Source organism: Blautia sp. An81 (assembly GCF_002161285.1).
GTDB lineage: Bacteria > Bacillota > Clostridia > Lachnospirales > Lachnospiraceae > Blautia > Blautia ornithocaccae.
Window position 1 is genome coordinate 1 of sequence record NZ_NFHH01000023.1, and the last position, 57,671, is coordinate 57,671.

Below are 57,671 nucleotides of genomic sequence, written 5' to 3' on the forward strand. Positions count from 1 at the left end.
TGGGTTCAGAACGTCGTGAGACAGTTCGGTCCCTATCCGGCGTGGGCGTAGGACATTTGAGAGGAGCTGTCCTTAGTACGAGAGGACCGGGATGGACGGACCGCTGGTGTACCTGTTGTACTGCCAAGTGCATGGCAGGGTAGCCAAGTCCGGAAGGGATAAACGCTGAAGGCATCTAAGCGTGAAGCCCCCCTCAAGATGAGATGTCCCATCCGAAAGGAGTAAGACCCCTTGAAGACAACGAGGTAGATAGGGCAGAGGTGGAAGTGCAGCAATGTATGGAGCTGACTGCTACTAATCGGTCGAGGGCTTGACCTAAGAGTGACGAAAGCGGCGAGGGAAGTCTGGAACAGCCGGGAATGCCTGCATTCCTGGATGAGGAAGACGGACCGAAGTCATTTGCGGAGCAAAGGACACGAAATAGACCAAAGGTCTATGAGTGACCGCTTCGGAACGGACGGAGCCAAAAGTCACCAAGCGGCGAAGTTGGATAAACAGTTTTACATGTGTGGTTTTGAAGGTACAGACCTTATTAACCTCAGTTAGGGAACTAACTGGGGTTTTCTTTTTGCTTTATAGGAAATTCCGATATTGGATAAGGGGAAAAAGAGGCCCTGCTGATTGAACGTATGTTAAATCAACAGGGGAATAGACATGATAATAGGACGATGGTCGGGTTAGAAGATGTAAAAACCTTCTTCTCCAAACAAATCGTCAAAAGGATCGTCCTCATTAAGAAAATAATCCATATCCAGAAGGTCATCCTCACTCATATGGCGGATGTCCTCGGGCGTCATTCCTTCCGGTGGATTTTCTATGTATTTTTTGCGCAGTTCCTCGATATCTGGTTTCATGGTAATATCCTCCTTTGAGGGGATTATATCATAACCGTACTATGCAGAGGAACGCTTTCCACGAGATTTGGACATGACTTTCTCGTACATTTCTTCGAGGGATACGCGTTTGTGGTTGTAATAGAGTTCCAGAAACTCCATTTTGTGATTACATTCAGGACAATATAGAGGGTCATAACCAAAAGAGAGAAAAATAGCGGTTCTCCATCGGGTAAAGCTGCGGTATATTTTATGTTTTTCTTTTGAGATAACACGGTGCAGTTTTGAATCAATCTTACGGTGTCTTGCATACAGACCGCCATAGCGGATCATTTTAAAATGTTTTTCCGGGATGTGACGGATGAGACGTTTTATGAAATCCATAACAGGCAAAGTTTCTTCCACATACTGTTCATCTTCGTGGCGGTTATAGTGGAAAGTAACGGTATCTCCGTCATACCGGTCAATCCTGGAAGTGGCAATTACTGGTCTGCCAAGATAGCGGCCGATGTATTTAGCCACTACTTTGGGATCGCAGAGATTTGGTTTTGCATAGACGTAGAAGCCCAGTTTATGCTGGGCGTAACATTTCGCTTTTACGTTTTTGAAAGAAGGACCAATCCTATCTTCCAGTTTATTGAGAAGAGCAGTACGGAAAGCGTTACGGAGATAGTTGTAGTTAAAGTGTTTTACATGACGCCAGAATCCGTCATCACTGTAGCCGCCTTTGGAAAGGATACAGTGGATGTGGGGATTCCATTTGAGGTCGCGGCCAAAAGTGTGAAGGACCAAGATATAGCCGGGCGTAAAATTTTTGGCATGGTTCAGGTTGAAAAACATCCGAGATATTACACTGGAGACGGAATGGAAGAGGCAGTTCAGAAGAGACCGGTCCTGAAGGAAGAAGTCGCGTAGGTTTTCATCAATGGTAAAAACGCAATGGCGGTGTTGGACACTGACGAGTTTGAAAGACATACTGGTGGTGCGTTCCATAGCGTATTTGTTGCCACAAGAAGGGCAAAAACGGCTGTGACAGCGAAAAGGAACGAATTTGAAGTTCCCACAATGCGGACAACTGTATATGGCACCACCAAAAGAAGGATTACCACAGTCTAACATCTTATCGATATTTTCCATTTCAGTTTGTCTGGGATGAAGAGTATATTTAATTTCTTCATAATGGTCTGTAAAGATTCTTTGTAAGATATTCATAAGACTATTATGCAGGAGAAAGTAACAAAAAGAAACCCCTAACCCCTCATGATTGAGGGGCAGGGGAGTTGAATAGGCGGAGCCTATTTTTTACAATACAGTTTTATAATGAAGCCTTAATTAAAAACTACAGGACATAAGAACAAGTATTTTCTTAAGTTTATGATGTTGGGCTTAGCCGGTGGTCTTGACTATATGCAAATCTTTATAATAAGATTTACAATATACAAAGAAATAGTCAACAGGCAGGATTCAGAGCCTTTATGCTAAATTTTTCTATGGAAAGAAATCAGAGTGCGGAACTGAAGCCTGTGTATAAGTTTTCTTTTTAGAGGAAGCAATGTTATGTACGATGCAAATACTTTGAAGATACTCTTTCGGTTCAGTCAGATCCCGGTTACTGTCTATACGCTGAAATGGAGATATGTGGAAAGATTTACCAGATTTTTTCAAGAACCGGAACCTTTTGAGAAGGATAAGCTGGAGAAGGTGAAAGAGGGTCTTACCGGAAAAAAATTTTTCTTTCTTTCCTATGATCCACAGGTCCCTGTTGCCCTGTTCGGTTGCAGGGGAGAAGAGGAGTACTATATCCTGGGACCTTTTTCCTATGGCAGAACAGATTCTTTTGAGTGCAGAAATTTTATACGGAATTATAAGATCAGGGAATGTCCCAAATGCCAGCTGGAAGATATTTTTGCTTTTGTCTCTTATTTAACTGGAGAGGAATTTCACGAAAAACGTAGAAAAGATATTCTGGGGGAACTTCTCTCCGATAAGGATGAGGGAGAAAATCAGGAGCTGGTTATCAGAGAAGAACTGCGGCAGATAGATTCTTTTCAGAAAAACCATACCTATATGGACGAGCAGCTTTTATATGATCATATTAAAGAAGGGGATGCAGAATACCTGGAAAAACAGGATTTTTATGAAGCTCCTTCCCATCCCATTATTATAGACGATCTTAAGAAAAATGAGGAATATATGACAGTGATCAGTATTTCCCTGGCCGCAAGGGCGGCTATAGAAGGAGGACTAAGCTCCGCAGAAGGTTTTATTAACAATGATATCTATCTGAAAAAGCTTTCACAGTGCAGGACAGTTTTTGAGATGGACCGGCTGCGGCGGGAAAGTCAGATTTATTTTGCCCGACTGGTGGCAGATCATAAGAAAAAAAGCACCGTGAATTTCCATGTGGAAGAAGTGAAGAAAAATATCATTTCCAAAAGATTTGCGAAAATATCCATACAGGAAATTGCGGATGATCTGGGGATTTCAAAAGAATATATGCAGAAATTATTCAAAAAATATGAGAAGATCTCTATTACAGAATACATTTCTGATATTAAGATCGAGGCGGCGTGTAATATGCTCCGGTATTCAGACAGGCAAATACAGGAAATCGCAGAATATCTTCATTACGGAAGTGTGAGTCACTTCAGTACAGCTTTTCGAAAGAAAATGCATCAGTCACCCAAAGAATACCGGGATCAGAACAGGAAGACGGTCTTCTGATTCCACGAAAGGCAGAATAAAGGGATATTTCCATTATCTGTAGACCCCACAATAAAGTATGTAGGAGAAAGAATGTTTATAGTGGAGAATAAGCTGGAGATTCAGTTTTTGGCTTGTGTCCTGCGGAAAAAGAGTTTGGTGAATATACCAGATAAAATATTATAGATATGACAGAAACTTGGATAAGAGGATGAAAAAAAATAATAAAAGGTATTGACAATTGTTTAAAATACCTTTATTATTTATAACATAATATAACGTTATATAATAATATATATCAAATTGTTACATGTTTTGATGGAGGAACAGGTATGAGACAGGAGCACATTAATCAGATTAACAAAGCAGTGTCAGCAGTGGCTACTAAAGAATGTATTAGTCATTTTTATTTTGTTGCCTGCGGAGGTTCACAGGCATTTATGATGCCGGCACAATATATTTTTGACAGGGAAATTTCTATTCCGGCAAGTATCTATACGTCAAATGAGTTTGTACATGGTATGCCAAAAGCGTTAGGCCCACAGTCTGTGGTTATCACATGTTCACATTCAGGGAATACACCGGAAACAGTAAAAGCAACAGAAGTGGCTAGAGAAAAAGGGGCAACAACAATTGCACTGTCACATTTGGAAGATTCGCCATTGTGGAAAGCAGCGGAATATCCTATTCATTATGATTGGGGAAAAGATGCTGATGCAAGTGATTTAAATAAGGCAGTATTATATTCTTTGATTTTCAGAATATTAAATGCAGTATCACCTTGTGAAAAATATGAAAAGGGTATTTCTTCCGTAGAGCATATTCATGAGGTATTGGAAAAGGCTAAAGTACAGTATGCAGATACTGTTAAAGAATGGGGCAAAAAATATAAGAGGGAAAGTCTGATTTATACAATGGGCAGCGGTGCCTGCTATGGAGAAACATACTCTTTTGCTATTTGTCTTTTAATGGAAATGCAGTGGATTCATTCAAGCTGTATTCATTCAGGAGAATATTTCCATGGACCGTTTGAGGTTACCGATTATGATGTGCCATTTATTATTGTAAAAGGATTAGGAGCAACAAGATCATTGGATGAAAGGGCATACAATTTCTGTAAGAAGTTCTGCGATTCAATTATGTTGGTAGATTGTGAAACATTTGATATGACAGGAATTGCTGAAGAAGTAAGAGAGTATTTTGCTCCTTTAGTTGCAGGAGCAGTTCTTCGCTCTCTTGCAGATGTTTTTGCTTATGAAAGAGGACATGATTTAGGCGTCCGTCGGTATATGTGGAAAATGGACTATTGATGAATTCTTTAAAAGTAGATATTAATTACAAATTATAGTAAGGTACGACGGAGTTCCTGCAATAAGAAAGCCGGGATTCCGTCGTTTTTAAAAATACAATGATCTCTCGGAATCCTGAGTGATCATAATCAGTTGACACTGGCGATGAACTTTGAAAAGTAAATATTATCTAAAAAGTGAAAAATAGACATGGCCGTCGCTATATTCGAAAAAAAGCGATATAATGATCCGTAAGGATCATGCCGCTTTCTAATTGAAAGTCTATTTTCTCACGTTTATGGGAACATTCTGCCGATGTCCGGGCATTGAATTCCTTTTTCCATTCCTGAGAGTCACGGGGCGGGAAGTTAATCAGTCTTGGATTATCTTTCATAGCCAGATGAACCGTCATGGCGCATTTTCCTGCCTGCTTTGCAGACGGGAACGCCATCTTCCCCGATGGTGAAATTATCTTTGTATTTTACTTTGATGCCTCATTTCACGTTCAGGTCAATAAAAGCTCGAATGTGATTTTCGCGGCAATAAAGATAATACGGCATTGCATGATGGGCAGAATCCAGGATCCACTTGCAGACATGAAGATCCGGAAGGAAAGCTCTCATTCGGAACTAGGTTTCCAGAAATCCATGAGAATCATGTTTTGAAGCAGGATTCAACAGAGGGAAAACAGGAAGGTCACTTTCCGAGTTAGCGGCAACAAGCATACATAGGTCGTAGCCAAAATAAAAGCGGTCTCTGGAAGAATCCCAGCCAATATCGCAGTCAGTCTGGGAAAAGAAACGGTCACAGGAACAATCCATGATTCCTTTTTCCGAACAGTCACAGACCGAGTGCTTTTGTTCCCTGGCGGAAGTGACAACAGGTGTCCCGTCGCCGGCGATGGAAAGATCAGAAGAATCAATCAGACCTTTGGCTATTGACTGATTCGGGAATTCCCGATGATAGATCTTAAACAGGGAAACATAGGGTTATTCATCTAACACAAAAGATGTGGATTCCAACTACTCTAGTCACTGATCAACGGAAACCCTTTCGATGGATTCCGCTTTGGCACCTTGACGGACTGGTTTTTGGATCGTTTTTTCTTTACAGGACGCAAATGGAAAGAAAGATTAGGATACTCGGAATCCCAGAACCGACTGAGAAAATCGTAAAAGGTACCTACACCGGGAGTATTCCCAAATTCAAAACCGCTGAGGATAGCATAAAGAGGATTAATCTTCAGCTGGGCAGCCCAGTCAGTTAGGGAGAGGACTTTGAAATCAATAGACAGCAGATAGGAGCGCTGCATGCAGGAAGGAGTCCTTGGTTTTGGAGCAAAGACAGAGTATTTCGGACGCAGAAGTTCATCTGTATAAGAAAGATCAAAATTCCAGAAACGTTCAATGATATCCCAGGTAGCCCGTGAAAAGGCATCTGGATCCAGATAATATTTACGGAGATTTGTAACAACAAAGTTCTGATAGGCGGCATGTCCGTCGGGATTAACAGGTAACATAAAAAATCGCCATCCAGTCGAAAGAAATAAAAAATATTCAATCGGCTTCGCCGCAAATTTTGAGCGATTTTTCAAGCGTTTTTTGACAAAAAATGTGGGACTTTAATAAAAAGAGAATCTGAAAGCCTTATAAAATCAGGGCTGAAGATTCCGAGAGCTCATTACAGAATAGGGAGGGAAAACATGAAATCAAAAAAAGTTATGGGATTGACAATAGCTGCAATCATGATAGCTTCATTAGCAGCCTGTGGAGGCTCTTCTGATTCAGGCAAAGGAGTGGAGGATAGTATTGATGATGATAAAATTGTAATTAATTTTTTTCATCGCTGGCCAAATGATCCTAAAAATTCTATGTTCAATGAATTGATTGAAAAATATATGGATGAGAATCCTAATGTTACTATTAAAATGGATTGTATTCTTAATGATCAGTATAAAGAAAAGATTAGAATGGTTGTTAGTACAGACGAGGTCCCTGATATTTTTTCATCATGGTCAGGAACATTTGCAGAGGAGATGATACAATCAGGAAATGTTGCAGAGTTAAATGATATGTATGAGTCAGATACTGAATGGTCGTCCCAGATCTCACAGGCTAGCATCGACGGATTTACCTTTGACGATAAAATTTATGGTGTGCCATGGTCTCAGGATGGCAAAGTATTCTTCTATAATAAAGAAATTTTCGAGGAAAACGCTTTGGAGATTCCCACAACCTGGACTGAATTTATAGATGTACTTGATAAGCTGCAGGATGCAGGTTATGAAACACCAGTGGTGGAAGGCCTTTCTGACAGTTGGGCTATTCTTCATTATTTAGGAACGATGAATCAGAGGATGATTGATCCGGATACTCTTGCAGAAGATTATAATGCTGATACGGGAGAATTTACAGACCCAGGATATGTAGAGGTATTGGAAAAATGGCAACAGCTTACAGAATATATGGGAGATGTGTGTTCTGCAATTGATCACGAAACTGCCAGAAATACATATTTTGCGACTGGAGAAGCTCCAATTATGTATCTGCAATTTGCAGAAATTCCTTTATTGGAAGAATCCCTGCCGGATGGATTTGAATATGGATTTTTTAACTTCCCTGCTTTTGAAGAGGGAAAAGGAGATATAAATGCATTAACAGGAGCGCCAGAAGGATTTATGATTAGTAATAAAACAAAATATCCTGAAGAATGCCAGAAATTTCTGAAATGGCTTGTAAGTAAACAAGGTGGAGAAGCACTTACTACCCAGTGCGGTGATCTTTCAAGTGTAGAAGGAGCTGTAGATGAGACTAACGGACTGCCGGCCCAGATAGAGGCTATGGATATTATTAAATCTGCTTCCCAGTTATCTCCATGGCTTGATAACGCTTGTGATGCTTCTGTTTATACTGTATATGGACAAGGAGCGCAGGCTATCGCTACCGGGGACGAAACACCAGGAAATGTCATGAAACAGGTACAGGAGGCAGCAGCTTCTTTGCACTGATTTAACTGTATACATAGCACTAGACGGAAATAATTTTCCGCCTGGAAAAGATAGGATGAGGTAAATTGAATAGAAAAAGAAATTTGCAAGCATTTTGCTTTGTAATACCTGCGGTTCTTATTTTAGGAATTTTTGTTTATTTTCCGTTAGTAAATAACATTATTTATAGCTTTCAATCATTTTCTTTGTCCTCTATCATAAAAGAGTGGGTGGGATTAGAGAACTATAAAGCTTTACTTTCCGATAAAACAATTTGGATCTGTATAAAAAATAACATTCTATATGCTATAATATCCATTATCATTCAGGTGGGATTCGGATTAGTTCTGGCTGCTGTTTTAGAGGATATAGCATTTAGAAAGTTTGCTCCCTTCTTGAGGAGTATATATTTCATACCGACCGTAATATCGCTGACAGTCATCTGTTTATTATTTGAATTCGTATATAATCCTCAAATGGGACTGCTTAACAGTTTTCTTAATGCAATAGGGCTGGATAATCTTTCACAGGTATGGCTGGGGAATAAGAAAACAGCTATGTTGTCTATCATAGCAGTATCCCAGTGGCAGAGTATAGGATATGTGACGATGCTGTTCATTGTAGCCATTCAGAAAATTCCGAAAGATTTGTATGAAGCAGCAGAAGTTGATGGCGCAGGAAAAATCAAAAGGTTTTTTTATATCACAGTTCCTCAGGTAAGACAGATGTTTTTTGTAACAATGATGCTGACAGTAGTAGGGGCATTTACAGTATTTAATGAGCCTTATATTTTGACTGGCGGAGGTCCTGGCACTGCAACAATGGTATTGTCTTTATATATGTATCAAACAGGATTTGTTAAAAATAATATGGGGTATGCATCTACTATTGCTATGCTTATTTTTGTGATTACAGCTGTTTTGTCTTCTGTACAGTTTCTTACATATGGAACGGAAAAGGAGGAACGCTGATGAAAACTAAAGCTGGAAAAAAGCGCAGAATAATTGGATTTGGAGAAATAATATGGATGATTATTCTTATTATTCTGGCGATTTTAATAGTATATCCGCTTTTTTGGATTCTAATATCTTCATTTAAGGATTATCAGGGAATTTACGGAGATGTGTGGGGCTTACCTAAAGAATGGCTGTTTCAGAATTATGTAGAGGCGTGGAACAAGGGAATCTCACAATATTTTGTGAATAGCCTGATTGTTACCATTGCTACGGTTATTGGCGTAGTTCTGATTTCTTCTTTTGCTGCTTTTGGAGCATGCCAATTAAAAGGAAAAATCGGTGCAATAATATTTTTATTTTGTATGTGTGGGTTATTGCTTTCACCGCAAGTATGTCTGTTGCCATTATTTATGTTATTAAAGACATTAGGTCTGAAAAATACATATTGGGCAATGATCCTTCCCTATATTGCATTCCGTCTGCCATTGTCTATTATGCTTATCCGTTCATTTTTCGTTGGAATATCCAAGGAGTTGGAAGAAGCGGCAACTATTGACGGAGCGTCTTTATTTAAGATATACAGAAATATTTATCTTCCATTGTCAAAACCAATCATCTCTACAGTGATTATTATGACTGCATATTATGCATGGAATGAATTTGTATTTGCTACGATATTTATTGATGATTCAAGTCTTAGAACAATACCAATAGGTTTGATGACCTTTCGTGATGGATTGATGACAGAATGGGGTGTTGTTTTAGCTGGAATGGTAATTGCATGTCTGCCGATTATGATTTTATTTTTATTAATGCAAAAGAATTTTATTCGAGGCATGGCAGCAGGTTCAGTGAAAGGATAAAAAATGAAGTTAATTGCAATTGGTGATAATGTTACAGACTGCTATATAGATGAAGGGGTTTATTTCCCCGGAGGAAATGCAGTAAATGTAGCGGTAAACTGTAAAAAAAATGGTGTGGAAAATGTAAACTATATAGGAGTATTCGGCAATGACGAACGTGCGGACTATATTAAAGAATGTCTTAAGGAAGAAGGAGTTACAATATATAGGGCCAGAAAGGTTTACGCACCTACGGCGCAACCGAAGGTTTGTCTGATAAATGGTGACAGGGTATTTAAGGCAGGAATTCGAGATACCTGTCAACATCTGTTCTCAATCAAAATTGTAGAAGAAGATATGGAGTTGATCCGAGAATATGATATCTGTCATACCAGTTGTTTTTCCAATTTGGAATATGAATTGCCTAGGATTGCAGAAATCTGCGATGTTTCATTTGATTTTTCGGAGCATATGGAAGATGCATATTTAAAGAGAACCTGTCCTTATCTTTCCTATGCATTCTTTTCAGGATCAAAATTAACTGATGAAGAATGCATTCGGTTTATAAAATATGTATTTAGCCTTGGAACAAAAATTGTAGGAATTACCAGAGGAATTCTTCCAGCTATTTTTTATGATGGAAATGACATTTATTATCAAGATGTAAAGAAAGTTGAAGCTGTTGATACCATGGGGGCTGGCGACAGCTTTATCGCAGGCTTTTTAAGCGCATATGGAAATAATTTGCCTATGAAAGAAGCTTTAAATTATGCAGCTGAACAATCGGCTAAAACTTGCATGATAAGAGGCGGATTTGGTCATCCTCATAAATTGTAGAAAATTCAAAGGCTGCTGCAATTCATTGCAGCAGCCTTTGAATTTTCATGCTTTCAACTATATGGGACATGACTACAACAACTTTTTTATTATTAACTAACTAAGACTTCCCACACCAATAAGGTGTGTTGAACCTTGAAAGTTCAATATTTCAGCCAATAAAAAAGGCATAAATACATTCCGTTTGCTATAATGGAATTGTCAGAAACCACTTTCACAAAGGAGATTTATGCCATGTCCATTATAGCACAGAACAACACTAACGAGATAGCTCTACTTGACTGTATCCAGAGATTTTTTTCAAAACACCATATTGGAAAACTACTAACTAAATGCAATGGCACAAAAGAAAAAGGTGTCCCTGCCATTTCTCTTTTGAGGTATAAGCTTGGAAATATCTTCGTAGGGCGAAGCATGTATATGCAGCAGCGCAGTGGATCCTTCAAGGAAGGATTCTCTAAAAATACTTTTTACCGTTTCCTGAATTCCACAAAGACAAACTGGCTTCGTTTCACTTCGCTTCTTGCGGCAGATATCGTCAACAATGATCTGAAGGATCTTACAGATGAAAAGCGCACCAACGTCTTTATTGTAGATGACAGTCTTTTCAACCGGTCCAGCTGTAAAAAGACAGAACTGGGATCCCGTGTTTTTGATCATACAGATATGACCTATAAAAAGGGATACCGTATGCTTACACTCAGTTGGAGTGACGGGAATACCCTGATCCCGGTTAACAGCTGTCTGATTGCATCGTCAAAAGAATCCAATGTCATCGGACCAGTCCATACTTTTGATAAGCGAACCATTGCGGGAAAGCGCAGAAAACTGGCTCAGACCAAAGCACCTGAAGTCATGCTCACGCTTCTTGATACGGCTGCATCTTCCGGATTATCAGCGGATTATGTCCTGTTCGACTGCTGGTTTGCCAACCCGGTACAGATCACAGCCATCAAATTCAGAAATATGGATGTCATTGCCATGATCAAGAAAAGCAGCCGGATCAAGTATGGATACAAGGGTGAACAGCTTAACATCAAGGAAATCTATTCCAGAAACAAGAAGCGCCGCGGCAGATCAAAATATCTGCTTTCCGTTGATATCATGCTCGGGAAAGTGAATCCTTTCCCGGCAAAAATCGTATGTGTGCGAAACAAGGCGAATCGCAAGGACTGGCTTGCGTTCCTCTGCACAGATCCGGATCTTTCTGAAGAAGAGATCATCCGTATTTATGGCAAACGCTGGCAGATTGAAGTATTCTTCAAAACCTGCAAATCCATGCTGAATCTGATTGGGGAATGCCACAGCCTTTCCTATGATGCACTGACTGCACATACAGCAATTGTTTTTACCAGATATATGTTACTTGCTCTGGAGCAGCGTCAAAACGAAGACCAGAGAACACTCGGAGAACTGTTCTTCTTCCTGGTGGATGAAATGGCGGATATTACCTTTTCAAGATCTCTTTGCATTCTGATGGATGCTTTCATGGCAAGTCTTCAGGAAATATTAAAGCTCAGTGAGAACCAACTGGCAGCATTTACTGCTGATTTTGAGGCTCGTCTGCCTGAATATCTCAGGCGTGCGCTTCATCCTGTGGCTATAGCAGCATAAATCTCTATTTTGTTAGCTGAAATATTGAATTTTCAAGGTGCGAAGCCCATTTAAGGTATGGGAAGTCTTAGTTATTAATTGTTGAAAATTGATTTTAATAATAGCAAATGAGGAAATATATGATACAATTAGATTATCATCTGCACTGTTTAAATTCTCCGGATAGTAAGGAATCTTTGGAAGCAATCTGCCAGGCAGCTATTCAAAAAGATCTGAAAGAAATTATGGTCACAGACCATTATGAAATGTTTACGGATGATTACGGAAGGAATCCTTACCGATCGGACTATCTGGACCAATGTTTTGATACTGTTTTAAAATGCAGAGAAAAATATAGGGATCAACTATATGTCGGCTTCGGAATCGAACTGGGTCAATTGCATCTGCAACCTGATGCTGCAGCAAGAATTGTGAAGGAATATCCTTTTGATTATGTGATTGCTTCACTTCATAAATTGGATGACTTAGATTTAAAATACTATGATTATTCAAGGACAGATGTACGAGATCTTTGCCGCAGATATCTGAACGGCTTAAATGAAATTGCAGAAATTGGGGATTTTGACTGTATAGGCCACATGGATTTAATTAAGAGATATGCGGCTGAACAGGGATATCAGATTAGAATAGAGGACGAGGAAGAGACTGTACGAAAAATATTGAGAACGCTAGTTGAAAGAAAAAAGGGATTAGAAGTTAATACATCCGGAATACGACAAAAAGTGGGAGAATGTTTTCCGTCTGAAATAATTTTAAAGTGGTATGTTGAAGAAGGTGGGAAATTTGCTACAGTAGGATCTGATGCTCATTGCGGAAGAAATGTCGGAGAAGGGCTTACAGAAGCAGATAAATTACTAAATAAAGTTGGATTTCTACATGTGGATAGATTTCGTTCCCGAGTAAGAATTTAACAGATTAGGAGATGAAGTATGCTGGATCAGAATATATCTACACCGTTGTATGAACAGCTAAAGGTAGCACTTAAAGAAGACATACGCAATAAAATTTACAAACCGGGAGATAGAATGCCCAGTGAAATTGAACTGGAAAAACAGTACAGTGTGAGTCGTATCACGGTTCGGAGAGCCATTAAAGAATTATGCGAAGAAAACATTTTAATACGAAAACAGGGGAAAGGGACTTTTGTACTTGATAAAGACAATTATAGACGAATTGACAGTACAGTAGGTGGATTCCATGAAGCATTGGAAGCAGAGGGAAAAAAGGTTACTGTAGATATAATTGAGAAAAAAATTATTAAGGTCAATGCATCCTACGCCAGAGATTTGCAAATTAAATTAACGGATGATGTGGTTTATTTGAAAAGAATAATGTATGCAGATGAGAAGCCTATTATGATAGATACCTGCTATATACCATTAAATAGATTTCCGGGAGTATACGATAAGCTTGTGGGGAATGTGGCGGTATTCAGTATGCTAGAAAATGAATATGGAGTACATCTAGAACGATATTATAAGGTACTGAAGGTGAGGTTGGCAACAGAAGAAATGAGTCTTTTTTTGCATTGCAAAAAAGGAGATCCGATGTTTGATTTGTTTAAAATTACTTATGACAGTAAGGGAATGCCACAATCCATTTCCATATCTATATTAAAGGGTGAAGATACCTATTATGTAATTACAAACAGTGAGGGAGACGAGGTTAATCAAAACGGATTGAGCTGGCGTATTTAAGATAATAAACAGATGCTTTCAGCCAGAACTCGAAGGGTATTTTTCTGAAAGCCGTGGGGATAATTAGGAAATAGAGAATTAAGGGAAAATATATTATGATAAAAGACATGACAGAGAACCCCATTATCCTTCAACTTATTAAATTTACCATTCCTTTAATCCAGGGTACTCTGTTTTGGCTTACCTATAATGCTTCGGACTCTGGATATCTTGTTTATCAGCGTAATGTGTATGGGGCGGTATCATGATCAGTATCTATTATGTGGGGGTATCCTAAAGTCTGCGTTCTATTCTGTATTAAAGAAGTAAGAAATTCTGTAGCAAAAACAAGAACATTCCCATTACAGTTTATACATCTGAGTGGAAAAGCTGGATCGATTTACCAGCTTATATAAAGAGCCAGATACTTTTAAGAGGAAAATGATGCAGACACTGAAGGAAAATATGGCGGAGAAAAAAATTTATTTTGTGGCTTATGACGCCCATGTGCCGATTGCTTTGTGTGGCTGTCGGGGAGAAGAGGAATATTTCATTCTGGGCCCCTTTTCTTATGGGCTGGCAAATACCTTTGAGTGCAGAAATTGTTCAAAAAATATGAAGGAATCTCCATTACCGAATATATTTTGGATATTAAGATTGAGGCGGCATGTAATATGCTCCGGTATTCAGACAGACAAATACAGGAAATTGCAGAATACCTTCATTATGGAAGTATAAGTCATTTCAGCACAGCTTTCCGAAAGAAAATGCACCAGTCACCTAAAGAATACCGGGATCAGAACAGGAAGACGGTCTTCTGATTTCCAAAGGGATGGAAGAGGAGAGGGGGCGATTTTCCCAGGTTGGAGGCGTAAAATCTTACCTGTTAGAAAATATATACTGAAAATTAAAAGAAATATCCAAAATCTTAAAAGCTTTTTCTCGAGAAAACAAATAAAATAGGAATATCAGAAATTATATCGTAGGAGGAATCGGATCCATATGAAAATTTATGTAGATGCAAAGGCTTCCCGCCAGGGAAACGGAAGCAAAGAAATGCCTTTTAAACACATTAATGATGCGGCACAAGTGGCAGTGGCCGGTGACGAGGTACTGGTAGCTCCGGGTATTTACCGTGAATATGTAAATCCCCAAAATGCAGGAACCGAAGAGTCCCGGATCACCTATCGCAGCACAGAGCCTTTAGGTGCTGTGATCACAGGAGCAGAGGAAGTGAAAGACTGGGACCTTTATCAGGATACCACATGGGTAACCCGGATCAACAATTCTATTTTCGGAAATTATAATCCTTATACTACATATGTATACGGCGACTGGTATTTTGCCGGAAGGAGCAAACATACAGGAGCCGTATATCTCAACGACAAGATGCTTTATGAGGCAGAGAGTCTGGAGGCATGTATAGAAGGAAAAGTCTATGAATGCTCCTGGGAGCCGGAAGCCTCTGTCTATAAATGGTATGCCCAGCAGGATGGGGACGAGACTGTGATCTACGCAAATTTCCAGGGAAAAAATCCCAATGAGGAAAATGTAGAGATCAATGTCCGCCGGGAATGCTTTATGCCCTCAGAAACAGGCATCGGCTATATTACCGTCAGCGGTTTCAATATTAATAAGGCAGCAACCACCTGGGCGCCGCCGGCAGCCTACCAGGACGGTATGATCGGCCCTCACTGGTCTAAAGGCTGGATCATCGAGGACTGCGAGATCAGCAACAGTAAATGTGCCGGTATTTCTCTTGGTAAATATCTGGATCCGGACAACGACCATTACTTTACCTATAAACATGTGAAAAGCCCCACACAGATGGAGCGTGATGCTGTATGCCGAGGCCAGTACCATGGCTGGCTGAAAGAAAAAGTAGGAAGTCATATTGTCCGCCGCTGCAATATTCATAACTGCGAACAGGGCGGAATCATCGGACGTATGGGAGGGGTATTCTCTATTATCGAGGATAACCATATCCATCACATCAACAACATGATGGAACTGGGCGGAGCAGAAATTGCCGGCATCAAAATGCATGCGGCTATTGACGTGATCTACCGCCGGAATCATATCCATCACTGTACTATGGGAATCTGGTGCGACTGGGAGGCTCAGGGTACCCGTATTACCCAGAACCTGCTTCATGACAATCAGAAGCCGGAATTCGCCAAACAGCTGAAAGGCGGTATGATGAGTCAGGATATTTTCGTAGAGGTGGGACACGGTCCTACACTTATTGACAACAATATTCTTCTTTCCGATGCCTGCCTGCGTATGGCTACAGAAGGGGTTGCTATGGTCCACAACCTGATCTGCGGTGCGCTGACCTGTGTAGGAGATGGTACAGGTCCTCGTTACACACCTTATCACATTCCACACCGGACAGAAGTCATGGGATTTATGACCATTCTTCATGGCGATGACCGTTTCTATAACAACATTTTCGTACAGAAATGGCCGTCCAAGCCTTTCATCACTCTGCGAGACAGCTCTGAGGGAACCGATGAGGAGAACCGGGAAGTAGGCACTCATGTAATGGATGAGTATCCTACTTATGATGAATGGATCAAAATGTTTGATATGGATACAGACACACCGGATATGAAAAAACTGGAGCCGGCTCATGGCGAAAAGCTTCCTGTATGGGTAAAAGGCAACGTTTATTTCAACGGTGCCAAAGCATACAAAAAGGAAACCGGCAATCTGGTGGATACGGAACATGAAGTAACCGTTGACCTGAACATGGAAGACGGCTGTCCGGTACTGTCCACAAACCTCTATGAATTCCTTGGAGACTTTGCAGACAGTATGGTAAACAGCGACATCCTGGGCTATGCCTTTGAACCGGAAGAAAGATTTGAAAATCCAGACGGAACAGACATTATCTTTGACAGCGATTATTTTGGAAACCACAGAGGCATCCGTGTCCTTCCCGGACCATTTGCCAATGCAGAAGATGCAGGAAAAAAACTTTTTTCCTGAACTGTCAGAATTAAAAAGAAAATGGTTTGGAATATATTGACAAACATAAAACCCTAATGCTATAATCACGTTGTTAGTACTAACTAACCCATGTGCATATAAATATGCCTTGGGTTAGTTAGTTTTTGAGATAAGGTTAGCGTATACTAACCTTATAAAAACCGTGAACTTGCGGGCATGTTCCTTTGGATTATTGCCTGCAGGAATAAAAAACATTGGAGTGAAGATATGAATTTTCTGAAGAGCAAAAAGAAAGTAATCCTTATTCTTCTTATCATCGCAGTCATAGCTGGCGCTTTTGCCATCTATCAGTATACCGGGCCAAAAGAAGTGACTAATTATGATGTGGAGTTTGAAACAGACCAGGAAAAGCCGGAAGATGAAAGCACGCCCAGCAGTGTGGAGGAAGGAATCCAGATCCCCGGCTATGAGTCTATTACCATCCCGGCAGGGACAACAGATGTATCTGTGGAACTGATGAATCCGGAAGAAAATAATGTATATTTTGAGATTTCTTTCTATCTTCCGGAAACGGACGAGATTATTTATACCTCCAAGATGATCCAGCCTGGCCAGCACCTGTATGAGATCACTCTGGACAAGGCTATGGAAGCAGGAGAGTATCCTCTGACTATCCGGTATGCAACGTACAGCGCCGATGAGGCCATGACCCCCAGAAACGGGGCGGAAGTGAACTGTACGCTGATCGTCCGGTAAAAATTATAAAGGAGATGTTACTGCGCCAAAAGCGCTTAACATAAGGCAGGTCTTAAGCGGCACGGAGGACCTGGTCTTTGCGGCGGGAGCAGGCGGCATGTGCCGTGTCTGCCTGGATCATCCTCCGCAGGAATCATAGAAATATCGTTCTAAAAGAAGGGAGAATATCAATGAGACTTAATAAGATCGTATCAGGAGCTGCTGTGGCAGCTATGTTAGGAACTATGATGTGTACCACGGCTTTTGCGGCGGACTATACAGATGGAAATTACACAGGAGAGATCCATTTCCTGAACGCCAACGGATCCGGTAATACTAGTATGTGTGATCCTATTTTTGTTCATAATGCAGATTTAACGCTAACAGCCGATAATGCAGAACTGACTTTTTATGTGGCTTATCCGATCCCAGCATTCTCGGATCAGGGGGCTGATGGGACTGTTAAAGATGTTGTGTTTACAGTAAATGATACGGAGTATACTGCAGAGTCAGATATAACTACTAAACCGGAAAAAGAATTTGATACTACTTCCGCCCTTTTCGGAGTAAATGAGGGGGATGTACTGACTACACAGGTTCTTACCGTTGATCTTCCAAGGGATGCAGTGGATGATCTGGAAGCAGGTACGATCAGTGTCAGTGCGTATGTAAATGTTGTAATGAATTCTACTCAGAATTTCTTTATTCAGGTAACTAACATTCAGTCAGTGGGAGGAACAACAGAGCCTGCAGATACTAAGGATATGCAGATCACCGCTGATGTACAAGAAGTAGTTTCTGAGCCGACCTATACGGTAACTGTACCTGGGTCTGTTGAGCTGGGGACTCTCAGCACAGAGGAAGACAACTCCTCACCCTACACAGTAGATGTGGCAGCTTCCAACCTGAATGGAACTCTTTCTGTATCAGCACCTGAGACCGGTAATCTGACCAGCGGTGACAACACACTGGCCTTTGCCAACAGTTTTGGAACACAGAACGTAACAGCAGATACAGAGAACGGCAAACTCAGCGGCGCTATCAGCGTATCAGCTTCTGACGTAGCAGCAGCCGCAGCAGGAAATTACACAGGAACAACTACTTTCAGCATTACATATTCAGCAAACTAAAAGCAATAAAATGTATAAATATTCTCGATTTTGACTAATGCGACAGCATCGTATCTAAAAACGGATTTTGAATGGAGGGAAGCATGAAACAGAAAATAGGCTGGAAGAAAATGGGCATGAAATTTCTGACAGTCCTTACAGCACTGGGCCTGTTATGGCAGCCTTTAGATATAAATGCCGCAGCTTGGGGCAGGACCTCCGATTCCTATACAGTAAACGGCACCTTTCATATCGATCAGTTTGGGGAATATGACATTAACGCAGAGGTTACAGTAACTGATGGAGTTATTACCGCTGTGGAGATCACAGGGGATAACTTCGGAGGAACCTATGGAGACTATAACCAGAATGTAAAATTGCCGGAGGCAATTGCAGGTATGGCAGAGAAGTTTATCGGGCTGGGGGATACAGACAGAGATGGGATCCAGGGGCTGGACGCTGTATCAGGGGCCACCTATTCTTCCAACGGGATCAAAGAAGCGGTTATGAATGCTCTTGGACTGGAGGAAGAGGAAACCTCCGGAAATGTACCCGCTCAGGTTCCGGAAGCCGGGACTTATCAAGTAACTGTGGCGGTCCGCAGTGATGTAGTAGACCATAGTCTGGTCCAGACAGATACCGCCCAGGCGGTACTTCAGGTAGATGAGAGTGGGCAGATGAAACTGTCTTATACCATGGTTTCCGGTACAGACCAGGAACCTATGTATATACTGGGTGTGAACGGATATTATGTAAATAATGACCGGGCGGGAGCTCTTTCCATGGACGGGGTTGATTATAATACCACATCATCAGGAGACTATACTGTAGTAACCGATGTAACCTATCCTCTCTCGGGACTGAGCCAGTATTATTATACAAACACCTATCTGTACGTACCGGCCATGAGCAATCTGAACGGAGAGATCAGCGGCATATACTTCGAGAACGGACACTTCAGTGTGGATACCATTGTGACGGTGTACTGGGATACTCTTACAAAGCAGGGAAATGACAGTAGTATGGAAATTACCGCAAATGTGGCGGAAAATATTTCCTCTCCCTCCTATGGAGTTTCTGTTCCTTCGTCCATTGCCATGGGCGGGCTCAGTACTCAGCAGGATAATATAAAACCCTATGAGATCAAAATATCTGCAGAGAACAAAGAAGGTCTGGTTACAGTAACAGCACCGGATCAGGGAAATCTGGAAAATGCCGGGGAGAAAACCCTGAGATTTTATAATGACTTCGGCACCCAGATCTTTAATGCCTCAGACGGATCTGTCTCAACGGCCACAGAAGCAGCCAGGGCAAACACTTTAAATGCAGTGGGGACTGATGGTTCTTCCAATATTGAGACAGACACCGGAGATACAGAAGGGGGAACCCCTCTGTACGGAAATATTACGATAACTGCAGAAGATGTATCCAATGCAGTTCCCGGTAATTATACCGGAACAACAACCTTTACTATTTCCTATTCTGAAAACGGAGAAGATCCGGATAACCCGGGCGGAGAGAATCCGGATAACCCAGGAGGGGAAGACCCGGATAATCCGGGAGGAGAGGATCCGGACAATCCAGGAGGAGAAGACCCGGATAACCCGGGAGGGGAAGAGCCGGATAATCCGGGAAGCGAAGATCCCGGACAGGACCAGGGCATGGAGGCCGGCAGATATACGGCAGACGTGGCTCTGTGGCATGCTACAAATAATACCTTATCTATGGGAAACGCAGCTCTGAATCCCCAGGGAGTCATTGTGGCAGATGAAGATGGAAATATGTCTCTGCAGCTGACCTTTCAGTCTTTAAATATTTCGGGTATAGAAGGCTATCTGTACAGGCTGAAAAAAGTGGATATGTCCACGGTGGTCTATAATCAGTACAATTATCCCTCCTCTTATGAGGCGGAAGATGCAGAGATCCTGGAAACTTTTGAGGGAATCTATGACTCTTTTAATGACCCGGACTCAGCTTCCTATGATGCAAACACCGGAGGAAATGAATATCCCAGGGTCATCTCCATCCCCATAGAGCAGGATGAGGATATGAACTATGTGGAGATTTATGTTCCGGTCATGGAGTCTATCGGCGCAGGACAGGGAACACAGCTGGCCAGGCTGCATATTGACTGGGATTCTGTGGAGAAGGTTTCAGAAGATCCGGGCACAGAAGACCCGGGAACGGACGATCCAGGCACGGAAGATCCGGGCACAGAAGATCCGGGAACAGAGGATCCGGGCACAGAAGATCCGGGAACAGATGACCCAAATGAAGAAGACCCGGATGACAGCGCCCCCCTTGACATCCGTAATCTTGCTGACGGAGTATATTCTCTTACAGGCCGGATGGTGAAGGTGGATAAAACCACTCTTTCCATGTCAGACAATGCCATCAACCACACGATTAAACTGACGGTGACAGATGGAAAATACTATCTTACCCTGGATTTCAGGGGCCTGACCATTGGAGACAGGCTGGGCTATCTAAGTGAACTTAAGTATTATCTGACAGGCTATACCCTGGATGAATATGGAAATCCGGTGGGAGATCTGGCAGATGTTACCGTAGATTCCTATCAGATAAATGAAGATGGTTCTCGGATCAGCGATCAGTATGGAACGGATTATCCCGACTTTGTGACCTTTGAAATGATTCCCGAAGCATTGGAAGACGGTTATGTGCCTCTTCAGGTATTTGTACCTATTATGGAGTCCATCGCAGCGGGTACGGGAACCCAGCCGGTGTTTCTGAGCCTGGACTGGAGTACCATTGAAAAAACATCTGAGGACGATCCGGATTTCAATAATGATGCAGACGGAGATGATGACAGCAATGGGGGAGAGGATAACAACAACGGGACTACCACTCCAACTGGAAGCTCCGGTCTCAGCGGCGGCTCCGGTCTGACCGGCGGTTCCAGCTTGACGGGAGGCTCCAGCCTGACCGGGGGTTCGTCTCTAAAAGGAGGGTCCTCTTTAGGCAGCTCTTCCCTGGGAAGCGGATCCTCTCTGAACAGCGGCCTTTCCACGGCTTCCGGAGCCAAGACAGGAGACGATGCGAATTTTGGATATGTATGGCTTCTGCTTTTGGCGGGAGGCGTGATGGTAGTCTGCGCTGTCAGGATAAGATATAATCGCAGAAAATAATACAGCATACCCAGGCACAGTGGCCTGAATCATTATATTAGTCCGGAAAAGCAGGGCTGTAATGTCAACTTGTGAGACAGCAGCCCTGCTTTCAGTATACTTTGAAAGGATAGTTATATGTTGCTTTGACATAGAACTTTCTTTCTTCCATTGTCTCCTATACTTTTCCCTGTCTCTAAAGTATAATGGGAATAACAGTAAGAAGATTTTAAGGAGACAAAGAAATGCCGATGATACTTGTTTTGGAAGATGATCCGGAGCTGAACCAGACGATCACCAGCGTCCTGAAAAAAGAAGGCTATCGGGTTTTCTCTGCATATTCCTGTAAAGAAGCAAAGAACTTTTCAGAAACTCACACCCTGGATATGGCAGTGCTGGATATCAATCTTCCCGATGGAGACGGGTTCCGGTTTTGCCGATGGCTGAAGGCCAGAAGCCAGGTCCCGGTACTGTTCCTGTCTGCCCGTGACCTGGAAGAAGATATGCTGAAAGGCTATGATCTGGGCGCTGAGGATTATGTGACAAAACCCTTTTCTATAAAAATATTGCTGAAAAAGATCTCTGTAATCCTTTCAAGAGAACCGAAGAACTTCAATATTTACGACGACGGTTTTTTAAGGATTGATTTTGAACTGGGAAAGGTCCAAAAGGGAAAAGAGGAATGTCCGGTTACCCCTACAGAGTACCGGATCTTAAAAAAGCTGATCCAGAATAAAGGCCAGCTGCTTACCTATTCCCTGCTGCTGGATTCTTTATGGGAAGAGGGCGTCCAGCTGATGGACAAGCATGCTTTGGCAGTGAATATAAACAGGCTGCGGAAAAAAATCGAGACGGAGGAACATTCCTATATTTCTAATGTATATGGAATGGGTTATATATGGAAATAGTACTGCTTATAGTAATCCTCTTGCTGCTGGTGCTGGCGGCATTTCTACTATGGAAAATACATGTCTTAAAACAGGATATTTACAGGTTTACAAAGAACCTGGACACGGCCCTGAATACTATGCTGAGCGGAAAAAAGCTGGAAACAAGACCTTATGGCGAAGACGATCTGTGGGGGATGATCTATGAAAGACTGCTGAGACTTTCCAACATGTATACCCATAAAAATAAAGAGATATCCGAAGAAAAAGAATTATTGAAAGAACTGGTTTCTGACATATCTCACCAGACGAAAACCCCCATTGCCAATGTAAAACTGTACCTGGAGATGATGGAAGAAGATAAAGAAAATATTCCGGAATATATGAAAAAGCTGAATCTCCAGGCAGATAAATTAGATTTTCTTCTCCAGAGTATGGTTAAGATTTCCAGACTGGAGACCGGGACCATTAAGATACAGAAACAGAAACTGCCCATAGCCCGGACTTTGGCGGAATCCATAGCTGCAGTGGTGCCAAAAGCGGATAAAAAGAAAGTACAGATTTTTGCAGAGTGCGATGAAAACCTTATGCTGGACCATGATAAAAAATGGACGGGAGAAGCGTTGTTTAACATCCTGGATAACGCTGTAAAATATACAGAACCAGGGGGAAGGGTACATATTTCTGTGTGCAGACAGGAGGTCTTTACAAGGATCGGCATAAAGGACACAGGAAAGGGAATTGTGCCGGAAAGGCAGGGCGCTGTTTTCAATCGTTTTTACCGGGAGCCGGAGATTCACGACAGTGAGGGAATCGGGATCGGCCTGTATCTGGCCCGAAAGATCATCACGATGCAGAACGGTTATATTGAGTTAGAATCTCAGGCGGGACAAGGAAGTACCTTCAAAATTTATCTTCCAAATACGGATTAGGAAAAATCACAGTTTTGTGATTTTTTCTTTTTGTGAACGGTTTGTGATTATTATGCTCTATTTTTATGATATCAGGATTGTGAGAGCACGCAGTGAGCAATTCTGCATCATAGGATTATAGGAGATAGGAAGATGAAGGATATATTGGTAAGGACCCGGGGACTAAAGAAATATTATCAAGTGGGCAGTCAGACAGTAAAAGCCCTGGACGGCGTAGATCTGGAAGTGAGAGAAAGGGAATTTGTCTCGATTATCGGGAAATCGGGAAGCGGAAAAAGCACCCTTCTGCATATGATCGGCGGTCTGGACGTGCCCAGCGAGGGACAGGTGATCGTAGACGGAATGAACCTGGAGAAAATGAACAGAGAAGCCCTTGCTTTATACAGGAGACGTAAAGTAGGCTTTATTTTTCAGCAATACAACCTGATACCGGATCTGAATGTCTATGATAATATCCTGTTTCCTCTGGAACTGGACGGAAGGCAGGTGGATAAAAAATTTATCTGGGAACTGATGGCAGTCTTAAATATTTCCAATAAGAAGGAAATGCTTCCCTCTATGCTTTCCGGAGGAGAGCAGCAGCGGGTGGCTATCGCAAGGGCTCTGGGAGCAAAGCCCTCGATTATCCTAGCTGACGAGCCTACAGGAAATCTGGATACAATGGCCAGCCACGATGTGATCGGCCTGCTGAAGGTTCTGGCAAAGCAGTACCAGCAGACCATTATCCTGATCACCCATGACGGGGATATCGCCCAGATGGCGGATCGGATCGTCAGGATCGAGGATGGAAAGATCCGGAAAGGAAGTGAGCCTTATGCTGGGAAATAATAACAAAAAGATTTTGAACAAACTGGCAAAGAACACCCTCCGGAGAAATAAAAAACAGATGAGTATTTTATTTCTTACCATTTGTTTGTCAGCTTTTATGCTGTTCAGCGTATTCACCCTGGGGATCACCTATCTGGATCTCAGCAGGCAGCAGGATACCAGACTGAACGGGGCAGAATATGATATTGCCCTTATGAACGGATTTACGGAACAACAAAAAGAAAGTCTGGAGGAAAATTCTTTTACACGGAGCGTAGGGACAGAGTCCTATGCCGGGTATGTTAAGAGCACAGAATACGACCACACTGTGGATACTGGCCTGTTGTGGTGCGACCAGACCTTCTGGGAGGAGCAGATGGCTCCTGCCAGAACGAAAACAGAAGGTTTCTATCCTCAGGAGAAAAACCAGCTGATGGTTACAAGAGAGGGGCTGAAGGCTTTGGGAAAAGAGGACCTTCAGATAGGAGACAGTCTTTCTCTGACCTATGAGGATAATACCGGGATCCATACCGGAGAATTTGTCATAAGCGGGATCTGGGACGGATATGGAGACAAGGCTCCTGTATTTGTATCAGAAGAATTTTATAAGCAGTCCGATTATCGTCTGGAATACGACGGGATCCTTTGCATTAAGCTGAAGCAGGACTTCCTTCTGCCGGGAACCATCGATAAAATAGAAGACTCCCTGGAGCTGTCAGAAAGACAGGCTTTTCAGCCTTCTCCCTATATTGAAAATTCCTTAAAAATACTTGCAGGGATATGGGGATTAAGTGCGGTGATCTGCTTAAGCGCTTACCTGCTGATCTACAATATTTTGTATCTCTCTGTATCCGGAAAAATCCGTTACTATGGGTTACTTCAGGCTTTGGGAATGACCAGAAAACAAATATTGGAATTTATCAAAAAGCAGATGCTTCTGATCAGTGCAGGAGGAATTGCCGCAGGCATTGTACTGGGGATTTTGACCTCTCTGATTTTGATACCTTATGTGATGGAAATCCTGGGGATTTCTATGGAAGATATGAAATTGTCGTTCCATCCCTTTATACTGCTTGTCAGCACTGCCGTCTCCGGTACCGCTGTATTCCTGGGGATCCGGAAGCCTGTGGGGAAAGCAGCGGATACCTCGCCTGTAGAAGCAGTAAAGTACAGGGGGATCGGGAATGCCGGACCAGGCAGCAGGAGGGTAAGAAAGAAAAACCTGCTCTGGACCATGGCCTGGGAGCAGATCCGGAAGGATAAGAAAAAATCCGCCGTGGTATTTTTATCCCTGGCAGCCAGCCTGTCTGTATTCTGCTGTCTGACCGCGATCATCAGCAGCCATGGAAGCCGCACTGTAGTACCCAATTACTGGGATGCAGATCTGACTATACGAAACAGCACCCAGACTACAGAGGAGATAAATTCCCTGAAGCCGGTTCTGGACGGCAGATTTCTGGATGAACTAAAGAAAATTGAGGGGATCCGGGAACTGCATATGGTGGATGGTGCGCCGGTGACTTTTCCGGAAGACAGTTTTTTCCGGGAGTGGATGCAGAATTATGCAGGATCCAGACCTTATCTCTCTTACACGGAAATCCTTTCTCAGTACAGGGAAAAGCCGGAAAGTTTTTACGGGATGGTGAAAGGAATCGATGAGGAAGAATTTGATTATCTGAACCAGACATTGGAAGAACCTGCAGATAAAGCCGCCTTTCTTGCCGGAAAGCAGTGTATCCTTTACTATCCGGGATTTCAGGTGCCGGATGGATATGTGGGAGAAAAGAACATTCATTTTTCCTGTGGGGGGAAGCAATTTTCCATTTCTATTGCCGCAGTCTGCCATGAGTGGTATTATGGAGGAACGAGAAATATCGGCCCCAATCTTATTGTGAGCCAGGATTATCTGGAAAGCCTTGGAAATCAACTGTATACCCTTAATCTGAACATAAAGTACAGGGAAACTTATGATAAAACCACAGAAGGAAAAATCCGGGAGCTGATAGAGGACAGTTCCAACAGCAGTGATCTGATTCTGGAATCTAAACTGGAAAACATGCAGACGATCCAGGATTCTCAGGGAAACATGATGGAGATCGGCACAGTGATCTCACTGCTGCTTTTGCTGGTGGGAGCCCTGAATTACGGGAATACTATGGCAGCCAGTATTCAGAGCCGGAAGCTGACCTTTGCCATAATGGAAAGCCTGGGCATGTCTGATAGGCAGATACGAAAGCTTCTTGTGAGAGAAGGGCTGCTGTATGCCTATTTTTCTATTATTATTACCATGACGGCAGGCACACTGATCACTTATATATGCTTTCAGGCTGTAAATTATACAGGGATTCCTTTTTCCGTTCCGGCGTTACCTCTGGTATGCAGCGGAGGACTGCTTGTTATCCTATGTATAGGAGTTCCTCTGCTTTCCTACAGAAGACTTCGGGGGAATCCTTCTATTGTGGAACGGCTGCGGGAGTATGAGGAGTAGGAAAGATGACAGGAAATGGCCGGAGCATAGGTGTCTGGTTTGGGACACAGGGAGGAAAAGTATGGATTACAGAATATTAGTTGTGGAAGATGAGCCGGATATCAATAACCTTCTGGCCAGGATACTGAGGGAAGAAGACTATAAGGTTTTGCAGGCTTTTTCCGGAACAGAGGCTCAAATGGCGACGGAAAGGGAAATGCCGGACCTTATCCTGCTGGATCTGATGCTGCCGGGAATGTCCGGGGAGGAATTTCTCAGGAATCTGAGGGAGCATCAGAGTTCTCCTGTTCCGGTGATCGTAATCTCCGCAAAAGGACTGCTGGAGGACAAAGTCTCTCTGCTGAAAATGGGCGCAGATGATTATATTACAAAACCTTTTGAGCCCGAGGAAGTGGCCGCCCGTGTCCAGGCAAATTTAAGACGGTGGGGAAAAGAGCCGGAGGCAGAAAAGCCTCTGACCTATAAAAATCTGAAGCTTTCTCCCGGTGCCAGGAAGGTGACTCTGAGGGGAAAAGAGCTGGCTCTTACAGGCCATGAGTTTGATATTCTGTATCTTCTCATGAAGAATCCGGAAAAGGTGTATTCCAGAGAGCTGCTCTATGAGCAGGTATGGCATGGAGGGTACTACGGAGAAAACAATACAGTAAACGTCCACGTAAGCAATATAAGGAAAAAAATAAAGGAAGAAGATCCCGGTGAAGAGTATATCCAGACCGTATACGGCATCGGCTTTAAGCTTCCATGAGCATATGAATCTTCACATCTTTATAACTTCTTTAAAAGTTCTTTATGACTTATTAAAAGGGAAAAAAGTAGAATACGTTTGTCAGCCGGAATACTGCAGACTGACAGACGTATTTTTGTATGAGGAGGAAATGAGATGAATGGGTATGTTATGGAAACAAGACAGGTTACGAAAACCTACGGTTCCTTCCTGGCATTAGACCATGTAAATATCCATGTGAGAAAGGGCTGTATCTACGGACTTGTAGGAGATAACGGGGCGGGAAAGAGCACGCTTTTGAAGCTTCTGGCAGGCCAGAGTTTTCCAACCAAAGGAGAGATCGAGATACTGGGAAAACATGGGCAAAAAGACCTGGAAAATGTGCGGAAACAGATGGGATGTATGATCGAACAGCCGGGATTTTTCCCCAATATGACCGTGGAACAGACCTTGAGATATTATTGTATCCAGAAAGGGATACCGGACAAAGGACAGATCCTGGAAATGATGAAGATGACGGGGATTTATGAAAAGAGGAAGAGCAAATGCGGCACACTTTCCCTGGGTCAGAAACAGAGGCTTGGGCTGGGGATTGCCATGCTGGGTGAACCGAAAATCCTGATTTTAGACGAGCCTATCAATGGCCTGGATCCCAGCGGGATCATAGAATTCCGGAATCTTCTCAGAAGGTTAAATGAAGAGAAAAGGATTACTATTTTGCTGTCCAGCCACATTCTGGCGGAACTGCAGCAGATTGCAGACGTTTACGGATTTTTAAGCAGAGGCGTCCTTCTGGAAGAAATCAGTACAGAGGAGCTCAGGGAGAAATGCGCCGACTGCATTGAACTTTCCCTCTCAGATACAGCGGGCTACTGTGTCTTCCTGGAAAAGACCTTTCCGGAAGAAAACTATAAGGTTTTGCCTCAGGAAAGGGTAAGGATCTATGCTCCCAAAAGGCCGGGAGAGGCCTACAGCCGGCTGGCTGCCGAACATGATATTGCCATTAAAAGCATGCAGATTTTGCAGTCTTCTCTGGAAGATTATTATATGAAGCTGAAAGAAAGAGGTGCAGGAAAATGATGAATTATACCAAAAGTGAATTCTACCGGATCTTTATTACCAAGGAAATTTATGCTGCGGCAGGTCTGCTGGCGGGAATTGCTTTGCTGCTGAATGTTGCTTTATATTTTTTCGGAAATTCTTATGCAAACACTTCTTTTTCCTATTCCAATCTGGTGGCAAATCCTATGGTTTTTGCCTTTATGGGAATGATCATTCCCTTCCTTTTCTATGAAGGGGGCAAACGAAATGGGAACCTGAAAAATACCGTTGCCGGAGGAATTTCCAGGGTGAAAATATTTGCAGGAGAATGTGTGGTAAGCCTGGCAGTATCCACCCTCCTTATGGCGGTCACCATGGGCGTCTGGGTGCTCAGTGCAAACCTGCTTCTTGAAAAGTCCGGGCCTGTGGAATGGAAGGATTTTCTGGGAGAAGGAGCCGCCATGTATCTCATCGCAGCAGCTTGTCTCATATCCGGTATCCTGTTTCTGGAAATTTTCGATAAAAGTATTATAGGTATCCTGGTCTGGGCGGCTTTGTGGTTTCTGCTTCCGGAAGCTTTTATGTATCTGGCCATCCGCTTTCCTGTTCTTTATCAGCCGGCTATGTGGCTTCCCAATAATTTTCTGGCAGTCAATACTTCCCATGTAAATACCCGGGAGTGTATCACGGCCTGGGAGACCATGGAAGGAATGACCCGCTGCGTACTTTCCGGTCTGGCCGGATGTATCATCTTTGGTATTTCCGGCGCAGTGCTGCTGAAAAGAAGGGACCTTTAAAGAATAAAAATAGAAGAAAAATTTTCACAGGAGGAAAAGGTTATGCTGTGCGGGGGCTTGCTATTTATATCGATTATCCTGGGAGGATTCTTTGCTTTTCGCTATTTTTCTCTTCTCTATGCAATGAAAAAAACAGAGGAGGAAATCCGGGAAATACAACAGGACCTTACCCAGAACCAGATGCTGCATCTGCCCGTCCCAAGCCCGGCTTTAGGGAGACTTCTGGGTGCATTTAATAAAGTGCTGGGAGAAATCCGGGAGGAAAGAATGGACTATGAGAGAAGAGAAAAAGCATTTCAAAAGCAGATAGAAAATATCAGCCACGATCTCCGTACTCCGCTGACGGTAATACTGGGGTACTTGAAAATGCTGAAAAAACACCCGCAGGCAGGGATCTCCCAAGACCCGGAACTGGCGGATACCCTGGGAATCCTGGAACAAAAAGCAGAAAGAATGAATGCTCTGGTAAATCAGTTCTACGAGTATTCCCGTCTGTGTGCAGGGGATTTTGAAATGGAGATGGAAAAAACAGATCTATCCAGAGTCCTTCGGGAATCTCTTTTGGGAAACTGCCGGATCCTGGAGGAAGCACATTTGAAGGTAGAGGCAGATCTTCCCCAACATCCTCTGTGGATCATGGGAAATCAGTCTGCGCTGGAACGGATTTTCCTCAACCTGTTCCAGAATGGAGGAAGGTACGCAGAAACCCTATTCCGGATTATTGTAAAAGAAGAAAAAGAGACGGTTTTGGTTTCCTTTATCAATGATACAAAGAAGCTGTCAAGGGAGGATCTTCCCCGCCTTTTTGACCGGTTTTATGTACAGGACAGCGCCAGGAGCCAGGGAGGAACCGGCCTGGGACTGACAGTGGCAAAATCTCTGGCAGAAGAAATGGGAGGGACTTTGGAAGTAAGTGTTCCTGAGAAGCCTGGAGAAGAGGAAACACAGGATCTTTTAGTCTGCTTTGAACTGAAATTTAAGGTAAAGGGGACATGCCTGCAGGCTCATTTGGCAACTGCTGGGAAGGGCTTTGCCTCTTGTAAGAGTGAAAAATCGGCTGTATAATATTTTTATATTTCCGGCTGTGGAATAAGTGCATATTTTCTGCCAGCCGCCAGAAGGAGAGAACAGACATGACAAAAGATATGACAGAAGGGCCGATCATACCACAGCTTACAAAATTTACCATTCCTTTGATCCTGGGAAACCTGTTCCAGCTTACCTATAATGCGGCGGATTCTGTGATCGTAGGAAAGTTCCTGGGAGACGACGCCCTTGCGGCGGTAGGAACTGCAGGCCCCATCATGAATATGGTTATTTTGTTCATCAGCGGAATGTGCATGGGCGCCGGTATCCTTATGAGCAGTTACTACGGAGCAAAAAGATATAACCGGCTGGAGCGGCAGATCAGCACTGCTATGATAGGAGGACTGATCTTTTCAGCGGTTATAGCAATCCTGCTGATACTTTTCGCCCATCCGATCCTGGAACTGCTTCAGGTTCCTGCTGATATTATAGATTCTGCCAAAGGATATCTGAGGATCATTTTTCTGGGACTGATTTTTACTTTTGTATATAACTTTTTTTCCAATACCCTGAGGGCTTTGGGGGACAGCAAGGTTCCCCTGTATTTTCTGATTATCAGCGCCTGTCTGAATGTGGCGGGAGATCTGTTTTTTGTGGTAGTTCTGAACTGGGGCGTGCCGGGAAGCGCCCTGGCTACCGTTCTCAGTGAAATGCTGTGCTGTCTGTGCTGCCTGATTTATATAAAAAGGAAGGTCCCTCTGCTTTGCCTTGGAAATAAGTGGAAGGTATTTGATCCCTCTCTGCTCTGGAAGACTTTCAGCTATGGGATTACCAGCGCTCTCCAGCAGATGTGCGTACAGCTGGGAAAGATCTGTGTGCAGACAGTGGTGAATGTTCAGGGAGTAGAATTTATTGCGGCTTTTACTGCCATTAACCGTGTGGATGACTTTGCCATGACGCCTCAGCAGAATATTGCTCACGCAAGCACCACTTTCATGGCGCAGAACCGGGGAGCCGGGAAGATTGAACGGATGAAAAAAGGCTTTTTCAGTTCGATCCTGCTTCAGGCAATTTATACGGCAGTTATTGCGGCGGTTACCTTTTTCTTTTCCAGACAGATCATGGAATTGTTTGTCGGAGAGAATTCAGAAGAGGTAGTTTCACTGGGAATTTCTTATCTGGTGCTGATCGCACCTATGTATGTCATGCCTGCGGCTACCAATATTATTCAGGGATATTTCCGGGGACTGGGAGACTTGAAGGTCACGTTGATCAGTACTATCCTGAATATGTCTGCCAGATTTTTTACCGCCTGGCTGATGATCCATGTGATGCATGGAGGATTTGACAGACTGGCCTGGGCGAATTTCTTCGGCTGGGTGGCTATGCTGGCCTTCCAGATTCCGATGATCACCTACAGGTGGAAGAAAGTGAAATAAAAATAAGGTCAACGGGAGGATTTACAAATGGAGAAAAAAGAAATGTCAATGGCTCAGCGGAGAGCAGCCGGCTTGTTATGGGTGGATACCGGTGAAAACATGGACCAGCAGGTATACGCCAGAGGACTTTGTCAGGATTTTAATCATACCAGAGGAACGGAAACTGAAAAAAGAGAGGAAATTTTGCAAAAACTCTTTGCCTTTTGCGGAGAAGGGGTCTGGATCGAGCCGCCTCTTACACTGGCCATGGGAAATACCGTATCTATCGGAAAAGGAACTTATGTCAATTCAAATCTGACTCTGGTGGACGATTATGAGATAAACATAGGAGAAGGAGTACTGATTGCCCCCAATGTTACCATCAGCACCACCAATCATCCCATGCATTATATGGCACGGCAGCATGGAGAAATGTACTGCAAGAAGGTGGTGATTGAAGACCATGTGTGGATCGGAAGCAATGTGGTCATCTGTGCCGGAGTTACGGTAGGAAAGGGATCCGTCATTGGGGCAGGAAGCGTTGTTACAAGAGATATTCCCCCAATGAGTTTTGCAGCAGGAGTTCCCTGTAAAGTGATCCGGGAGATTACAGATGAGGATCTGAAGGAGTTTGAACCCATTCCGGAATAAACAGGTGGGGAAGACAATTGCCTAGATAATATGAAGTGCACTAGCATAACGTAAAAAGGACCTTATGGATATCCCACGGCAGTTTTTTGGACTGCAGAATATCCGTAAGGTCTTTTTCTATATTATGCCAGAGTCATGAACCACTCAACAGTTGCCGGATCATAGTGGGAGAAAAACAGGCTCTTTCCGGTATCCAGGGCCTCAATCTCTTTCATCTCATCTTCGCTGAGAGTGAAGTCAAAAACATCAAAATTCTCTTCCATGCGGTTCTTGTGGGTGGACTTGGGAATCAGCACCACATCGCTCTGAAGAAGAAAACGCAGAGCAGTCTGGGCAACGGTTTTGCCATATCTGTCTCCGATTTTTTTCAGGACCGGATTATTGAAATAATCATTTTTGCCTTCTGCAAAAGGTCCCCAGGACATGATCTGAGTGCCGTTTTTCTTCATATATTCCTTTGCAGCCTTCTGCTGCTGGAATACATGGGTCTCCACCTGGTTTACGGCAGGTTTGATCCGTGAGAAGTGATAGAGATCAAGATAGCGGTCCGGATAGAAGTTGGATACGCCGATAGCCCGGACTTTGCCCTGATCATAAGCTTCCTCCATGGCCCGATAGGTTCCGTAATAGTCACCGAAAGGCTGATGGATCAGGAGCAGGTCGATATACTCGGTCTGGAGTTTTTTCAGAGATTCTGCAATAGAAGCTTTTGCTTTCTCATATCCTGCATTTGTGATCCATACCTTCGTGGTAATGAAAAACTCTTCTCTTGGAAGGCCGGATTTTGCAATGGCATTGCCTACCCCTTCTTCATTGCCGTAGGCCTGGGCCGTATCAATGCTGCGGTAGCCGGTGCGGATGGCCTCCGATACACAGGCCTCTGTTTCCTCCGGAGGAGTCTGATATACGCCATAACCTAATTTCGGCATTTTGACTCCATTGTTCAGTGTTACATATTCCATAGTGGGTTCCTCCTTTTTTGGGTGCTGTTACCCTTCTGAGGGTATATCTGCTTTTTCATCTGCTCCAGGGAACTTCCCTGTTTTCAATTATGAGTTTACAGCCTAAAGAGAAAAAAGTACAATAAGAATATAGGAATTCAGATTCCTTAATATGAATAGTGAGAAAAGGGGAAAGATATGTTAAATCTTTTAGAACTGGAACAGCTCGCGGCCTTTGCGGCAGAAGGCACCTTGTCCAAAGCAGCGGAAAAACTCCACATTTCCCAACCTACGATTACCAGAACCATGCAGCATCTGGAGGAGGATTTTGGGGTGTCTCTTTTCCGCCGCACCAAGAACCACATTGCGCTGAATGAAACCGGGTGGAAGGCTGTGGAATATGCGGAGAGGATCCTGAAAAGCGCAGAGGAGGCAGTGGAAGGAGTCCGCAGTTTTGACCGCAGTCTGCATACCATTACCGTCAGCTCCTGCGCCCCTGCGCCTCTGTGGGAACTGCTCCCTGCTCTTGCCCAAACCTTCCCGGATATGACCATTTCCTCATCGATCAAGGGGAACGGCGCTGTCCTGAAGGACCTGCAGTCCGGTTCGGCTGTTCTTGGAGTGCTGCTTCAGGATATGGTGCCCCAGGGATACTCCAGCATTCCTCTGTTAAAAGAAGACCTCTATGTGTGCCTGCCTGCCACCCATGCACTTGCCGTATATAAAGAGCTTTCCTTTGCCCAGCTCAACGGATATAATTTCCTGCTGGGCAGCCAGCTGGGATTCTGGGATGATATGTGCAGAGAGAAGATGCCCGCCTCCCGGTTCCTGGTACAGACAGATTCCTTTACGTTACAGGAACTGATTCGGGAATCCTCTCTTCCCTGCTTTGCCACAAATCTTACCATAGATGATGAAGGGACATTTGAAGGCAGAGATGCAATACCTATCAAAGATCAGGAAGCAAAAAGGACCTTTCACCTGGTTTTCTCTCCGGAGAATAAAAAATATGCGGTAAGACCGGAGGGGAAATTTACAAATTGAGGAAGAAACTCATAGGTGGATATCGTATAATAGGGATAATAATAAATACGGATTTAACCAGGAGAAATATATCATGATAGGATTAAAAAGAGGAAGGGTAGAGTTAGTACCGTATCAGGAAGAATGGAGGAAAAGTGCTGAAAATATAATCTACCGTCTTAAAAAGCTTTTGGGAGATACAGCTGTTGATATCCAACATATCGGTAGTACAGCCATTCCTTTAATACATGCGAAGCCCATTATTGACATTGCCGTTGCTGTGCGTGATTTAGATGATATATCGTCATATGTTAAAGTCCTAAAACAAAATGATATTATTTTTCGAGGAGCAATAATTTCAGGAGAAATATTGTTTGTAATAGGGAATGATGAGATGCGGACACACCATATTCATGTGGTTAAATGGCGTGGGCCAGAATGGGAAAATTATATTAACTTTCGGGACTATTTGAATGCCCATCCTGAAAAGGCAATGCTGTATGACTCTTACAAGCATAAATTAGCAAGTCAATTTTCAGATGATCGAAGAAATTATACAGCGGGCAAGGAAGAAATTATACAGCAATTACTTGCAGAGGCAAGTATATGGAAAAGGAATCCTGTTTGAAAAAAGAAAAAGATGGGTTCCCTACAGGTAAACCGAGAAGTAGCACATTATAATCTGCAAATGGAGGAGAGTGCGAAGAAATAAATTAAGATTATAGCGGAGAGAATAATATGCAGTTACCATATTCGGATATTCTGGATATTGCCCATTTTTCCAGATTGTTTGACAACAAAAGTGAGTGCTATAAATTGTTCTGGTTTCAGGCGATTGCACGAAAAATTAAAGAGGGTCATGAAATAATTACATTCGAAACACTGATTAATGAAATGATCGCAGATGCATGGTACATGGTTTCGGAGTATCATTTAAATCTGGGCCCCAATGATGCACTGGAGCGGGTAGTTCATCGTCTGGGTGAGATCAGTCATATGAAATCCTGTGAGAAAAAAGAAGTTATTTTGAAATATCTGGCAGTCTGTGAGGATAAGGAAGTCACAGCTATGAAACGGACTTTATCCCAGAATGTGCCTTATCGGCTGCAGGCACCTTTTATGGAGTCTATGAAGGGAAAAGAGTGGAACAGATCCGGGAAAAAACTTGCAGAAAGAATCAATCAGGAACAAAGGCTGATGTATTATTTTTTACAATTTCACGGCCTGAATACCAAGATTCAGATACAGAAAGAATGGGCGGATTATATTGAACAAAATTACGAAATTATACAGGGCTGGGTGGAATTCAACCTCATCCAATATCTTCAGCGAAGGAACCCTAGTGCTCCGGGAATTGTGGACAAGCTTTCTCCACCAAAAGAGCGAGATCTGGAAAAAGTAAAAAAATACTGGAAAATGATCGTTGCCATAAAGCCTGTCTGTGAAATCTATGGAGAAAATCCATTGAATGAAAAAAACATATCTATTGATCATTTTGTGCCCTGGTCCTATGTGGCCCACGATGAATTGTGGAACCTGACGCCAACAACCAGAAGCATTAACAGCAGTAAAAGCAATAGCCTTCCGGATTGGAATATCTATTTCCCAATGCTGTGTAAAAGCGAATATTTATCTTATGAAATGATGTGGGAATATCCCCAAATACATAAAGCCTTTGAAAAATGTGCCAGGGAGCATCTGAATAATCAGGAAATCCGACATAGACTCTATCAGCAGGGACTGTCGGAAAGAGAGTTCTCAGGACGTCTGGAAGAGATTATTCTTCCGGTCTATCAGTCGGCAAAAAGTATGGGATTTTCGAATTGGAGCTTGAAGGCATGAGACTATGTGTAAGTACTATGTTTGGAAAAGTTTCTTAAACAATAGAGGAGAGAAAGATTATGACAAAATTTGAAGAATTTGAGCAGATTATTGAAAAACTACGTGCTCCGGAGGGCTGCCCCTGGGACAGAGAGCAGACACATTCCAGCCTCAAAAAGCCATGCATAGAGGAAGCCGCAGAGGTAATCTGCGGAATCAATATACTGGAGAAGACGGGAAACCCGGATAACCTAAAAGAAGAGCTGGGAGATTTACTCCTTCAGGTAGTGATGCACGCCCGGATAGCAGAGGAAGAAGGTTACTTTACCATGGACGATGTGATCCAGGGAATCATTGATAAAATGGTGCGGCGGCATCCTCATGTGTTCGGTGATGCGGTAGTTTCCAGCTCAGGAGAAGTGCTGACCAAATGGGAGGAAATTAAAAAGGAGGAAAAGGCAGGAAAAGAGTGGACGGAAGCTTATTTGCCGGAAGCTTTTGATGAGGCGAAGAGGCTGATTGATGCGGCTGCGGAGAGAAAGGGAGTTGTGTAGGGATATTGTTATATTGTACATAATAAGAGGGGGGATTAGAAATTATTGAATAAGACGCATAGCTTTGTCCTGAGGAGGTGAACACATGTCAGATACTTTAAACACGATATGCTCTTATTATTTTACCAAAATTTGATGGGATAATAATTGAAAAGTAAAATGAATCTATGAAAATAGTAAGGATTTTTATTGATAAAAAACGAAAAATTTTATATGCCCATAAAATGGGAGTTTAAACATATACGAATAGAAAAGAGTGAGAGAAATGGCAAAAAATGATCAAGTATTGATTGATAGTATTATTGAGGAAAGAATTGCTAAAAAATTACCATCAGACAAAAAGGATGAGGTTTTTGAATTCCTGGTTTATGAACAAGTGTTAAAAGAATATGATTTATCTATAGATGATATAAGAGCAGGTTCAGTGGATGGTAGGAATGATGGAGGAATTGATGCTATATACATTTTAGTAAATGGACATCTGATTAATGATATAAAAAGTGCATTACTACCAAAAGCAAATGCTAATTTAGAAGTGTATTTTTTTACATGTAAACATCGTGATGTTTTTAAACAAGATCCGGTAAATAGCATATGTACAAGTCTTCAGGAACTGTTAGATTTTTCGAAAGAAGATAGGAGACTAGATGGTCAATATAATGAAGAAATATTTGAGAAGAGAAATATTTTTATTTCAATATATAAGAAAGTTGCTACAATCTTAGAACGATTATCAATAAAAGTGATATTTGCTAGTAGAGGCGATGCCAAAAATGAATTAGGAGATAATGTCGAGGCAAGAGGAAAGCAGATAGAAACTATTTGTAGAGAGAATTTTAGTGGATGTACAGCCAAATTTGAATTTTGGGGATCAGAAGAAATATTGGCTGCGTATAGAAAAAAAGCAGATTACTCATTAGTTTTAAATGTTGATGAATGTTTATCTCATGGAAAACAAATGGTCGTTTTGGTTAAATTAAAGGAATATTATAAGTTTATTACCTACGATGACAAAAAAATAAGAAAATATTTATTTGATTCAAATGTTAGAGACTTTATGGGGATAAATGCCGTAAATGAAGACATTTTAGAAACTTTGAATAATCATACAGTTAACGAAGATTTTTGGTGGTTGAACAACGGAATAACTATTTTATGCTCATCTGCAATAGCAATAGGAAAAAGCATAACGATTGAAAACGTTCAGATTGTTAATGGATTACAAACATCCGAATGCATATATAAATATTTTGGAGGACAAGATCACGATGAAGACAATAGAGTCGTATTGATAAAAATTTTACCATGCGAAAGTACAATAATTGCTGATGATATTATTCGGTCAACAAATAACCAGACAGTTGTTATGAGCAGTTCTCTAAGAGCAACCGACAAAATTCAAGAAGATATTGAGGATATTCTTAGAAAAGAAGATTTGTATTATGAAAGAAGGGTTAATTACTATTCAAATCAGGGAATACCGATAAGTAAAATATACAGTCCTTTATATTTGGCAAAAGGATATATGGCACTTGTACTTAAGAGACCATATAGAGCAGTAGCTTTAAAACAAAAATTTATGAGAAATCAAGCAGCGTATGAGGAAGTGTTTTCTGAAAAAGATGATTTGCGAGTTTGGCCAATAATAGCAAAAATTATGCGAAAAACGGATGATTATATGAATTCTTTAAGAGAAAATAATTGCGGAGAACGATTTTTACATAATGTGAGATATCAGGTGGCTCTTTTAACCGTATCTAGACTTTTGGAGACTTTTACATATTCGATAGGACTATTACTTTCACTAGACATAAATAAATATACCTTTGATGAAGTAAAAAGAACATGGGAAGATATACAGTTAGTGACAAATACTGATAATAATTGTAGAGCTTGGAGAAATAAACAGTTATCTCTTGATATTTTGAAAGAAGTTGCGGAAATTGAGAAAATTAAAAATGTTAGTGTAATTGTTAATCAAATTGAGAAATGCTCAAAAAGTAAATTTTCAAATGAATTTTTGGAAGAAGTTCAGAAATGTTTACCGAAGCAGCCATGGCCTAATGGGATTCATGAAAGTGTTGCAAAAAGAATGGGGATATCTTCTAAGACTGCTGCAAATGCTATAGGGGAATTAATGAAACGCAAAATGGCAAAAATGCAGAAAAATGGGAAAATAATAGAATAAAATTATATATATGTTATTGTTGTCAGGTACTGTTAACAGAACGAATTTATATTGCGGGTTTTGAGTTTGGGTCTGCAAGTGCAAAAAACGTTTTTAGCAGTAATGGTATAATAAAATGGAATAAAAAAAATAACATAGTGATTAAAAATCAGTTAAAAAATAAAACCCTGCAAAAGTTAGCAAAAAGACTCTAAATTTGCCCTGCTTCGGGCTTCGGTTCAGATAGGAGTATCATAAAGCATTGCAGGAGTAAATGCCACTCTTATTTTTGCAGGACTTACTGCAGCAGCAAATGCAATAGGAGCCTTTTATATCTCTCAAAACTTGCATTTACTTTTTCATTTAACCCCCCGCAAAAAAATATTAAAAAATTAGCACTCACCTCTTGGCTCGTTTGGGGTGGTTTTGTCCTGTGGCGTCAGAGCCCGTAAAGCCTTATTTTACAAGGTTTTTGCGGGTTCTTACTTTTTGTCTGGGAGTGTCAAAAATCGTCATTTTGAAAGAAAATGGTGTAGTAAATGGTGTAGTAAAATGGCCGGGGGAGATGGGGAGAGGAATGAAAAATAAGGGGATAGCGAAAAGTAGGGAGATTTGATAAAATTAAGAAGAAAATGTATGAATATCCGGTAATCAAGAAAGTTTATGATGATTTATAATTAGAATCAGAATTATCAATTAAGAATTACTTGATAGATTAAATGAAAAGCCTAATCCCCCAGCTATGCTGGGGAGAATGGAGTAAGCAGGAGCGTGTAAGATATCAATAAAAAGCCTCCTATGCTAAAATGAGAATGGTGTCGCAAGCCAAACTCAAAAATTAGTATAGGAGGCGGTCCCAAATGGACAATAAGAGTTTATCACACGTACGGTGGAAATGCCAATACCATATAGTTTTTATTCCGAAATACAGAAAGAAAGTACTGTATGGAAAGTTGAAAGCAGATGTAAGAGATATAATTTCTACATTATGCAGATATAAAGATGTAGAGATTATAGATGGCGCAGTATGCGAAGATCATATACATTTAAGCGTAGCCATTCCGCCCAAGTATAGTATTTCAAAATTTATGGGGTACTTAAAAGGGAAGAGTACGCTAATGATATATGACAGACATCCAGAATTGCAGAGCAAATGGGATAAAGCGTTCTGGGCCAGAGGATATTACGTTTCAACAATTGGTAATATCACAGAAGATGCAATAAAGAAATATATAAGAGAGCAAGCAGAAGAATCGAGAAAAGAAGATTCAAGTAGTACCGCTTTATAAGCGGACCAGTGACAACGCTTGTGATACCCGCCCTTTTGGGCGCGCATGTAATCGGCCCTTATGAGGGCCAACCCAAACCACCACTTGAAGTGGTGGTTGTGACTTAGAGGGTTTCCAACAAGTAGGCAGAGAAGTAGTTTTTTATAGAACATAGTAGTTGAATTTAAGGTAAATAACGCGAGAACAGTTCAATTTTGTAAATATGCCAAATGATGGTTTCAACTCCCAATAAATTATACATGGCTACGATTCATAGCTGCGGAAACCTATTTAAAAAGTCAGCATTAAAGAGAATAAAATTTGTACTACCAGAGGAAATTTCATAAAGGTTTAGTTTAGATATAAAATTGAGAGGAAGGATTCAATGAGAAAGTATTTTTCAAAGCACTATAAAAATATATCATACTCTATTGATTCTGATAAAAACAAAGGATTGAGAAATGCTCAGTTGGGAGCTGTTCACGCTATCGCATCTTTCTTTACACTTAATCAAAAAATAGCAGCAATTATAGTTATGCCAACCGGAGCAGGAAAAACGGCTGTGTTGATGCTGGTTCCTTATCTATTATCAAAAAATAAAGTCTTGGTTGTCACGCCAAGTATAATGGTTCGTGGCCAGATAGCAGAGGATTTCCGTAATCTTTCAACTTTATGTAGGGCAAATGTTTTCAAGGAGACGATGTCTAAACCAATTGTATATGAAATGCAGCATAAGTTTAAGGATGAAATGATGACAGAACTGGAAAGAGCAGATGTAATTATAGCTACTCCGCAATGCGCATTAAGTTTAAGTGAAACAGAATGGGCGGTTAATAATATTTCTCTTATTGAAATTGATGAAGCTCATCATACACCGGCAAAAACATGGCAACAGATTTTGATAAATTTGCCGGAGGCAACACATGTCCTGTTTACTGCAACTCCTTTCAGACTGGATAGAAAGGAAATAGTAGGAGATATTGTTTATGATTATCCACTTTCTAAGGCATATGCAGATGGGATATTTGGCGAAATACAGTACATACCGGTAACTGGTGGGGAAACAAAAGATATTAATATTGCCAAGAAGGCAGAAGAAGTGCTTTTTGCAGATAAAGAAGAAGGTTTAAAACATTATTTAATGGTTAGGACAGATACAAAATGTAATGCTGAATATCTAGAAGATATATATAAAGAAAATACGTGTCTGCGCCTTCGACGCATTGATAGTTCAATGGGTAATACTCAAGTAAAAAAATATATTCAGGAATTGAAAGATGATCTACTTGACGGTATTATTTGTGTGGACATGCTCGGTGAGGGTTTTGATTTTCCGAATCTTAAAATTGCTGCAATTCATGTGCCACATAAATCTTTAGCAAGTACACTACAGTTTATTGGCAGATTTGCTCGTACCAATGCCGAGTACATTGGGAAGGCAAAATTTATTGCTGCAAATGATGAAGATCTTGAGATAGAAAATAATCGGCTTTTTTCCAGTGATGCAGTATGGCAAGATATGATTATTAATATGAGCGAAGCAAAAAATAAAAAGGAGCAATCAGATAGAAAATATTTTAAATCATACGAAGAGGAAAATGGAAATTATAAAGAAAATAGAATATCATTGCAATCTATAACTGTAAATTGTCATGACCGTATATACCGGGTAAAAGATTTTAATTTAAACGCAGATTTTCCAAAATCATTTAATGTTGCTAATCGAATATATAGGAATAGAGATGATAATACGATTGTCGGCATTGGAATGGAATATGTATCCCCTTTATGGATGAATGGAGAGAGCAAGATTAATTTAGAGTACTTTTTATATATTGTTCATTTCCAACAATCCTTAAAGCTATTGCATATCTATTCTCAAACTCATACAGAGGCTGTTTATGAAGAAATTGCAGCGACATTTTGCTCGGAGTTTGAAAAAATATCAAAGTCGGAAATGAATAGAGTGCTTGGGAATTTATCAAACTTTGAAATCTTTAACTCTGGTATGGTGAATAGATTTAATGAATCCGGAGAAGCATACCGGATTATGGCTGGATCTGATGTGAGTGATGCAATTGATCCGAGTACAGGAAAAATGTATTCTGCGGGACATGTTTTTTGTAAGGCAACAGGACAATTTATAGAAGGACAGAAAACTATTACGATTGGATATAGTAGTGGCTCAAAGGTATGGAGCAGTGAATATAAAAGTCTACCGAATTATATCCAATGGGTTGATGAAATTGGTAATAAAATTACAAATAATTCTATTAAAGTAAAAACCAACACCAACTATGACTATATTCCAATGCCAGAGAAACTAGAAAGTTATCCAGACAATATATTTTTTGGAGATTTCTCCAATGAAACATATTCTTCACCACCGGTAGTAAGAAGCCATACTAATATAACTTTTTCAAAAAGGTTGACAGATTTTTCTATTTATATTGAAAAGATAGAGAAATCAAGAGTAATATTCCGTTTGGAAGCAGATGATATTAAGGAAAGATTTACGTGTGATTTGCAAGGAAAATATACATCTGATACTGAAAATTTGTATACACATGTGAGAGCGGTTGAATATAAGCTTGCTGATTATTTAAATGATAATCCTATTGCATTCAAAACCTATGATGATGTTTTGATTTCTGGCTTTGAAATATATCCAAGCATTTCCGATAATGTTTCAACATATGATCCAAATCAAATTATAGCTATAGATTGGGCTAGTTATGGAACGGATACGAGGGTTGAGTTTTGTACAGAAAAAACAAAAACTAGTATATCAATTCAGGACACTTTGCGGACTATTCTGCTGGAGAATTCAGAGAATAAGTATATACTGTATGATCATGGAACTGGTGAAATAGCAGATTATATTGCCATACAAGAAGAGGAGACCCGATTAATAGTTAGACTTTATCATGTGAAAAAGAAGAGTTCGGTTGGATATAATTCTAGTACAGGAGACGTTTATGAAGTAGCAGGTCAAGCTGTTAAATCGATTACTTGGTTGACGACAAAAGGAAAATTTATTGAAAAAATTTCAGATAGACATAGGGGTGGTCATTGTCAATTGTTAAATGGAGAATATGATGAATTTATTAGAGAATTGAGAGGTACCACTAAACAAATTGTTGGTTATATTGTAATAGTTCAACCTGCTTTAAGTAGAACGGTACCAATGCCAGATAAAATTCAAGAAATTCTTGCTGCGGCATCTTCGTATATATCAAGAGCAGGCAAAGTCAGAGGACTTGAAATATTTGGAAGCGAATAAAGGAATACAAACAATGAAGGAGTTTATAGTGCCTGGCACCGTGAAATTTGCTATGACCTCCTTTGATGGGTTTTGTTGTGGTGACTTAATTCTACCAAACGGCTATAGGCCATGTCTTTATTATTATGAAATTTTATTTTTGCGAAATTTATTATACGTCATCAAGATTCCTTAGAATTTATTTGTTTCTAGAGTATATTTTTAGATTTATTTAATTTATATTAAAGCTCGAGACAAAAATTGAAGGAAAAGCGAAAATCATATATAATTATAGAAAGTTAATTCGTAAATAAATTGCATATATTATTGCGCTAAAGTGAGATTAAGTATTACCACTGTGTGATACTTTGGATGGAATATATGTATAAGGTCCTGAATTATCAGGGAATACCATCTGATGCAGGGAGTGCTATCAAGTATAATATCCCACAGACATCCAAATAATTGGATTTTCTGATATCCCGTTACGGGAAACGAAAAGATGTAAATGTAGTTTTGATTGAACTGAAACAATGGGACGAACTGAGGTAATTCCGGGGGGCGGTTTGGCGCAGAAATATATCGAGGATAAGGAAGGAGGTCAGTGCCTGTGGAGATATTTGATAACATCACCAAAGTGGTACGTGATGACCTAAAAGAGAAAATAAAACCAAGAAGCAAAGTCTCCATAGCAGCGGCCTGCTTCTCTATGTATGCATACAAAGAACTGAAGAGTCAGTTGGAAAAGGTGGATGAATTCCGCTTTATTTTTACGTCTCCGACATTCATAAAAGAGAAGGCTGAGAAGCAGAAGAGAGAGTTCTATATTCCGAGGCTCAGCCGTGAGAATAGTCTTTATGGAACTGAATTCGAGATAAAGCTGCGTAATGAAATGACGCAGAAAGCTATTGCTAAAGAGTGCGCCGATTGGATTCGGAAGAAGGCTACATTTAAGTCCAATGTTACCGGTGAAAATATGGGTGGATTCATGACGGTAGATTCACCGGTGGAGCAGACAGCGTATATGCCAATTAATGGTTTTACGACCGTCGATATTGGATGTGAGCGCGGGAATAACAGCTATAATATGGTAAACAGTATGGAGGCTCCATTTTCCACTCAGTACATGCAGCTGTTTGAAACTCTGTGGAATGATAAAGAAAAGATACAGGATGTAACGGAGACGATCATCTCCAATATCAGCACGGCATACAATGAAAATTCTCCAGAGTTTATCTATTTTATGACGCTGTATAATGTCTTCAGTGAGTTCCTGGATGATATTTCCGAAGATGTTCTGCCTAATGATGCAACGGGCTTTAAGCAAAGTAAGATTTGGAATATGCTATATGACTTCCAGCGTGATGCGGTACTTGCCATCATCAATAAGTTGGAAAAATATAATGGCTGCATACTGGCAGACAGCGTTGGTCTTGGTAAGACCTTTACGGCGCTGGCAGTCATCAAATACTACGAAAATAGAAATAAGACAGTTCTTGTACTCTGTCCCAAAAAGCTTTGCGAGAACTGGAACACATATAAAGATAACTATGTCAACAATCCGATTGCTTCTGATCGGTTGAACTATGCTGTATTGTTTCATACGGATTTATCACGTAGCGGTGGTGTTTCAAATGGAATTGATTTGGATCGTCTTAACTGGGGCAACTATGACCTGGTCGTGATTGACGAATCGCATAATTTCCGCAATGGAGCCGGGACTCATGCCAATACACAGGAGAACCGGTATGTGAAATTGATGGATAAGGTCATCCGTGCCGGCGTTAAAACAAAGGTGCTAATGCTTTCTGCTACACCAGTAAATAACAGATTTACAGATCTTAAGAATCAGTTGGCACTTGCCTATGAGGGAAACTCAGAGTTTATTAATGAACAGTTGGATACAAAGAAACCTATTGAAGAGATATTCCGTCAGGCTCAAAAAGCTTTTAATGCATGGAGCAAACTTGAGCCTGAAACAAGAACGACGGATGCACTGCTGCGAACACTGGATTTTGATTTCTTTGAGGTTTTGGACAGCGTAACAATTGCACGATCCAGAAGACATATAGAGAAGTATTATAACACAGAAGAGATTGGAAAATTTCCGGAGCGGTTAAAGCCAATATCAAAGAGACCGGGCCTTACAGATCTCAATGATGCCATCAATTACAATGAAATCTATGAACAGCTGATGCAGCTTACACTATGCATATATACACCATCGCATTATATTTTTCCAAGTAAGATGTCGAAGTATGTAGATTTGACTCATAACAAGGGCAATAACCTTACTCAGAAAGGTCGTGAGCAAGGTATCCGGCGTTTAATGAGCATCAACCTGTTGAAGAGACTCGAAAGCTCCGTTTACTCATTTAGCTTGACACTTGCAAGAATACGTGATCTTATCCAGGATACAATTGATGCTATTAATCAGTTTGAAAAGTATGGCAAAGCGGAACTGGACATGTACGAAGCCAATGATAATGATTTCGATATGGAAGATGGAAACACGGATTTCTTCACGGTTGGTAAGAAGGTAAAAATAGATCTGGCAGATATGGACTATAAGACATGGAGAGCAGAGCTTCGATATGATGCGGATACTTTGGAGCTTCTTACGCTTATGGTCGCTGACATTACTCCGGAACATGACCTAAAGCTTCAGACTCTTTTCAAACTTCTGGACGAAAAGATGGCTAATTCTATCAATGAAGGGAACAAGAAGGTGCTAATCTTCTCTGCTTTTTCTGATACAGCGGAGTATCTTTATGATCAGGTTGCCAGCTACATGAAGAATAATTATGGCCTGGATACAGCGGTCATCACTGGAACGATTGATGGTAGGACAACCATTAAAGGGTTGAAGGCAACACTGAATAATGTGTTGACTTGTTTCTCTCCGATATCCAAGAGCAGGGATGTTCTGATGCCAGGAAGCACAGAGGAGATTGATGTTCTTATTGCTACTGATTGTATTTCTGAAGGTCAGAACCTGCAGGATTGCGATTATTTGGTGAACTATGATATCCATTGGAATCCGGTCCGTATTATTCAGAGGTTTGGTCGTATCGATCGTATCGGCAGCCGGAACCAGTACATACAGCTGGTGAACTTTTGGCCGGATATGACACTGGATGACTATATTAATCTGAAGTCTCGTGTTGAGACAAGGATGAAGATTTCTGTCATGACTTCTACAGGAGATGATGATCTAATCAATCCGGAAGAGAAGGGGGATTTGGAATACAGAAAGCAGCAGTTGAAGCGGTTGCAGGATGAAGTGGTCGATATCGAGGATATGTCCACAGGTATTTCCATCATGGATCTGGGGCTGAATGAGTTCCGTCTGGATTTGCTGGAATACATAAAGACGCATGAAGATCTGGCAAAGAAGCCGAAAGGGCTTCATGCTGTGGTACCTACCACGGAAGAGAATCCGGAAGGCGTGATCTTCGTTCTACGGAACATCAACAACAATATTAATATTGATAATCAGAACCGGATTCATCCGTTCTATATGGTTTACATTGGAATTGATGGGGAAGTTGTCTGTGATTATCTGAATCCGAAGAAACTTCTTGATACAGTTCGGTTGCTTTGCCGTGGTAAATCCGAGCCTGTATTGGAGCTTTGTGGGAAGTTTAATAAAGAAACTGATGATGGACGAAATATGAAGGAAGTATCACAGCTTCTTTCCGATGCCATCAATTCCATTATTGATGTTAAGGAAGAGAGCGATATTGACAGTCTGTTTTCCGCAGGAGGCACTTCAGCACTGATGTCAGAGATTAACGGACTGGATGATTTTGAGCTGATTTGCTTCCTAGTTGTGAAATGAGGTGCTGAGATTGATTGGTTTACCGAAAAGTACGGAGTTCAATCGGCGAATACCGAAGCAGAAGTTTTATGAGAATCTAACAGTGTCGCCAACATTGAAGCGATTCTTTACTGATCAGATTAAGGTGATTTATTGGAGAAATAAAGTCGCTGCCACTACGATGAATCTTGCAGTAGGTGAAGTGGTAACAGAGATTGAAATTTTTGAGATAAGGCTTAATGAGCAGAAACTTGATGAATCTGTTCTCAGGCAGATCGACAAAGAAATACCATATCATATTGTTTTTTTGCTGGAATACGATGGAGAGTATCAGGCATGGGCAGCATATAAAGAAGCTTCTGTTACTGGCAATAATGCCTTTAAAGTAGGAAACTATTATCATACGGATTGGCTGGAAGAGGCAGATCTTCCATTGAAGATTCATGGACTGAATATTGATAAGGTGTATGAAAACTATGTCCGACAAATCGCCGGCGATGCATTACAGGCTGAAGAGCAGGAAAGTCTGAAGGTTTCAGTTGAACGCGATAATCGACATCAAAAACTTCAGAAACGGATTACTACTTTGCAACAGAAGGTTCGCAAAGAAAAGCAATTGAACAAAAAAATACAGTTAAATACAGAGCTGAAGAAACTAAAAAAGGAACTGGAGGATCTCTAAGATGGAAAAAATGAGAATGGAGTCAGTGAATATGACAGAAAAGAATGTGGATAAGATTGCTGCTTTATTTCCCAATTGTATTACGGAATCTCTGGATGAAGAAAAGAGTACTCCAGAGAAAAAAGCGTACAAAAAGGTTGTGAATTTTGACGTGCTTCGTCAGATGCTTTCTGGAGAAGTTCTTGAAGGTGATGAGGCTTATGAGTTTACATGGGTTGGAAAAAAATCAGCAATTATTGAAGCAAATACACCAACTAAAAAAACACTTCGGCCTTGTAAAGAAGAAAGCGTAAATTGGGATTCAACAGAGAATTTATATATTGAAGGCGATAATCTTGAAGTGCTGAAACTTCTTCAGGAAAGCTATTTAGGTAAAGTCAAGATGATTTATATTGATCCACCGTACAACACTGGAAACGACTTCATCTACCGTGATGATTTTGCACAGAGTGCGGACAAGTATGACGAGGGCTGTGGCATATTTGACGAAGATGATAATTGTTTGTTCAAGAATACTGATGCCAATGGCCGTTTTCATTCTGATTGGTGCAGTATGATATATTCCCGTCTTATGTTGGCGAGGAATTTATTGACCGATGATGGTGTGATTTTTATTTCTATTGATGATCACGAGCAAGAAAATTTAAAAAAATGTTGTGATGAAGTTTTTGGAAGTTCCAACTTTTTAGAACAAATAGTGTGGAAAAGAAGAGCGAATACACCAAATGATAGATATATTGGAAAAATTCATGAGTATATTTTTGTATATTCAAAAAATATAAAAGCGCTAAAATTATACTTACAACCTCGGGACAGTCAAATTGATAGTAAATATAAAAATCCTAATAACGATCCTCGCGGCCCATGGTTTGCAGATAATTTAAGCGCAAATGGGAAGGGGGGGCGATTAGTAAAAAGTTGCGTTTTTCCGATAAGAAATCCCCACAATAATATAGACTACTATCCGCCACAAAATAAATGCTGGCTATTTAACGAGGAAAAAGTCAAACAATACCTGAAAGAAGATAGAATTGGTTTTAGAGAAAGTACCGGAACACCATATCTAAAGAGATTTTTATCCGAGGTTAGACAAGGAAGCACTTTGCCGACAATCATATTAGATAAAGGCTTCTCCACTGATTCTGCGAAAGAGATTAGAAATCTTTTTCAACTAGATGTTTTTGAATTCACAAAACCAACGAAGTTAATAGAAACTCTATTAAGAACGGGAACAAATGGTAATGATATCGTTCTTGACTTCTTCTCCGGATCCGCCACCACTGCCCATGCTGTAATGCAGCTCAATGCTGAAGATGGAGGTAATCGTAAGTTTATCATGGTTCAACTTCCAGAAAAATGCGACAAAAAATCCGAAGCTTTCAAGGCAGGATATAAAAACATCTGCGAAATTGGTAAAGAACGTATCCGCCGTGCTGGAGCTAAAATAAAAGAAGAAAATCCAATCGGAACTCAAGATTTGGATACTGGCTTCCGTGTTCTTAAACTTGATGATTCTAATATGATAGATGTCTATTATGCGGCAGATGAATTTGAACAGCAAACCCTTGCAGATATGGTTTCTAATATCAAAGAAGATCGCACCGCTCTTGACCTGTTCTTCGGCTGTTTACTGGATTGGGGTCTGCCTCTTTCCATGCCTTACCACAGTGAGAAAATCGACGGTTACACCGTCCACACCTATAACGATGGCGACCTGATCGCTTGCTTTGATAAAAATATCCCGGAAAGCGTGGTCAAGACCATCGCCAAGCGCAAACCTCTCCGTGCTGTGTTCCGTGACTCTGGCTTTGCCAGCAGTCCTGCTAAGATCAATGTGTTTGAAATCTTCAAGCTGTACATGCCTGAGAGTGCCAATGAGATTACCAAACGAGTAAAAGTCATCTAAGAAAGGGGCTTCCCAATGAAGTTACAATTTAAACATCAGAAGTTCCAGGCAGATGCCGCCAAAGCGGTCGTGGATGTATTCGCAGGCCAGCCTTATCTTACCCCTACCTATATGATGGATCGAGGTTACCAAGGTAAGCTGATTGAAGGTGGAACCTTTTTACAGACAACACTTTCTGAAGATGAAGATTTTACAGGCTGGCGAAATGAAAGAATTGTACCGGAGCTGAACGACGGTCTGATTCTGGAACACATACAAAAAATTCAAAGAGCACACCAGATTAAGCCTTCTACCAAACTGGAGGGACGCTACAATCTGACCATAGAAATGGAAACCGGTGTCGGTAAAACCTACACCTACATCAAGACGATGTATGAGCTGAACAAGCACTACGGATGGAGCAAGTTCATCATTGTGGTTCCGAGCATTGCCATTCGTGAGGGCGTTTACAAGTCCTTTGAGGTAACGCAGGATCATTTTGCAGAGGAATATGGTAAGAAGATTCGCTTCTTTATCTATAACTCTGCCCAGCTGACCGAGATTGACCGTTTCGCTTCGGACAGTTCAATCAATGTGATGATTATCAACTCCCAGGCGTTTAATGCCAGAGGTAAGGATGCTCGTCGTATCTACATGAAGTTGGACGAGTTCCGTTCTCGTCGCCCGATTGATATTATTGCAAAGACGAACCCTATCTTGATTATCGATGAGCCGCAGTCCGTCGAGGGTAAACAGACGAAGGAAAGACTGAAAGAGTTTAATCCTCTGATGACCCTTCGCTATTCTGCAACTCATAAAGACGATAGCATTTACAATATGGTCTATCGACTGGACGCAATGGAAGCTTACAACAAGCGTTTGGTTAAGAAGATTTCCGTTAAGGGTATTACCGAGTCAGGCAGTACCGCTACAGAGAGCTATGTGTATCTGGAAAGCGTAAATCTTTCCAAGGCAGATCCGACCGCTACCATCCAGTTTGACTTTAAAGGTGCTACAGGTATCCGTAAAAAGACCATGACTGTGGGCATTGGTTTCAATCTGTATGATTACTCCGGTCAGATGGAGGAATACAAAGCCGGCTTTGTAGTGAAGTTTATTGACGGACGAGACAATTCTGTCGAGTTCTTGAATGGTATCAAGATCTATGCCGGTGATGTTATTGGTAAGGTCAGCGAGGAACAGCTTCGCCGCATTCAGATTCGTGAAACAATTCTTTCTCATATTGAAAGAGAACGCCAGTTGTTCTATAAGGGCATCAAGGTTCTTTCCCTTTTCTTCATCGACGAGGTTGCACATTATAAGCAATATGACGCTGCTGGACAACCTTTCAATGGTATCTTTGCAGATATGTTCGAGGAGGAATATAAGGATATCGTGGACAATCTTCAGATTGGCATGGGTGAGGATGATTACATCAAATATTTGAAAGCAATCTCACCGTCCAAAACACACGCAGGCTATTTTTCGGTGGATAAGAAAGGAAGAATGACGGATAGTAAACTGTCGAATAAGAAAGAACGCACTTCCGATGACATTGATGCTTACGATTTGATTATGAAGGACAAGGAGCTGCTTCTCGACCGTGACCCCAAGAAGTCGCCGGTACGCTTCATTTTTTCCCATTCTGCACTGCGTGAGGGGTGGGATAACCCTAATGTATTCCAAATTTGTACCCTGAAGCAAAGTAGTAGCGATGTGCGCAAGCGACAAGAAGTTGGCCGTGGTCTCCGTCTTTGTGTCAACCAGGACGGTGAAAGAATGGATTCTAATATATTGGGCAACGATGTTCACAACATCAATGTCCTGACGGTTATTGCCAGCGAGAGCTATGATTCTTTTGCAAAAGGTTTGCAGTCTGAAATGGCTGAAGCTGTTGCAAGTCGACCACAGGTTGTTACCGCAGATCTGTTTAAAGGAAAGGTTATCGTGGATGCCAGAGGAAATGAGCAGGTTGTTGATTCTGAAACTGCAAGTGCAATTTTCTTTGACCTGATCGTGAATGGCTACATTGACAAAAAGGGGATTCTTACTGATAAATACTACACTGATAAGGCAAATAATGAAATCAAGATTGCAGAAGAAGTGGCTGATAGTGCTGAGTCTGTTATCAAGATTCTAGATTCTGTTTACGATGATAAGTCCATGAAGCTCGAAGATGCCCGTAAAAACAATGTGGAATTGCAACTGGACGATAAGAAACTGGCCATGCCGCAGTTCAAGGCTTTGTGGGAACGAATCAGTCCGAAGTCTGTGTATGTGGTTGACTTTGATACAGATGAGCTGGTACAAAAGTCCATTGCATCCCTGAACCGCAGTCTTCATGTTGCGAAGATTTACTTCAAGGTAGAAACCGGCTCAATGGATGAAATCAAATCCAAGGATGCTCTGGTAAGCGGCGCTTCCTTTGTGAAGGATAAGTCATCTACCTACGGTGCTTACCACACTATTACTGCCAATCATGGAGTGAAATATGATCTTGTTGGCAAACTGGTTGAAGAAACTGGTCTGACCCGTAAAGCTGTGGTGGATATTCTTGTGGGCATTGAAAAAACTGTGTTTGACCAGTTCAAGAATAACCCGGAAGAATTTATTATAAAAGCAGCTTCCCTTATCAATGATGAAAAGGCCACTGCAATCATCCAGCATATTTCCTATAATGTCCTGGACGAAAGATACAGTACAGATATTTTCACTGAACCGACGATTAAGGGGAAACTTGGTACTAATGCAATGAAGGCGACTCGCCATCTGTACGATCATATCGTATACGATTCCACTAATGAGCGTGATTTCGCAACCGACTTGGATACAAATACTGATGTTGCCGTTTATGTTAAGCTCCCTGACTGTTTCTATATTTCTACCCCAGTGGGCAAGTATAACCCTGACTGGGCGATTGCTTTCTATGAGGGAACAGTGAAGCATATCTACTTTGTCGCCGAAACAAAAGGCTCCATGTCCTCTATGCAGTTGAGACTGATTGAGGAATCTAAGATTCATTGTGCAAGAGAGCACTTTAAGGCAATCAGTGGAGAGAATGTGGTTTACGATGTGGTGGATAGCTATCAGACGTTGCTTGAAAAAGTAATGAAATAACCTAAACTGCGAATGGAGGTAGGAAATGGCTCAACATTTATCTGTAAAAGTTCCGTGAAAAGACAACAGATATAACAGCCTCGTATGTGATAAGCAGTGTTACAATAACGCTTGATTGAGGTTAAAGGATATCTCCAGTAGTAGAGGCAATGAACTGGAAGAAAAATTAAGTGGATGTCCTAGGACACCTATACCAAAATCATGGTTCATCCATATAAAACATGTAATAACAGCACTCACAAGTATTCCCGAGAGACGGAGTTGAAATATCATCTGTTCTCTCTGCCGGCACGACCTTTTGGTTGGAATATGTCGCATAAAGGAAACGATGACAATATCGGGAACTTTGTGCGTAAATTTGCTATTGTTTATGACCCTAATAGAGAACCCAATTTGCCGTTCTCGACAAACTAGGTTCAGGATGCAGATTGATTGAGTTTATAGTACCTGGTACCGTGAATATCCACAAATAGGATTCTTCTATGATAAGGCGGGATGGAGCGCTTGAGCAAGGATTTCTGTCTTTAGAAGACTAATGAATAGCCGATGGTTTGGAAGGAGAAACACATGATTGATTTCAAAAAATTAAATCCCATACTGGAAGGGTACAAAACGTACTTTCCGAGCCATTGGGATGATGAAAAATATAAGTGGGAGGCGATCAAACACTTTCAGGAGCACTGGGATATTGACGCTGAAAATTTCGGAGAGATGTTCAAACAGGCTACTGAAAAGACATTTAACTTACTGGCGTCAGGGTATGCTTACCCGCGCGGCATGATTACAAACTTTGCCAAAGCAGATGATGGTGCAACACGGGAGATGTTCCGGAATTTGTTTGATGAGTCTCAGGATCTGGCTGCAAGAGTATATGCTTTCCAGACAGTAGCGGAGGAATTACGGTCAAAGTATGATGACGGTACGTGGAGAAATCACTATCAGAATACGAATGCTATTAGTACATATCTCTGGCTGCGATATCCGGACAAGTATTATATCTACAAGTATGAGTTGTTCCGTGCGGTTGCAAAAGAATTGTCTTCTGATTACATGCCGAAGAAGAACGGTTCAGTTGAAAACCTGATTGGCGGTTTTCAACTGTATGATGAGATCTGTAACGCTATCAAGACAGATTCAGACATTAAGACTTTGATTAATGATGCTCTTGTTCCAAGTTGTTACGATGACCCTGAAATGAAGACAGTTACCATCGATGTAGGATTCTATCTTGCACGTTATTATTTAAGCGAACAGGATGCCACCAAAGAAACTGAAGAGTGGTTTCCTAAGGATTATTCGCCAGAACTTAGTGTGGACGACTGGATTGAGCTGTTGAATGATAGTTCTATCTTTACAATAAATAGCCTGCAAATCATGAAACGTCTAAAAGATTATGGTGGTGCTGCTACATGCAAGCAACTTTCGGTGAAATATGGGGAAAATCCCAATTTTTATAATGGCGGATCGTGGTCGCTTGCTCAACGTATTGCAAAGAAAACGGGCTGCCCTGTTATGACAAAAGACACGAATGATTCAAAATGGTGGCCAATTCTTTATATTGGAAGGAAAGCTGATAAATCCTCTGAAGGCGCATACATATGGAAGCTTAGAGAAGAATTGGCAGAAGCGCTGAATAAAGTAGATTTAAGTGAGATTGATTTATATGTTGATAATACACCGTCCATATGGAAAATCAGTCAGGGCTCTATATCTGAGAAGAACAGAATCATTTTTGAAGGACGTAATGTTGTAGTGGTACACAGTACAACAAAAGCAAAAGCTACCTCTAAGGTTTCTCAGGGTGAGAGTTTTATGGAGGGTATCAAGGAAGGGGATTATTTTTACCTTTGTTATGGAAATAGCATAAGGTTGTTGGGGCAATTTGTTACTGATAAGGCTGTTCTTAATCCAGAAATGGAAGACGGTTGGTATGAAAGAGAGTACCGATTAATAAGGACATCAAAAGATACATCTGCTTACAAGGGAATTCAGAAATGGTGGACGCCAAATGATAACTCTACCTGTATAAAGGTTGAAACCGAAGATAAGGAGCTGTTTGAAGAAACAATCTTAAATCCTTATTTTGATATGACGGTGTCTGCACTTTTGGGGGATGAAAATCAGGAGCAGAATTATTGGTGGCTGACCGCAAATCCTAAAATTTGGAGTTTTTCAGATATCAAAATTGGTGAAGAGCAGAATTATACACTTTACAATGAGAATGGAAATAAGCGTCGTGTATTTCAGAACTTTCTTGATGCAAAGGTCGGGGATGTGGTTATAGGGTATGAGGCTAATCCGGTAAAGAAGGTTGTGGCTATTGCTAGGATTACACAGGCGAATGATGGTAAGGCTATCTATTTTGAAAAGGTTGAAGGTCTGGCTACACCGATTGAGTACCTTGCTCTTAAGGGATGTCCTGAACTTAAAAAGATGGAGTTTTTCGTACAGCCGAACGGAAGCTTATTCAAGCTGACTAAAGGTGAATACGACTTTATCATGGACATTATACGAGAAGAAAACCCTCTGAAGAAACCGGATACTGCAAAGCAGAAATACACCAAGGAAGATTTTCTCAGCAAGGTCTACATGACAGAGGAAAGGTATGATGTCCTAGAAACATTACTGAGAAATAAGATGAATGTGATCTTGCAGGGAGCACCAGGTGTTGGCAAGACCTTCACAGCCAAGAAACTTGCATATGCCATGATGGGGGAGGCGGATGATTCCCGTATAGAAATGGTTCAGTTCCATCAGAACTATTCCTATGAGGATTTCATCATGGGATATCGTCCGGATGGGGCTGATTTCAAGCTCACAGACGGTATCTTCTATCGGTTTTGTCAAACAGCGGCGAATTATCCGGATAAGGAATTTTTCTTTATCATTGATGAGATTAACCGTGGAAATATGAGTAAGATATTTGGGGAGTGTCTGATGCTGATTGAGAAGGATTACCGAGGAACAAAGGCTACTTTGGCCTATAGCGGAATGCCATTCTCTGTGCCGGAAAATCTGTACATTATAGGCATGATGAATACTGCTGACCGAAGTCTTGCAATGATTGACTATGCACTCAGAAGAAGGTTCAGTTTCTTTGAGGTGGAGCCTGGCTTTAATTCAGAAGGATTCACGAACTATCAGAATGCATTTGGCAATGAGACTTTTAATGCTCTGATTGAGCAGATCAAGCTGCTGAATAAAGAAATTACAGAAGATAAATCGCTGGGACGAGGATTTCAGATTGGGCATAGCTATTTCTGCGGAAGAGAAGAGCTTGGATGCACTGATGAGTGGATGCGTTCTGTGGTAGAATTTGATATCCTGCCGATGTTGAGTGAATACTGGTTTGATGAACCGACAAAGTTGCAGCGTTGGGAGAGAAATTTGCGTGGTGTATTTGATGATTAAGGATAAGAGCATATTTATAAAAAACATATACTATATGCTTTCCTATGCATTTAAGATTCTGAAACAGTCGAATTATGATGAGGTAGCTTCGGAAAAGTTCGAGAATGCACAGGACTTATTTGCTGCGATTCTTAGCAAGGGTATTGCTCAGCAGCTGAAGCAGGGACTTTACCGGGAATATATTACGAAAAACGAGACGTTATCCACCATGAGAGGCAAGCTGGACCTGCAGGAGACTCTGCGAAACCGGATCCAGCGAAAGCAGAAGTTGGCCTGTGAGTTTGATGAGCTGTCTGAGAATAATTTGTTCAATCAGATTTTAAAAACCACGATTCATTACCTTCTAATTGCTGAAGGCGTGGAAGTGGAAAGAAAATCTGTGCTGAAGAAGATCCTTGTATTTTTTGACGGCATCGAACTCTTAGAACCTTCCGTCATCCCATGGAGCCACCTTTATTATCAGAGGAATAATAAGAACTATGAGATGTTGATGAATGTCTGTTATTTTGTTCTGGATGGAATGCTTCGGACCACAGAGAAGGGTGAGTATAAGATGGAGTCCTTCTCAGATGAGCATATGGCCAGGCTTTATGAGAAGTTTATTCTGGAATACTATAACCAGCATCACACTTATCTGAGTGAGGTCAACGCAGGACAGGTGAAATGGAATCTGATTGGTGATAACAGCGAGTCCATGATACGGTTCCTGCCGATCATGCAGACAGATATCATGCTAAGATTAAAGGATCAGATTCTCATCATTGACGCGAAGTATTATGGGAAGACGCTTCAGCAGCAATATGATAAGTATACTCTGCATTCCAATAATGTGTATCAGATATTCACTTATGTTAAGAATCAGGATAAGAACAATACTGGAAATGTGGCGGGGATCCTTCTGTATGCTAAGACGGATGAGGACATTACTCCGGATTGTATGTTTAACATGGGAGGAAATCAGATTGGGGCAAAGACACTGGATCTGAATAGGGATTTCCCGTTGATTGCGGAACAGCTGGATAAACTGGCCGGAGATTTCTTTAAGGTGAAGTTTGCGTAGTGGAGGAGATGGATGGTAGTAAAAGAAACCGAACGATTATACAAATCATATTTGAACATCACCAATTCTCGCTGGGAATATGGCAACAGTGTCCTATACCGTATGTGTGAAGAAGAGCCAGAGCATAAACAGATAGATGTTATCGTTGGCAAGATTTGGCTCATCGGAAGGAGCTATGCTGCGGCCATTGAGAGACGAAAGAATGCGGTTGTTGTTGGAGATGATTTTT

44 protein-coding genes and 1 rRNA gene (1 of these 45 running past the window's edge) are annotated in these 57,671 nt (G+C 41.3%); 39 read left to right on the forward strand and 6 right to left on the reverse strand.

The window, feature by feature from the left end:
* Positions 1-318: ribosomal RNA gene (locus B5G33_RS16145) — 23S ribosomal RNA — on the forward strand; the annotation flags it as partial.
* Between the two features lie 359 nt (positions 319-677).
* On the opposite strand, the gene B5G33_RS21755 is transcribed toward B5G33_RS16145, so the two are convergent.
* Together B5G33_RS21755 and B5G33_RS16150 are read right to left on the reverse strand one after the other, a co-directional pair.
* Positions 678-854 carry a hypothetical protein gene (locus tag B5G33_RS21755; protein ID WP_204247418.1) on the reverse strand — a complete coding sequence of 59 codons (177 nt, stop codon included), beginning with the start codon at positions 852-854 and terminating at the stop codon, positions 678-680.
* Between the two features lie 39 nt (positions 855-893).
* Positions 894-2,045, reverse strand: a complete 1,152-nt coding sequence (locus B5G33_RS16150; RefSeq protein WP_087418370.1) for an IS91 family transposase — start codon at positions 2,043-2,045, stop codon at positions 894-896.
* Positions 2,046-2,390: 345 nt separating this feature from the next.
* Between B5G33_RS16150 and B5G33_RS16155 the strand changes: the two genes are divergently transcribed.
* Together B5G33_RS16155 and B5G33_RS16160 are read left to right on the forward strand one after the other, a co-directional pair.
* A complete protein-coding gene (locus B5G33_RS16155; RefSeq protein ID WP_087418371.1) occupies positions 2,391-3,557 on the forward strand; it encodes an AraC family transcriptional regulator in 1,167 nt (388 codons plus the stop codon).
* Positions 3,558-3,868: 311 nt separating this feature from the next.
* On the forward strand, positions 3,869-4,846 hold the full coding sequence (locus B5G33_RS16160) for an SIS domain-containing protein (protein ID WP_087418372.1): 978 nt from the start codon (positions 3,869-3,871) through the stop codon (positions 4,844-4,846).
* Positions 4,847-5,045: 199 nt separating this feature from the next.
* Here B5G33_RS16160 and B5G33_RS16165 read toward each other — a convergent pair whose 3' ends face one another.
* The 3 genes from B5G33_RS16165 to B5G33_RS22035 form a co-directional block, all read right to left on the reverse strand.
* Positions 5,046-5,276: a hypothetical protein gene (locus B5G33_RS16165; protein ID WP_143276546.1), complete on the reverse strand. Its 231-nt coding sequence runs from the start codon at positions 5,274-5,276 to the stop codon at positions 5,046-5,048.
* A 178-nt stretch (positions 5,277-5,454) separates the two neighbouring features.
* A complete protein-coding gene (locus B5G33_RS16170; protein ID WP_087418374.1) occupies positions 5,455-5,646 on the reverse strand; it encodes a hypothetical protein in 192 nt (63 codons plus the stop codon).
* A gap of 206 nt (positions 5,647-5,852) precedes the next feature.
* The gene (locus B5G33_RS22035; RefSeq protein WP_242974734.1) at positions 5,853-6,344 is read right to left on the reverse strand and encodes a hypothetical protein; all 492 of its coding nucleotides are present in this window, start codon (positions 6,342-6,344) and stop codon (positions 5,853-5,855) included.
* A gap of 183 nt (positions 6,345-6,527) precedes the next feature.
* Between B5G33_RS22035 and B5G33_RS16180 the strand changes: the two genes are divergently transcribed.
* The 22 genes from B5G33_RS16180 to B5G33_RS16285 all read left to right on the forward strand — a co-directional run bounded on the left by B5G33_RS16180 (position 6,528) and on the right by B5G33_RS16285 (position 32,431).
* Positions 6,528-7,832, forward strand: coding sequence for an ABC transporter substrate-binding protein (locus B5G33_RS16180; RefSeq protein WP_087418375.1), 1,305 nt, complete (start codon positions 6,528-6,530; stop codon positions 7,830-7,832).
* Between the two features lie 65 nt (positions 7,833-7,897).
* A complete protein-coding gene (locus B5G33_RS16185) occupies positions 7,898-8,782 on the forward strand; it encodes a carbohydrate ABC transporter permease (RefSeq protein ID WP_087418376.1) in 885 nt (294 codons plus the stop codon).
* Positions 8,782-9,630 (forward strand): carbohydrate ABC transporter permease, encoded by an 849-nt coding sequence (locus tag B5G33_RS16190; RefSeq protein WP_087418377.1) that lies wholly within the window; start codon positions 8,782-8,784, stop codon positions 9,628-9,630. The genes B5G33_RS16185 and B5G33_RS16190 overlap by 1 nt, the downstream gene beginning before the upstream one ends.
* Before the next feature lie 3 nt (positions 9,631-9,633).
* Positions 9,634-10,446: a PfkB family carbohydrate kinase gene (locus tag B5G33_RS16195; RefSeq protein WP_087418378.1), complete on the forward strand. Its 813-nt coding sequence runs from the start codon at positions 9,634-9,636 to the stop codon at positions 10,444-10,446.
* A 234-nt stretch (positions 10,447-10,680) separates the two neighbouring features.
* Positions 10,681-12,060 carry an IS4 family transposase gene (locus B5G33_RS16200; RefSeq protein ID WP_087418379.1) on the forward strand — a complete coding sequence of 460 codons (1,380 nt, stop codon included), beginning with the start codon at positions 10,681-10,683 and terminating at the stop codon, positions 12,058-12,060.
* A gap of 119 nt (positions 12,061-12,179) precedes the next feature.
* A complete protein-coding gene (locus B5G33_RS16205; protein ID WP_158229638.1) occupies positions 12,180-12,971 on the forward strand; it encodes a histidinol-phosphatase HisJ family protein in 792 nt (263 codons plus the stop codon).
* An 18-nt stretch (positions 12,972-12,989) separates the two neighbouring features.
* Positions 12,990-13,757 (forward strand): GntR family transcriptional regulator, encoded by a 768-nt coding sequence (locus B5G33_RS16210; RefSeq protein WP_087418381.1) that lies wholly within the window; start codon positions 12,990-12,992, stop codon positions 13,755-13,757.
* A 572-nt stretch (positions 13,758-14,329) separates the two neighbouring features.
* Positions 14,330-14,557: a helix-turn-helix transcriptional regulator gene (locus B5G33_RS22775; protein WP_087418382.1), complete on the forward strand. Its 228-nt coding sequence runs from the start codon at positions 14,330-14,332 to the stop codon at positions 14,555-14,557.
* Positions 14,558-14,738: 181 nt separating this feature from the next.
* Positions 14,739-16,727, forward strand: coding sequence for a right-handed parallel beta-helix repeat-containing protein (locus tag B5G33_RS16220; RefSeq protein WP_087418383.1), 1,989 nt, complete (start codon positions 14,739-14,741; stop codon positions 16,725-16,727).
* A gap of 228 nt (positions 16,728-16,955) precedes the next feature.
* Positions 16,956-17,444, forward strand: coding sequence for a hypothetical protein (locus B5G33_RS16225; RefSeq protein WP_087418384.1), 489 nt, complete (start codon positions 16,956-16,958; stop codon positions 17,442-17,444).
* Positions 17,445-17,614: 170 nt separating this feature from the next.
* Positions 17,615-18,553, forward strand: a complete 939-nt coding sequence (locus B5G33_RS16230; protein WP_087418385.1) for a hypothetical protein — start codon at positions 17,615-17,617, stop codon at positions 18,551-18,553.
* An 83-nt stretch (positions 18,554-18,636) separates the two neighbouring features.
* The gene (locus tag B5G33_RS21760) at positions 18,637-21,681 is read left to right on the forward strand and encodes an NEAT domain-containing protein (protein WP_204247419.1); all 3,045 of its coding nucleotides are present in this window, start codon (positions 18,637-18,639) and stop codon (positions 21,679-21,681) included.
* A 224-nt stretch (positions 21,682-21,905) separates the two neighbouring features.
* Positions 21,906-22,568: a response regulator transcription factor gene (locus B5G33_RS16240; RefSeq protein WP_087418387.1), complete on the forward strand. Its 663-nt coding sequence runs from the start codon at positions 21,906-21,908 to the stop codon at positions 22,566-22,568.
* Positions 22,559-23,479 carry a sensor histidine kinase gene (locus tag B5G33_RS16245; RefSeq protein ID WP_087418388.1) on the forward strand — a complete coding sequence of 307 codons (921 nt, stop codon included), beginning with the start codon at positions 22,559-22,561 and terminating at the stop codon, positions 23,477-23,479. The genes B5G33_RS16240 and B5G33_RS16245 overlap by 10 nt, the downstream gene beginning before the upstream one ends.
* Positions 23,480-23,611: 132 nt before the next feature.
* Positions 23,612-24,307 carry an ABC transporter ATP-binding protein gene (locus B5G33_RS16250; protein WP_087418389.1) on the forward strand — a complete coding sequence of 232 codons (696 nt, stop codon included), beginning with the start codon at positions 23,612-23,614 and terminating at the stop codon, positions 24,305-24,307.
* Entirely contained in the window at positions 24,294-26,774 is a 2,481-nt protein-coding gene (locus tag B5G33_RS16255) for an ABC transporter permease (RefSeq protein ID WP_087418390.1), read from the forward strand. The genes B5G33_RS16250 and B5G33_RS16255 overlap by 14 nt, the downstream gene beginning before the upstream one ends.
* A 61-nt stretch (positions 26,775-26,835) precedes the next feature.
* A complete protein-coding gene (locus B5G33_RS16260; RefSeq protein WP_087418391.1) occupies positions 26,836-27,519 on the forward strand; it encodes a response regulator transcription factor in 684 nt (227 codons plus the stop codon).
* Positions 27,520-27,654: 135 nt separating this feature from the next.
* Positions 27,655-28,578 carry an ABC transporter ATP-binding protein gene (locus B5G33_RS16265; protein ID WP_087274938.1) on the forward strand — a complete coding sequence of 308 codons (924 nt, stop codon included), beginning with the start codon at positions 27,655-27,657 and terminating at the stop codon, positions 28,576-28,578.
* Entirely contained in the window at positions 28,575-29,336 is a 762-nt protein-coding gene (locus B5G33_RS16270; protein WP_087418392.1) for a hypothetical protein, read from the forward strand. Before B5G33_RS16265 ends, B5G33_RS16270 begins: the two co-directional genes overlap by 4 nt.
* Before the next feature lie 42 nt (positions 29,337-29,378).
* Positions 29,379-30,401, forward strand: coding sequence for a sensor histidine kinase (locus tag B5G33_RS16275; RefSeq protein ID WP_087274940.1), 1,023 nt, complete (start codon positions 29,379-29,381; stop codon positions 30,399-30,401).
* A 68-nt stretch (positions 30,402-30,469) separates the two neighbouring features.
* Positions 30,470-31,801, forward strand: coding sequence for an MATE family efflux transporter (locus B5G33_RS16280; RefSeq protein ID WP_087274941.1), 1,332 nt, complete (start codon positions 30,470-30,472; stop codon positions 31,799-31,801).
* A gap of 27 nt (positions 31,802-31,828) precedes the next feature.
* Positions 31,829-32,431: a sugar O-acetyltransferase gene (locus B5G33_RS16285; protein ID WP_242971414.1), complete on the forward strand. Its 603-nt coding sequence runs from the start codon at positions 31,829-31,831 to the stop codon at positions 32,429-32,431.
* A gap of 122 nt (positions 32,432-32,553) precedes the next feature.
* Here the strand turns inward: B5G33_RS16285 and B5G33_RS16290 are convergent, their stop codons facing one another.
* Positions 32,554-33,393 (reverse strand): aldo/keto reductase, encoded by an 840-nt coding sequence (locus B5G33_RS16290; protein WP_087418393.1) that lies wholly within the window; start codon positions 33,391-33,393, stop codon positions 32,554-32,556.
* Positions 33,394-33,570: 177 nt separating this feature from the next.
* On the opposite strand from B5G33_RS16290, the gene B5G33_RS16295 reads away from it, so the two are divergent.
* From B5G33_RS16295 to B5G33_RS16370, 14 genes are all read left to right on the forward strand, one after another.
* Entirely contained in the window at positions 33,571-34,416 is an 846-nt protein-coding gene (locus B5G33_RS16295) for a LysR family transcriptional regulator (protein ID WP_087418394.1), read from the forward strand.
* A 73-nt stretch (positions 34,417-34,489) separates the two neighbouring features.
* Positions 34,490-35,023: a GrpB family protein gene (locus B5G33_RS16300; RefSeq protein ID WP_087418395.1), complete on the forward strand. Its 534-nt coding sequence runs from the start codon at positions 34,490-34,492 to the stop codon at positions 35,021-35,023.
* 110 nt (positions 35,024-35,133) lie between these two features.
* The gene (locus tag B5G33_RS16305) at positions 35,134-36,237 is read left to right on the forward strand and encodes an HNH endonuclease domain-containing protein (protein ID WP_242974736.1); all 1,104 of its coding nucleotides are present in this window, start codon (positions 35,134-35,136) and stop codon (positions 36,235-36,237) included.
* A 59-nt stretch (positions 36,238-36,296) separates the two neighbouring features.
* A complete protein-coding gene (locus B5G33_RS16310) occupies positions 36,297-36,770 on the forward strand; it encodes a MazG family protein (RefSeq protein WP_087418396.1) in 474 nt (157 codons plus the stop codon).
* A gap of 265 nt (positions 36,771-37,035) precedes the next feature.
* Positions 37,036-38,958, forward strand: coding sequence for an AIPR family protein (locus tag B5G33_RS16315; RefSeq protein WP_087418397.1), 1,923 nt, complete (start codon positions 37,036-37,038; stop codon positions 38,956-38,958).
* An 839-nt stretch (positions 38,959-39,797) separates the two neighbouring features.
* Positions 39,798-40,226: an IS200/IS605 family transposase gene (gene tnpA, locus B5G33_RS16325; protein ID WP_087418399.1), complete on the forward strand. Its 429-nt coding sequence runs from the start codon at positions 39,798-39,800 to the stop codon at positions 40,224-40,226.
* A gap of 364 nt (positions 40,227-40,590) precedes the next feature.
* On the forward strand, positions 40,591-43,488 hold the full coding sequence (locus B5G33_RS16330) for a DEAD/DEAH box helicase (protein ID WP_087418400.1): 2,898 nt from the start codon (positions 40,591-40,593) through the stop codon (positions 43,486-43,488).
* Between the two features lie 589 nt (positions 43,489-44,077).
* Positions 44,078-47,308, forward strand: coding sequence for a helicase-related protein (locus B5G33_RS16340; RefSeq protein ID WP_087418401.1), 3,231 nt, complete (start codon positions 44,078-44,080; stop codon positions 47,306-47,308).
* A gap of 1 nt (position 47,309) precedes the next feature.
* The gene (locus tag B5G33_RS16345; RefSeq protein WP_242974737.1) at positions 47,310-47,969 is read left to right on the forward strand and encodes a DUF4391 domain-containing protein; all 660 of its coding nucleotides are present in this window, start codon (positions 47,310-47,312) and stop codon (positions 47,967-47,969) included.
* 1 nt (position 47,970) lies between these two features.
* A complete protein-coding gene (locus tag B5G33_RS16350; RefSeq protein WP_087418403.1) occupies positions 47,971-49,875 on the forward strand; it encodes a site-specific DNA-methyltransferase in 1,905 nt (634 codons plus the stop codon).
* A gap of 15 nt (positions 49,876-49,890) precedes the next feature.
* Positions 49,891-52,971: a type III restriction-modification system endonuclease gene (locus B5G33_RS16355; RefSeq protein ID WP_087418404.1), complete on the forward strand. Its 3,081-nt coding sequence runs from the start codon at positions 49,891-49,893 to the stop codon at positions 52,969-52,971.
* 567 nt (positions 52,972-53,538) lie between these two features.
* Entirely contained in the window at positions 53,539-56,382 is a 2,844-nt protein-coding gene (locus B5G33_RS16360; protein WP_087418405.1) for an AAA family ATPase, read from the forward strand.
* Between the two features lie 34 nt (positions 56,383-56,416).
* Positions 56,417-57,442, forward strand: a complete 1,026-nt coding sequence (gene mcrC / locus B5G33_RS16365; RefSeq protein ID WP_330396721.1) for a 5-methylcytosine-specific restriction endonuclease system specificity protein McrC — start codon at positions 56,417-56,419, stop codon at positions 57,440-57,442.
* Between the two features lie 12 nt (positions 57,443-57,454).
* Positions 57,455-57,671, forward strand: partial view of a hypothetical protein gene (locus B5G33_RS16370; protein ID WP_087418406.1) — the 5' portion only. 425 nt of this gene lie beyond the right edge of the window; the window shows 217 of its 642 coding nt (coding positions 1-217); its start codon is at positions 57,455-57,457; its stop codon lies off the right edge, out of view.

Excerpts from the sequence above, each read along its gene's own strand:
- B5G33_RS21755 (WP_204247418.1), bottom strand. The coding sequence starts at position 854 with ATGAAACCAGATATCGAGGAACTGCGCAAAAAATACATAGAAAATCCA.
- B5G33_RS16150 (WP_087418370.1), bottom strand. The coding sequence starts at position 2,045 with ATGAATATCTTACAAAGAATCTTTACAGACCATTATGAAGAAATTAAA.
- B5G33_RS16155 (WP_087418371.1), top strand. The coding sequence starts at position 2,391 with ATGTACGATGCAAATACTTTGAAGATACTCTTTCGGTTCAGTCAGATC.
- B5G33_RS16160 (WP_087418372.1), top strand. The coding sequence starts at position 3,869 with ATGAGACAGGAGCACATTAATCAGATTAACAAAGCAGTGTCAGCAGTG.
- B5G33_RS16165 (WP_143276546.1), bottom strand. The coding sequence starts at position 5,276 with ATGGCGTTCCCGTCTGCAAAGCAGGCAGGAAAATGCGCCATGACGGTT.
- B5G33_RS16170 (WP_087418374.1), bottom strand. The coding sequence starts at position 5,646 with ATGGATTGTTCCTGTGACCGTTTCTTTTCCCAGACTGACTGCGATATT.
- B5G33_RS22035 (WP_242974734.1), bottom strand. The coding sequence starts at position 6,344 with ATGTTACCTGTTAATCCCGACGGACATGCCGCCTATCAGAACTTTGTT.
- B5G33_RS16180 (WP_087418375.1), top strand. The coding sequence starts at position 6,528 with ATGAAATCAAAAAAAGTTATGGGATTGACAATAGCTGCAATCATGATA.
- B5G33_RS16190 (WP_087418377.1), top strand. The coding sequence starts at position 8,782 with ATGAAAACTAAAGCTGGAAAAAAGCGCAGAATAATTGGATTTGGAGAA.
- B5G33_RS16195 (WP_087418378.1), top strand. The coding sequence starts at position 9,634 with ATGAAGTTAATTGCAATTGGTGATAATGTTACAGACTGCTATATAGAT.
- B5G33_RS16200 (WP_087418379.1), top strand. The coding sequence starts at position 10,681 with ATGTCCATTATAGCACAGAACAACACTAACGAGATAGCTCTACTTGAC.
- B5G33_RS16205 (WP_158229638.1), top strand. The coding sequence starts at position 12,180 with ATGATACAATTAGATTATCATCTGCACTGTTTAAATTCTCCGGATAGT.
- B5G33_RS16210 (WP_087418381.1), top strand. The coding sequence starts at position 12,990 with ATGCTGGATCAGAATATATCTACACCGTTGTATGAACAGCTAAAGGTA.
- B5G33_RS16220 (WP_087418383.1), top strand. The coding sequence starts at position 14,739 with ATGAAAATTTATGTAGATGCAAAGGCTTCCCGCCAGGGAAACGGAAGC.
- B5G33_RS16225 (WP_087418384.1), top strand. The coding sequence starts at position 16,956 with ATGAATTTTCTGAAGAGCAAAAAGAAAGTAATCCTTATTCTTCTTATC.
- B5G33_RS16230 (WP_087418385.1), top strand. The coding sequence starts at position 17,615 with ATGAGACTTAATAAGATCGTATCAGGAGCTGCTGTGGCAGCTATGTTA.
- B5G33_RS21760 (WP_204247419.1), top strand. The coding sequence starts at position 18,637 with ATGAAACAGAAAATAGGCTGGAAGAAAATGGGCATGAAATTTCTGACA.
- B5G33_RS16240 (WP_087418387.1), top strand. The coding sequence starts at position 21,906 with ATGCCGATGATACTTGTTTTGGAAGATGATCCGGAGCTGAACCAGACG.
- B5G33_RS16245 (WP_087418388.1), top strand. The coding sequence starts at position 22,559 with ATGGAAATAGTACTGCTTATAGTAATCCTCTTGCTGCTGGTGCTGGCG.
- B5G33_RS16250 (WP_087418389.1), top strand. The coding sequence starts at position 23,612 with ATGAAGGATATATTGGTAAGGACCCGGGGACTAAAGAAATATTATCAA.
- B5G33_RS16255 (WP_087418390.1), top strand. The coding sequence starts at position 24,294 with ATGCTGGGAAATAATAACAAAAAGATTTTGAACAAACTGGCAAAGAAC.
- B5G33_RS16260 (WP_087418391.1), top strand. The coding sequence starts at position 26,836 with ATGGATTACAGAATATTAGTTGTGGAAGATGAGCCGGATATCAATAAC.
- B5G33_RS16265 (WP_087274938.1), top strand. The coding sequence starts at position 27,655 with ATGAATGGGTATGTTATGGAAACAAGACAGGTTACGAAAACCTACGGT.
- B5G33_RS16270 (WP_087418392.1), top strand. The coding sequence starts at position 28,575 with ATGATGAATTATACCAAAAGTGAATTCTACCGGATCTTTATTACCAAG.
- B5G33_RS16275 (WP_087274940.1), top strand. The coding sequence starts at position 29,379 with ATGCTGTGCGGGGGCTTGCTATTTATATCGATTATCCTGGGAGGATTC.
- B5G33_RS16280 (WP_087274941.1), top strand. The coding sequence starts at position 30,470 with ATGACAAAAGATATGACAGAAGGGCCGATCATACCACAGCTTACAAAA.
- B5G33_RS16285 (WP_242971414.1), top strand. The coding sequence starts at position 31,829 with ATGGAGAAAAAAGAAATGTCAATGGCTCAGCGGAGAGCAGCCGGCTTG.
- B5G33_RS16290 (WP_087418393.1), bottom strand. The coding sequence starts at position 33,393 with ATGGAATATGTAACACTGAACAATGGAGTCAAAATGCCGAAATTAGGT.
- B5G33_RS16295 (WP_087418394.1), top strand. The coding sequence starts at position 33,571 with ATGTTAAATCTTTTAGAACTGGAACAGCTCGCGGCCTTTGCGGCAGAA.
- B5G33_RS16300 (WP_087418395.1), top strand. The coding sequence starts at position 34,490 with ATGATAGGATTAAAAAGAGGAAGGGTAGAGTTAGTACCGTATCAGGAA.
- B5G33_RS16305 (WP_242974736.1), top strand. The coding sequence starts at position 35,134 with ATGCAGTTACCATATTCGGATATTCTGGATATTGCCCATTTTTCCAGA.
- B5G33_RS16310 (WP_087418396.1), top strand. The coding sequence starts at position 36,297 with ATGACAAAATTTGAAGAATTTGAGCAGATTATTGAAAAACTACGTGCT.
- B5G33_RS16315 (WP_087418397.1), top strand. The coding sequence starts at position 37,036 with ATGGCAAAAAATGATCAAGTATTGATTGATAGTATTATTGAGGAAAGA.
- tnpA (WP_087418399.1), top strand. The coding sequence starts at position 39,798 with ATGGACAATAAGAGTTTATCACACGTACGGTGGAAATGCCAATACCAT.
- B5G33_RS16330 (WP_087418400.1), top strand. The coding sequence starts at position 40,591 with ATGAGAAAGTATTTTTCAAAGCACTATAAAAATATATCATACTCTATT.
- B5G33_RS16350 (WP_087418403.1), top strand. The coding sequence starts at position 47,971 with ATGGAAAAAATGAGAATGGAGTCAGTGAATATGACAGAAAAGAATGTG.
- B5G33_RS16355 (WP_087418404.1), top strand. The coding sequence starts at position 49,891 with ATGAAGTTACAATTTAAACATCAGAAGTTCCAGGCAGATGCCGCCAAA.
- B5G33_RS16360 (WP_087418405.1), top strand. The coding sequence starts at position 53,539 with ATGATTGATTTCAAAAAATTAAATCCCATACTGGAAGGGTACAAAACG.
- mcrC (WP_330396721.1), top strand. The coding sequence starts at position 56,417 with ATGCTTTCCTATGCATTTAAGATTCTGAAACAGTCGAATTATGATGAG.